Origin of the sequence: Acidobacterium sp. S8 (assembly GCF_009765985.1) — a bacterium.
GTDB lineage: Bacteria > Acidobacteriota > Terriglobia > Terriglobales > Acidobacteriaceae > Alloacidobacterium.
The window spans coordinates 56,878-112,035 of sequence record NZ_LMUM01000013.1; the positions used below are offsets into that span (position 1 = coordinate 56,878).

The following is a 55,158-nucleotide window of genomic DNA, read 5'->3' on the forward strand; positions in this document are numbered from 1 at the left end:
AGCTGACGCGCGCCGGCAGAAAGCAGCTGGAGCGCGAAGCGAAAGGCTGGGAGCAGACCAAGGCGATTGTTGCGCGCTTTCTTTCGCCGGCCGAGGAGGCGTGATGCGAAAGCTGAGAGCCTTGTGGATGCGGCTGCGCGGCATGTTTGCTGGTGCGGCAGCGGAGGACGAACTTTCTGCTGAGCTGGAAAGTCATCTCCAGATGCACATCGAGGACAACCTGCGCTCCGGCATGACAGCGGAGGAAGCGCGGCGGCAGGCGCTGATTCAGCTCGGCGGTTTCGAACAATCCAAGCAGGCCTACCGCGAGCGGCGGGGACTGCCGTGGTTAGAAACACTGGGGCAGGATCTTCGATTCGGGATGCGCGTCTTGCGCAAGAGTCCCGGCTTTACGACGATTGCCGTGCTGACGCTTGCGCTGGGTATCGGCGCGAATACGGCAATCTTCTCCGTAGTGAAGGCTGTGTTGCTGGCTCCGCTGCCTTACAAAGATCCGGGGCGGATTGTCGCGGTGTGGACCGCGAACGCCGCGCGAGGCGGTCAGCCGCTACCAAGCACAGCCGCTGATTTCGCTATCTGGAAGCAGCGAAGCGGTGTCTTCGAAGATCTGGCGCCATCGTACGACAACGAGATGACATTGACCGGACAGGGCGCGCCGCAATTTTTGATTGGGTATGCGGTCGCAGCGAATTATCTTCGGATTCTCGGCGTCGCTCCACAGATCGGGCGGCTCTATACCGATCAGGAAGACAGGCCTGGCGGTCCCAAAGTGGTGCTGTTGAGCGATCACCTGTGGAGGACTACATTTCATTCCGACCCAAACATCACGGGCAGGGCGATCACGCTGGACGGACGGTCTTATACCGCGTTGGGCGTGATGCCGCGCGGATTCAACTATCCGCAGTCGGTTGAGATATGGATACCGAGCGCCATCGAACCTTCGGCCTTTGACGATTTCAATCACACGTATGTGCGCATCCTTGGGCGGCTCAAGCCGAACGTGACTTTGGCACAGGCGCAGGTGGCGGTCAATGCGCTTGAAGCACAAGTAGCCAGCGCGCATCCGGACACGGACAGCGGTAATCGTGTTGTCCTCGTCCCGTTGCGAGAGCAGTTGAATGGAGACATTCGCAAACCGCTGCTGATTCTTATGGGCGCGGTTGGACTTGTGCTGTTGATTGCCTGTGCGAACACGGCAGGCCTGGCGCTGGCGCGCAATGCTGAGCGGCAGAGAGAAATCTCAGTCCGGCTCGCGCTGGGAGCGACTCGTAAGCGATTGCTGCGGCAATTTGCAACAGAAAGCTGCCTCTTGGCGACGATTGGCGGTGGACTCGGGATATTGCTGGCAATGGCAGGATCACATTTCCTGCTGACACTTTTCCCGAACGATGTATCGAACCTGAATATTCCGACTGTGACCAGCATTCCGATCGATCGCGGCGTGATTTTATTTGCGTTCACGGTGACTGTCGCTGCTGCGCTTTTGTTCGGAACAGCGCCGGTACTGCGCGCGCTGCAGGTGGAAGCGGATGGCGTGATGAAAGAATCTGGACGCGGAATGACGGCGAGCCGCCGCTCGAACCGGCTGCGGAGTGCCGTTGTTGTCTGCGAGATCGCTTTATCCCTGATGCTGCTGACTGGCGCAGGGCTGGTCGTTGCGAGTTTTCAGAAGGTCGTAAATGCGGACCTTGGATTTCAGCCGGATCACCTTCTCTCCTTAGAGTTGTTTCTGCCGCCGGATCGCTATCCGCGCGAAGATCGGACGAGAACGCGCACATTTGTGGAACAAGTTGTGAAAAAGCTGGAGACGACGCCGGGTGTTGCATCGGCTGCAGCTACGAATTACCTGCCGCTGAGCGGCTTCTGGGGCACAACGAATTTTCTGCTTCGCGGACAGGCGCAGCCGAAGGATGGGCAGGCTCCGGAAGCGGACAATCGCACGATCACGCCGAATTATTTGCGCACTATGAAGATTCCGCTATTAAGTGGACGCGACTTTACCGACGCTGATCGCGATGGGACCATGCACGTCGCGATGATTAACCAGACATTCGCGAAGCAGTATTTCAAGGACAAAGACCCGGTGGGCCAGGAACTGAACCTGGGAAGCATGGAGCAGCCCAACTGGTGCGTCATCGTAGGCGTGACCGGCGACGTGAAGGCGTTCGGGCAGGATCAGCCAACGCATGCAGATATATACCAGCCATTCGATCAGCAGCCATATCCGATTGTTGCTTTCACGCTTCGTACGCGAACAGATCCGGCGGCGATGGTGAAGGCTGCCGAACAGGTTTTGTGGAGCGTCGATCCCGAACTGCCTGTGTTCAAGGCTATACCGATGGAGCTGCTGGCCGATCAGAGCTTGGCCGTGCGTCGCGCAAGCTCAGTGCTGATTCTGGCGTTCTCTGTGCTCGCGCTGGTGCTGGCATGCATTGGGATTTACGGAGTCATGGCTTATGCAGTGGCACAGCGCACGCAGGAAATTGGCGTAAGGATGGCGTTTGGAGCGCGGCGTTCGGATGTATTGCGGCTGATCATGAGTTTTGGCGCGAGGCTGGCGCTGTTGGGCATAGCTATTGGGCTGGCTGGCGCGTTGGGATTCACTCGCTTGCTTGCGAGCCTGTTGTTCGAAGTCAATGCGATGGACCCGGTGATATTTTCTGCTGCCGCAGCTTTGCTGGTACTGATTTTGATCTTTGCATGCTATGTACCGGCGCGGCGTGCGGCCTCAATTCAACCGACAGAAGCGCTGCGCGCTGAATAGGAGGCGTGATGAAGAAGCTCAGAGCGCTATGGATGCGACTTGGTGGTGTCTTCAGCGCTCGCCAGGAGAACGACGAGTTCGATGCGGAGATTGCAAGCCATCTGCAGATGCACATCGATGACAACCTGCGCGCTGGGATGCCTCCGGCGCTGGCGCGGCGCGATGCGCTGGTGAAGCTGGGAGGTGTGGAGCAGACGCGGCAGGCGTACCGCGAACGGCGGGGACTGCCGTGGCTAGAAACACTGGGACAGGACCTTCGCTTCGGGCTGCGTGTCTTGCGGAAGAGTCCTGGCTTTACGACGATTGCCGTGCTGACGCTTGCGCTGGGTATCGGCGCGAATACGACGATCTTCTCGATCGTGAATGCGGTACTGCTGAATCCGCTGCCGTTTCCGCGCGCGGAGCAGCTGGTGGTGCTGCACGAACGCAAGCCTAACTTCGATCACGGCTCGATATCGTATCCAAACTTTCTCGACTGGCGGCAGGATAATCACACGTTTTCGTCGATGGCGACCTCGCGCGGATATTACTTCAGCCTCACAGGAGCGGGGCCGGCGGAGCAGCTCGACGGTCAATTCATGACCTCGGATTTCTTCGAGACCCTGCAAGTCAAGCCGATGCTGGGGCGAACGTTTACCCGGGCGGAAGAGCAGCCAGGCGCGGCTCCGGTAGTGTTGATCAGCCAGGGGCTGTGGCAACGGAAATTTGGCTCGTCGCCGGATGTGCTGGGAAAAGGGATTGCTCTCGAAGGAAGGGCCTACACCATTGTTGGAGTGATTCCGGCGAGCTTTCATTTCTCCGGCGGGATTCTGCCCAGCCGGGATGTTTACGTGCCGATGGGGCAGTGGGCGAATCCATCGCTCACGGATCGCGCTTCTGGAATGGGAATGCGCGGAATTGCCAGGTTGAAGCCCGGAGTGACCATCGAGCAGGCCAATGCCGATATGGAGCGGGTGACGCGGGATCTCGAATTGGCCTATCCCGCTGCGGATAAGGGCATCGGGGCAAAACTGGTTCCCTTGAAAGAACAGATGGTGGGGGATGTGCGGCCTTTCCTGCTGGTTCTGCTGGTGGCGGTGGGATTAGTGTTGTTGATTGCCTGCGTGAACGTTGCCAGCTTGATGCTGGCGCGCTCGACGGGACGGATGCGGGAGTTCGCTGTACGCACGGCGTTGGGAGCGAGCCGCAAGCGGGTGATTCGGCAACTGCTGACTGAGAGCCTGCTTGTCGCTGCTGCTGCCGGTGTGCTGGGACTTGGACTGTCAGTCGCGGGTACACATGCCGGACTCAAACTTCTGCCGGAGGCCCTGCCGCGCGGAGAAGAGATTGGCATGGATTTGCATGTCCTGCTCTTCACCATGACAGTTTCGCTGCTGGCTGGCGTGGTGTTTGGATGGATGCCGGCACTGAAGACATCGCAGGCCGATCCGCAATCGGCGCTTAAAGAAGGCGGGCGCGGGATGAGCGGGATACGCCATCGGGCGCAGAGCATTTTTGTTGCTGCGGAGATGGCGATGGCGCTGGTGCTGCTGATTGGCGCGGGCCTGATGCTGCGCAGCCTGACGCGGCTCTGGAATGTCGATCCCGGCTTCGATCCGCACCAGGTGCTGACCTTTGGCTACACACTTCCGCCTTCACTACTGCACAGCAGCCCCGATGCCATTCGCGCCGCATACCATGAATTCGAGGAGAGGCTGACGGCGACGCCGGGAGTGAGAGCGGTTTCGCAGTCGTGGGGCAGCCTTCCCATGAGCGACGAAGATGACGAGGATATGTTCTGGATGGCAGGGCAGCCGAAGCCAGCCGACGACAGCGGGATGAACTGGGCGCTCACCTATGTTGTCAGTCCCGATTACCTGAAGATGATGAAGATCCCTCTGCGGCGCGGGCGTTTTTTCAATACCCATGACGATATGAGATCGCCAATGGTAGCTGTGATCGATGATGCATTTGCCCACAAGTTTTTTCCGAATGAAGACCCCATCGGCAAACGGATTGTATTGAAGAGCGGCGCACGCGAAGTAGAAATTGTCGGCATTATTGGGCATGTGAAGCAGTGGGGGCTGGATACAGACGACACGTATCCACTACGCGCGGAGCTATATTCGCCGTGGACGCAGGTACAGGATAGCTTTGTGCAGCGTGCTCCATCGGGAATCAGCGCGGTCGTGCAATTCAACGGCTCCGCAGCGAACGCATCTGCCACAATTCGGCGGGCCATCGGGCAGATGAGCAATGAACAAATCATTTATGACATGCAGACGATGGAAAGCCTCATCTCAGACTCGCTGGCACAACAACGCTTTGTGATGATCCTGTTGGGGACATTTGCTGCCGTGGCCCTGCTGCTCGCCAGCGTGGGTATTTATGGGGTGATTGCCTACGTGGCAGGACAGCGCACGCAGGAGATTGGCGTGCGGATGGCTCTGGGTGCGCAGCGAACGGACGTGGTGCGCATGGTGCTGCTGGAAGGGATGCGGCCTGCCCTCTTCGGGATCGTGGTGGGAGCGGTTGCGGCGATAGGGTTAACACGATTCCTGGTGAAGATGCTTTACGGCGTCAGCCCGACGGATCCTCTGATTTTTTCCGGCCTTGCGCTGATGCTGGCACTGGTTGCGGTGGCGGCATGTTATCTGCCGGCACGGCGTGCGGCTTCGGTCGATCCCATGCAGGCCCTGCGCGCTGAATAGGAGGGCGTGATGAAGAAGCTGAGAGTGTTATGGATGCGGCTTGGCGGTGTTTTCAGCGTTCGCCAGGAGAACGACGAATTCGATGCGGAGATTGCGAGTCATCTACAGATGCACATTGATGACAACCAGCGCGCTGGAATGAGTCCGGTTGAGGCGCGGCGCGATGCACTGGTGAAGCTGGGAGGCGTGGAGCAGACGCGGCAGGCGTATCGCGAGCGGCGAGGACTGCCGTGGATGGAGACGCTGGCGCAGGATTTTCGCTTTGCGCTGCGCATGCTGGCGAAGAGCCCTGGTTTTACTGCGGTGGCGATTGCGACGCTGGCGCTCGGCGTGGGCGCGAATACCGCACTGTTTTCCGTCGTGAATGGCGTACTGCTTCATCCTTTGCCGTATCCGCATGCGGAGGAGCTGGTGACGGTGCATGCCAGCAAGCAGAACTTCGCCGAAGGATCGATTTCGTATCTCAATTTTCGCGATTGGCAGCGCGATAACACGACGCTGGCGGCACTGGCGGTTTCGCGCGGCACAGGATTCAGCCTGACTGGCATGGGCGATGCGGAAGAGATGCGGGGCGAGCTGGTGTCGTCGGATTTCTTTCCGCTGCTGGGCGTGAAGCCGGTGATTGGGCGGCTGTTTGCTCCGCACGAGGATGAGATAGGACGCGAGCCGTTGGCGATGATCAGCGAAGGCTTCTGGCAGCGGAAATTTGGATCGCGGCCCGATGCTTTGGGCAAAGTGCTGACGCTGGACGGGCGTAACTACACGATTGTCGGAGTGCTGCCTGCGAATTTCAGCCTTGCGGTCGGGAATTTTCGCGCGGCGGATATCTACGTGCCGATTGGGCAGTTTCGCAATCCGGCGCTGAATGAGCGGGCGGCTGGACTGGGTATTCATGGTATTGCGCGGCTTAAGCCGCGGGTGACGTTTGAGCAGGCGCAGGCCGATATGCAGCAGGTTTCCGAGCGGCTGGAGCGGGAATATCCGGAAGAAGATAAGGACATTCGCGCGAAGCTGATTCCTTTTCAATATGCGATGGTGCGCGATGTGAAGCCACTGCTACTGATTCTGATGGGCGCGGTGGGCTTTGTGCTGCTGATTGCATGCGTCAATATTGCCAACCTGTTGCTGGTGCGGTCGAATGCGCGGGCGCAGGAATTTGCACTGCGTTCGGCGCTGGGCGCGAGGCGCGGGCGGCTGCTACGCCAGCTGTTGACGGAGAGCCTGATGCTCTCGCTTGCGGGAGGACTGCTCGGGCTGCTGCTGGCCTCGTGGGGGACGCGGGTCATCCTGCAGCTGCTGCCGCAGGCAATGCCGCGTGCGGCTGATGTGCATATGAGCGGGACAGTGCTTGGCTTTACGCTGCTGGTTTCTCTGGCGGCTGGGACCCTCTTTGGACTGATGCCGGGGCTGAAGCTCTTCCGGCAGGATTTGCAGGGCGCGCTGAAAGATGGCGGACGCGGCACCAGCGGAGCACGGCAGAGAACGCAGAACTGGCTGGTGATCTTCCAGATGGCGACGACGCTGGTGCTGCTGGCTGGGGCGGGGCTGATGATTCGGAGCCTGGAAAAACTTTCGCGGGTGGATACCGGCTTCCAGCCGCATGGCGTGATGACGTTTGGGATGGAAGCTTCGCCTTCACTGATGGGAGCAGGGCAGGATGCAACGCGGGCGTATCTACGCGAGGCCCATGCGAGGATCGCGGCCGCTCCCGGTGTGGAGGCGGTGTCGTTCTCGTGGGCGGCGCTGCCGATGAACTCGGATGACGAACAGCTTTTCTGGCTTGAGGGCGAGCCGAAGCCGCAGAACGAGAATGCGATGCACTGGGCGATTCGCTACCTGGTAGAGCCGGGATACCTGAAGGCGATGGGTATTCCGCTGCTGAAGGGACGCTTTCTTGCAGAGGGCGATGACGAACATGCGCCGCGCGCCGTGGTGATCGACGATGTGTTTGCGAAGAAGTTTTTCGGCAATGAGGATCCGATCGGCAAGCGCGTGTTTCTGGAGCAATTTGATGATGCGGCCACGGTGGTTGGCGTGGTGGGGCATGTGAACCAGTGGGGACTTGATAACGATGCTGTCAATCCGCTGCGGGCGGAACTGTACCAGGCGATGATGCAGATGCCGGAGCAGCAGCTGGGCCTGGTGCCGATGGGCATGGATGTTGTTGTTCGTTCGAAGTACGACCCGACTACGGCTTTTCAGGGCGTGCGCAAAGCGATTACGCAGATGAATCACGAGCAGGTGGTCTATAACCCGCAGACGATGGATTCTGTGATTGGAGATACGCTGGCTGGACGGCGGTTCTCGATGATTCTGCTGGCTGCGTTTGCCGGAACGGCGCTGCTACTGGCGAGCATTGGGATGTATGGGGTGATCTCGTACCTGGTGGCGCAGCATGCGCGCGAGATTGGAGTGCGGATGGCTCTGGGGGCTGACCGGGGAGATGTTTTTCGCTGGGTGCTGACGCGTGGCGGCAGGTTGGCGGCATGGGGAGCGCTGACCGGGGTGGTAGCGGCGCTCGGGCTGACGCAGGTGATGGCGCGCTTCTCATCGCTGCTTTATGGGGTACATGCCTACGACCCGTGGACGCTGGCGGGAGTGATCCTATTATTGATGGCTGTGGCGCTGGCGGCGTGCTATCTGCCGGCCCGAAGGGCGATGCGCATCGATCCCATGCGGGTTCTGCGGACCGAATAAGCGGATGGAAAATTGGTGCGTCTAACAGGTGCGCCGGGCGCCGGTTCGGATCTGCGCATCGCCGTTTTTGCGCCGCGCAGATACAATTGGGTATTAAGAAGAAATCCCGCTGAAAAGAGCAGAGAACCGGACGAATGAGTTTGCAGTCAAACAGAAACATCAGTAAGAAGTTCATCACCGCCATCAGGCAGGGGTCGTATTTAGCCGCCGTTCTTGCTCTTCTTCTCGTTCTGCCGCAAGGCTATGGCCAGACTGTCGGTACTCGCACGGCGCTCCGCGTCAGCTCAACGGATGGAAAGACGACGCTGAGCGTGACGGTGAAGAATCCCTCGGGCGAAGCCGTGACGGATGGCAGCGTGAGCTTTATGAGCGGCGGCGTATCTCTGGGGTCGGCCTTTGTTGAAAACGGAGCCGCTACGCTGACTTTGGACAAGCTGCCTGCCAACACCAAACAGATCACCGCGGTATATTTGGGCAGCGACCAATATGCGGCGTCCGCGTCGGGCAGCGAGCAGGTGCAGGCAAATGCCACGACGGCTCCGCCTGACTTTTCGATTGCTGCGAATCCTACATCGCTGTCATTGAATGCCGGCGAGTATGGGACCTCGATTTTGACGGTGACTCCCGAGAATGGCTTTTCCCAGTCAGTGACGCTCTCGCTTTCCGGGCTGCCGATTGCGACGACGAAGACCTTCACTCCGCAGGTAGTGGTTCCTTCGTCAGGCACTTTGACCAGTACATTGCAGATTCAGACGACGGCCAATTCGACATCCACGTCGGCTAGCAATGAAGCCGTTGCCAGGCATCTCGCACATGCCATTCTCTTTCCCGGCGTTATGGCACTGGCGGGAATTGGAGCTTTCAGGAAGCGGCACAGCGGCGTATTTCGCATGCTGGGTATTGCCCTGTTGCTGCTGGCCAGCGTTTCTGGACTGACGGCCTGTTCGCAGCGGTATAGCTATCTACACCATCCACCGACGGCGAATACGGGGACTCCGCTCGGCTCGTATCCGATCACGATCACGGCTTATTCCAACAATGGCGGAGAAGTGACCAGCCATTCGCTGGCATTCACTCTAGTAGTGAAGTAGCTTTACCCGGCGATCGCCGCGGCCAGTTTTTCGATGACGGAGATGTTCGCGATCAATTCCTGCGGCAGCTGATGCCGCGAAGCAAGATAGGCGGGAGCGTTCCAGGAGACCTGGACGTTCCCGTTTTTGTCTTCCGCGATAAGGATTTTCAGCGGCAAATCGATGGCGATGCTCGGCATAGCCAGCATCAATGGGGTGCCGGCCTTGGGGCTGCCGAAGATGACGAGCTTCGTGGACGGCATCTGGAATCCGGCTTTTGCTGCTTCCCCGCTGTGGTCGACGATGGCGAAGATCTGAATTCCCTTTTCATGAAGCACTTGCTCGAGGCGCGCTACGGTTTCATCGACGGAATGGCGGCTGGGGATGGAGACAACTCCATTGGTATCTGGCATGACATACTCTCCGAACCGCCATTGTACTTGGCGCTTATGACGCGGTCGTGAGAGCGGCCAGAGTCTTCTCCAGGCTTGCTTCATCTTCGATGCTCAGGGCCTTCTGGCTGCGGTCGATCTGGCGCAGCAAACCAGAGAGAACTTTGCCGGGGCCGACCTCGATATAGTGCGTTGGCTGCTGTTCGATGAGAAGACGCATCGATTCGACCCAGCGGACGGATCCTGTGACCTGGCGGATGAGTGCGTCGCGTAGCTGATCTGCGCTCGTGGTCAGGGCCGCGTCGATGTTGGTGATGACGGGGATGGCTGCATTGGAGAAGCTGAGTGCGTACAGGTCATGGGCGAGGCGGTCCTGCGCGGGCTGCATGAGGGCGCAGTGGAAGGGCGCGCTGACGGCGAGCATGATGACTCGCTTGGCGCCAGCATTTTGTGCCAGGGCGCCGGCCTTTTCGACCCCGGCGACGGTGCCGGAAATGACTGTCTGCTCGGGCGAGTTGAGGTTGGCGGCAGAGACGACTACGCCGGTTTCCGCTGCTCCTCTCGCGCAGATTTCGATGACGGCCTCGGAGCTCATGCCGAGGACGGCGGCCATGGCGCCTTCGCCTGCCGGGACGGCTTCCTGCATGTATCGGCCGCGGTTGCGTACCGTTTTGACCGCGTCGGCAAAGGAGAGGACGCCTGCGGCAACGTTGGCCGAGTATTCGCCGAGGGAATGTCCGGCGACGAAGCTGGGTTGGATGCCCTTTTCGGCCAGCACGCGCTGCGCGGCGATCGATGCGGTGAAGATGGCGGGCTGCGTGAACTCGGTCAGCTTGAGCTGTTCTTCAGGGCCTTCAAAACAAAGCTTCGAGAGGGAAAATCCGAGAACCTCGTCGGCTTCGTCGAAGGTTTGCCGGGCGACGGGGAATTTTTCGGAGAGGTCGCGGCCCATGCCTACGGCCTGCGAGCCCTGTCCGGGAAAGAGGAATGCGAGCTTGGTTTCACTCATGTCTTGGGTATTTCAAATGATTCTGCAGGCTGATGCAAGGTAGTTCGATTCCTAGCCCCAGTCTCTCCTGTTTTGTACCGGAATCGCTTTTTTCAGTGGCTTAAGGGTTTTGTCGTAAAGGCAGGTCTTGCTTCCGCAAGACTTCGCACGAACGTTGTTCGTGCGGGTCCATTCGACTGCGTGCTTCGCGCTCCGCTCAGGATGACGGCATGTTTGGAGGCGCACTTCTCGCTTAGGATGACGGCGCGATGTGGGTGCTCTTCGTATTACTTGCTCGGCTCAGGATGACGGCGTGTCTGAAGTGCTCTTCGCTTTCTGGATAACGGCGCGATGTGGGTGGCCGTCACACTCTGGGACGGCATCTGGGTATGACGGCGCATTTGGGGATTTTCAGGTGCTGTAACTCAGGTTTTAGCGACAATTTCGCGTCTTTAACGGCGATTTCAGGGCAAATGGGAAGGCCCCGTTTTCCGCAAAGAAAACGGGGCCTTCATCTGCAAGCAGCCTGTAAGCCGAATTTTGTCGAGGACGGTCATTCCTCTAGGCGACGCATTGCTGCGGCGCTCAAGCGACCTACCCGAAGGTTTCCGCTCCACTTTGCGGGCAAGCCCGCCAGTCTGGAGGACCCACGTTGACGCGCCGGGCAGGCACGCCGCGCGGCTATCTGGGTCTCGCCGCGCATCCCTCCCTATTTGGTCTTGCTCCGTGTGGGGTTTACCCTGCCTCCGACGTTACCGCCGGAGCGGTGCGCTCTTACCGCACCTTTTCACCCTTACCTTGCGTCTTGCGACGTAGGCGGTATCTTCTCTGTGGCACTTGCCGTCTCGGAGCCTTGACGCTCCGATCCCGGACGTTATCCGGCACACTGCCCTACGGAGTTCGGACTTTCCTCTCCTGAAATGCGCGAACGCATTTCAGCAGCGACCGCCCAGCTGCTTGCTTGGTTCTATGGTATCGCAATGGCGGATTCGAGCTACTACAATCCCACATCTCAAAATCGAGATGTGGGGCACCCGTCTACTGACCTCATGATCGGATGAACAAAAGGCCCCATCAGTATCGGCTACGTTCCAACAATGAACGGGTTACTATAGCACTTAGTGCTATAGTACAAAGATGGGGCAGAATCCTTCCGAGGGGTTTTCGGTTTATAAGAGCAAACCCTTTGCCCGATTCGTCAAGAAGGCGCGTATTACCGATTCCGATCTTTGGAGAACTGCTCGGCTGGCAAACGAAGGCGTAATCGATGCTGATCTCGGCGGCGGAGTCGTCAAGCAGCGTATCGCTCGCTCCGGTGAAGGCAAGTCAGGCGGGTCACGCTCGATCATTCTCTTCAGGAAGAATGACCGCGCCGTTTATGTTTATGGCTTTGAGAAAAAGGACATTGCCAATATCAAGCCTGACGAGTTGGAGGCCTTCCGAGAGCTGGCTAAGGTGATCCTTGGATACACCAAAGCGGAGATCCAAAGCGCGTCGAAGACGGAGCGCTCATTAAGGTAGAAAAACCGGAGGTGGATAACAATGTCTAAAAAATATCGCAGCAAGATCATGGCTGCCATTCATGAGACGGCGGTTGATCTGCACAGAGTCGGCGGCATGGATAAAAAGACCATGCGCAAGTTCGACGCGCTGTGCCTGACGCCGATTCAGGCAATGACCCCGAAGAAGATTCGTGCTCTACGTACTCGCGAAAAAGCCAGCCAGACTGTCTTCGCAGCCTATTTGAATGTGACGCCCAGTCTGGTCAGCAAATGGGAACGTGGTGAGAAACATCCACAAGGCGCATCGCTTAAGCTGCTTTCTCTCGTAGAGAAAAAAGGGTTGGAGGCTGTGGCATAACGACTCACATCTCAAAATCGAGATGTAGGGTACCGCAGCATAACTATCTCACCTTTCAAATTGAAATGTGGGTACCCAATATGGAGAGCCTTTCGATGTTTAGCTCGATGGAAGCACTTCGTCAAGAATTTGGTCTCGACAGATCACAGACTATTGAAGAGTCGATTGCAGAATTGACACGACGCCGCGCGGCTATACATCCAGACAAAATGGGCGGAAATTTTGTGAGCCCTGCCGCTGAGGCACATTATATGCGGCTGTCTGAAGCATTAGAGTATTCGAGAAATCAGAACCCAACACAGCTCGTGCTGTCGCAAACTGTTGAGATAGATGGCCTGACTACCTTAGTGAAATCACTCCAAAACACAGTAGAACAATTAAGACTTGATGCTCCAAAACAACATCAAATGAAAGAGGATATCAAAAGAGAATTAGCTAACTCCCATCGAACTCTCCGAATTAGTACTGCAACATTTGCAACTATGTGTGCCACAATCCTAGGCTTTTCTGAGAAGTTACCATCCAACCCTATACTTGCCCCCATCGCTAGAAGTGCGTGGGCTAAAGACTGTCTTCTCTTCCTCTTTCTATTCTCAGGAATTGCTTTTTTTCTAACTTGGCTTAATGAGAACCGCTCGAGAAACATCATGCAGTATTTGCTCTCGGACCGCGGTCTCTCGACAATAATGTTTTGGTGCCTAAATTCTGGACATGACGAAGAACCTAAGACCGAAATTACCAAACAGCAGATCATTAGTCATATTCTCGAAATTGGTAAATCTTGGCACAAATCTAAACCGATCAGAATTCTGAAAAGTTGGTTCAGGGTACGGATATCACATGACTTTGCCGAAGGCATTGCCGCTAGTCAATTAGCTATCCTTTAGAACGTGGAGTCATCAATGTCTCTCGAATGAAAGGAATTGAACGCCTTTACACCATAGATGAATCCTGCGCGAGAGAAATTATTGAGAACCGAGACGGTCCGTATCATCCCAGACTCTGGTAGTTCCAAGTCGGCTGTGGGTACGGATACTTTGAACTTTTTCGGATGACTAACTTCATCTCACCGCTCCGATCTTCTCTCTAATACAATCTAATCTTTCGGCCTTCATCGACTAGGCCTTACAACCTGCCAGCCAACAAGCGTATCTTTCATCGTGGAGGTGGGAGATGGAGAAGGAAATCATTGGACAGGGTGCGAAGCCGGGGAAGAGTCACGAGGATGTGCAGTGGCTTGATCTGGAGTCGATGGCTCGCGTGCAGCTCACCTCAGAGGATCCGTCATTTCCGATAGAGAATGCGTTGAGCACGAATCCGGAGCGCAATGAGATGGGGTGGCGCGCTGCTGCTGCCGGGCCGCAGACGATTGTGCTGGTGTTTACGGTGCCGACGCATCTGCGGCGGATATTTGCGCACTTTATTGAGCGCGAAACGGAGCGGGGGCAGGAGTTTGTGCTGCGCTACTCCTCTGCAAAGGAAACGGATCGCGAGATTGTGCGCCAGCAGTGGACTTTCAGTCCGACGGGATCGGCGCAGGAGATTGAGGATTACGCCGTCGATCTGGATGGCGTGACGAAGCTTGAGCTGGTGATCGATCCTGATCGCGGGCGCGGGCAGAGCCTGGCGACGCTCAACGCGCTGCGGCTGGCTTAACGGCTATTTTCTACAGCGACGGTTCGCTTTCGGCTCGATGGACTCCAATCCCATATCTCAAATGTGAGGGCCCTTCGGACTTGCAGACTTACCTACATCTCAGAATCGAGATGTGGGGCACCCGCAGCTTTCAGCTCGATGAATTTTTACCCCATGTCTTAAGACCTTTGGCCTTGCAGACTTACCCACATCTCAAAATCGAGATGTGGGGCACCCGCGGCTTTCGGCTCGATGGATTTTCCATCCTATGTCTCAAAATCGGTACCCTTCGGCCTGTGCCTGGCTTCGCTTATCTATTTGTGGCTCTCTTTGGATTTATCTTCGATGAGTTTCTTGGTCAGCAGGACGAGGCCGAGGAGCTGCGTCCATTCGGAGACGATGTTGCCGACGACCTGTCCCCATTTTCCTTCGGAGTCCATTTTGACGTAGAGGAAAACCCATGCGGCTCCGGTGATGGCGAGAAAGATGGTGAGCGAGTGGTTCCGGACAATCTGGAAGAGCCGGTCGTGCCATTGACCCTTCGGCTGGTTGCTCTCGGCTGAGCCTATTTCATAGAAATATTTTGTCGCGATGACGGTGAGAACTACGCCGGACCAGTCGGCAATAGTGTTGCCGAAGAAAGAGCCCCAGAGCGTGCTGGGATCGCCGTAGATGTAAAGGACGATCCATAAGAGCAGGATGCTGACTGCGGCCGTGCCGAGGGCGTGGTGCTTGAGGAAGCTCTTCTTTTTTCTGGCCATTTCTGCCACCCATCTGAAACTGTTCGCGAGAATTGGTTAACGAACAGTCAGATGCATGGTAAGCGACAATGTGAACGCCGGAGCGGCTGCTCCGGCGTGGCATCATTTAGCGAAGTGCAGTTGACGAAGCCTAGTGAGTTGCTGAGGCTACAACGACCGAAGCGATAACTCCAGTGGCGACGGCGGCGAGAACGTAATTTCCGTCTACCTCGCGCCATTCATAGCCATGGGGCGGCTCGTGGAGGTGATATTGGTGGTAGTCGACTCTTTCGCCACGATTCCAATCTTCATTGTGCATTTTGTAGCCCTTTTTCCACTCATCGTGGTGGACATATGCATGATTGTCGTGGTGATCGTCGTGATGGTCATCGGGGCGATCCTGAGAGAAAGCAACACCTGCCGGAGAAAGAAGTGCAGCGAGCATGGTAAGAGCAGCAACTCTGCGAATAGGGTTCATGAAACCTCCTGAAGCTTTGATGTCGCTTGTAAACGGCAACGTTGTGTTGGCAGAGGTTTTTGAAGGGAAATTATCTGCGATGAGCGATGCTTTTTTCTTAAGCTACTGGGATCGTTGCTGATAGCTTTCTAAAAAAATATTGGGATGCCGACAATACTTTTTTGGCATGCGCTGGTGTTTCGGAAAATTATGGGAGCGAGCGGCGCATGATTTGATCTGGATGTTACATGATGTTTGCGAGAGTAAAAATGACTTTCCGACTGGGTCTTCAGTCATGGAATCGCAACATGATCGTCACATGATCGCAACAAGCGGGGAATAGGCTGGCACCCGCGATTCCTGTTATGGGAATCGGGAGAGGTGAATCCCCCTATGAGCTCAGACCGTCGTACTTTTCTCAAGCTTTTAACAATCAGTGCAGCTTCGGCAGCTTTTCCTGCGAGCATCAGCCGCGCGCTTTCGATTCCGGCGCACCATCGCACGGGCACGATTGAGGATGTGGAGCATGTCGTCTTCATGATGCAGGAGAACCGCTCGTTCGATCACTACTTCGGCACGCTGCGCGGCGTGCGCGGCTTTGGCGATCCGCGGACGATCAAGCTGCCTTCAGGCAAGAGCGTGTGGTATCAGCCGGACGCGACAAATCCGGATGGCTATGTGCTGCCCTTTCATCCGGGCGCGCCGAACCTTGGGCTGCAGTTTCTGCAGGACCTGGCGCATGACTGGACGACGACGCATGGGGCATGGAATGACGGCAAGTATGACCAGTGGGTTCCGCAAAAAGGCACAACTACGATGGCGCACCTGACGCGCAGCGATATTCCGTTTCACTATGCGTTGGCGGATGCCTTTACTGTCTGCGATGCGTATCACTGCTCGCTGCTGGGGCCAACCGATCCGAACCGGTATCACATGTGGACGGGCTGGGCGGGCAATGATGGCAATGGCGGTGGTCCGGTGATCGATAACGCCGAAGCTGGGTACGACTGGTCGACCTATCCGGAGCTGCTGCAGAAGGCCGGCGTCTCGTGGAAGATTTATCAGGATCAAGGGCAAGGTCTGGACGCCGCGCATTTCTGGGGATGGGGAGATGATGCGTATATCGGGAACTATGGCGATAATTCGCTGCTCTATTTCCATCAGTATCAGAACGCACCGGACTTGAGTCCACTGGCACAGAAGGCGCGGACGGGAACGAACATTTCGAAGAGTGGAACGCTGTTCGATATCTTTCGCCAGGATGTGATGAACTATGCTCTGCCGCAGGTGTCGTGGGTAGTAGCGCCGGAGGCTTACACGGAGCATCCGAACTGGCCGGCGAATTACGGCGCATGGTATGTGTCGCAGGTACTGGATGCGTTGACGGCGAATCCGGAGGCGTGGAGCAAGACGGTCTTCTTCTTCATGTTCGATGAGAATGATGGCTTCTTCGATCACATGGTGCCACCGACTCCGCCGCAGTCGCGGACGGAGGGCATTTCGACAGGACACGACGAACGAGCTGTTCGCCGGGAATGGGGAGTATCCTGCCGGGCCTTATGGATTGGGTGTGCGGGTGCCGATGATTGTGATCTCACCGTGGAGCAAAGGCGGATGGGTGAACTCCGAGGTCTTCGATCACACTTCGCTGATTCGTTTTATTGACCGGCGATTTGGCAGGCAGTATCCCGGGCATTACGGAGTCGAATATTACGACGTGGCGGCGCGCGGTGGCAGGCGATCTTACGTCGGCGTTTAACTTTGCCTCGCCGAATGATGCGAAGGTTCCACTGCCGAGCACGGCAGCATATCAGCCACCGGATGATAATCGGCATCCGGATTACATTCCTGCGCCGCCGAGCGACCAGGCGCTTCCGGCGCAGGAGCCGGGCGTGCGGCCTGCTCGTGCGCTGCCTTATGAGCTGCACGTAGAGGCGGACGTGAACTCGCAAGCTCCGGTTGAGCTTCGCTTCCGCAATACGGGCAAGGCTGCGGCGGTATTCCATGTGCGATCGGGCGATCGCAAGACGGGGCCGTGGACATATACGGTTGGCGTGCGCGATGAGGTCTCGGATCACTTTGGGGTGCGTGGCGACGCTTCGTATGATCTTTCGGTCTATGGAGCGAATGGTTTTCTGCGTACTTTTACTGGAGGCGCGAACAGCGCGAAGCTGAAGGTGAAAGCGATTTACGACGTGGAATCAGAGGGCATCGCGCTGGAGATTCGTAACGAAGGGCGAGGCGACGAGAAGGTTCGCATTGTGGATGCCTACTCAGGCAAGACGGTGACGCAGCGATTGGAAGGACATGAGACTTTCACGCACTACTGGCCGCTGAAGAGGTTTTCCGGATGGTACGACCTTACGGTGACGGTGGAATCCGATGCGACCTTCCAGCGCCAGCTTGCGGGGCATGTCGAGACGGGATGCGACAGTGTCACCGATCCGATGATCGGTGCGGCGGCTGCCCAGCCTGTTGTCGCGTAGGAAAGCTTCTTAACACCATAACCCTGTGGCCTTCATGTACTTATCGCACGGAGGCCTTTTTGTTGCTTCCCGGTCGATATAACGAGCGCGATTTCGCGGGCCAAGTATGATTGGAGCTACTAAAAGGCCATCGACTTCGTGGAGAAAAAATGACTGCCGGCAACGAAACAAAGAAGCGCTGCACGTGGGCGGAGACGGATCCATTGCTGCAGCAGTACCACGATGAAGAGTGGGGCGTGCCGGAATATGACAGCCGCGCACTTTGGGAATTGCTGATGCTGGAAGGGTTTCAGGCGGGCATTTCGTGGCTGACTGTTCTGAGAAAGCGCGAGGCTTTCCGCAAGGGATTTCGCCAGTTCGACCCGGCGAAGGTGGCACGTTTTACCGAAGCGGATATTTCAAGATTGCTGAATGATGAAGGCATCATTCGTTCCCGGGCAAAGATTGAAGCCACCATCACCGGGGCGCAGATCTTTCTCGATATGAAAAAGTCCGGAGAGGATTTCGCTACGTTCCTCTGGGGCATGGCCGGCGGCAAGCCGATCCAGACGCAGGGTCCGAGGCCGGTGCAGACGGAGCTTTCGGTAGAGATGTCGAAAGAACTGAAGAAGCGCGGCTTCAAATTTGTGGGACCGGTGATTGTGTATGCGTTCATGCAGGCTGCCGGGATTGTGAACGACCATAGCGAAGAGTGCTTTCGCCGCAAAGCTGTAACGAAATTGAAGCGCGGCACACTATAAAAGCGACAGCTTGACCTGCAATCCAATCTGGGTAAAACAGCTGGGAATAGGTCCGCTCACAAACACTTCGGAAGACCCATTTCAAGTCCGACGGGAGAACGTTGCCGTGATAGAAGTGCCTTTGCCCGCAGCTCATTGAAAAGATGATCCCCAATGGCTCATACAACCATGCAGATGCGGCAGGAAACAAGTGCGGAGCTTCTTTCTGCTTTTGCATATATACTGAGACTCTCAAAGGCCAACATCGTGTCGGTTTCTTTTCTCCCCATGATCGACACGGTAAGTAAACCCTGCGGCGTTCACGTTCGACCTGGCGAACCGCATGAAAAGCAAACGACCTGATCCATCAGGAAATGAAAGGCCGACTTATATTGGCCCAGCTGCAGCAGTCAGCAGCTCAAGCGATAATCTGCGCTTTCCGCCCGATTCATCCATCCCTTCCAGTGCTCCGACGTTCGCAGGAGCCGGGCCTTCTCCCGCTGGGTTGCATGTCACTGGTGCGAACTCGGAGGCTGATAACTTTTCAGGCAATTCCGGCTTCGATGACGTGGCGCTGGAGCCGAATACAGTTCTGGCGCAACGCTATGAAATTCTTGAGCTCCTGGGCAGGGGTGGCATGGGCGCGGTCTATAAAGCAGCTGACCGCGAACTGGATCGACTGGTAGCGCTCAAAGTTATTCGCACCGACCTCGCTCGAAATCCGGCCATCGTGGATCGTTTTAAGCAGGAGCTGCGACTCTCCCACCGGGTGACTCATAAGAACGTTATCCGAATGTATGACCTTGGCGAAGATGCGGGGGTCAAGTTCATCACCATGGAGTATGTTGATGGCCACGATCTGAGCTCTCTGATCCGGGCAAGAGGTAAGTTCCCGCCGGAAGAGACAGTCGACATTCTTCAGCAGATATGCCTGGCGTTGGAGGCTGCCCACGCCGTCGATATATTGCATCGGGACCTGAAGCCGCAGAACATCATGGTCGAAGACACGGGACGGGTTCTCGTGATGGATTTCGGCCTGGCGCGCACGATCGAAGGCAATGGGATGACCCAGACCGGCGCCTTTGTAGGGACGATGGAATATATGTCTCCCGAGCAGGCTCTGGGCAAAAATCTGGACCAGCGCTCTGATCTCTTTGCGCTGGGATTAATCTGCTACGAAATGCTTACGGGCAAAATGCCCTTTCACGCCGACAGCGCTCTCGCCAGCCTGATTAAACGCACGCAACAGCGAGCGGATCCCGTTACAAGTTGTGATCCTTCCATTCCATCCGCACTGAGCGGAATCGTCAGCAAATGCCTGGAAAGCGACCCGAAATTACGCTATGAAAGCGCTACGGCAATCCTGGAGGACCTGAAAACCTGGAAGGGCAAGCGCGCGGCTACAAATCTCAGGTTTTATGCCAATGTCCATTCCGCGGGACTGAGTGGCCTCTGGATCGCTATCGCCATCGGCATTCTCGTGGTTGCATTGGGAGTTACAGGATTTTTTGTAGGAAAAAGATTCTTAGGTGCGAAAGCGACACAGTCTGTATCAGGCACACCAATTTCACTGGCCATCATGCCTTTCTACAATGCTTCGGCTGATACCAGTTTGGATTGGCTTAGTTCGAGCTTCGCCGATATGCTCAGCAGCGACATCGGTCAATCGAATCAAGTTCATTTGGTCTCCCCTGACCGGTTGCACCAGATACTTCAAGATCTGAGGATATCCGGCCGATCACAGGTGGATGTGGCGACCATACGGCGTCTCGCCGAGTTTGCAAATGCGGATACCGTAATTTTCGGGCAGTTTGCAAAGGCTGGGGATCAGATACGGATCGATACGACGATTTTAGATCTGGCGCATGATTCCAGGATCACGCTGAAAACAGAGGTTCCCAATGAAAAAGAACTGCTCGGATCCGTGGACAAATTGGCGAGCGATATTCGGGATCGCCTGGCGGTAAATCCAGACACGTTGAAGGAATTGAAAGCGCATGTGCAACGGCCTTCCACTACGTCTATCGAAGCGTTGCGCGCATACAACAATGGATTGCAATTAGCCCGGCAGGGAAACAAGCTGGAGGCGCTCCAGCAGTTCGAAGCAGCGACGAATGACGATCCAAGCTTTGCCTTGGCTTTCTCAAAGTTAGGAGAAACCTATTCGGATCTTGGTCATGACGATCTTGCGGAGAAAGCGTCGAGACGAGCCGTTGAGTTAAGCGACAATCTGCCGACGCAGGAAAAATATCTGATTGACGCAAGCCAGGCCCGCATCACAAAGGACACACCGAAGGCGATTGCAGCGTATGAAGGTCTCGCCAAAGTGACTCCTGAGGATACAGACGTTCAGTTTGCGCTCGCACGACTCTATGAACAGGCTAGTAACTTCCCCGCCGCCAGGCAGCATTTGGCAAATGTGTTATCGCGAGATCCGAAGAATGCTGAAGCTCTGCTGGCGAGTGGACGGGTGGAAATTAAGGCCGACAACCCTCAGGGTGGTCTGGATTTCCTGACGCGCGCGCTTAGTCTGGCGATCCAACTGGACAATCTGGAAGTGAAGGCGGCAATCCTCCAGGCTTCAGGAATTGCCTACGGCATGCTCAATAAGCCGGCGGATGCCCTCAATAATTATGAGGAATCTCTGGCGATCAAGAAGCAGATTGGTGACAAACGAGGGCTTGCGGCAAGCCTTGAAGAGATTGCCTCCATCCAGGACTCAACGGGACATCCTGATGCGGCGCTGGCCAGCTACAAAGAAGCACTTTCTACTCGTCAAGAAATTGGAGACAAGGAGGGTATCGGCAATACTCTCATCGACACGGGCGCTTTTTATCACGACCATGGCAAACCCGATGAGGCGTTGAAGTTTTTTACGGATGCACTTCAGATAGAGCGTGATCTTGGAGACGAATACAAGCAGGCGCTGTGCCTGAACCATATCGGAAGCATTCGAGCGGATATGGGCAATTATCAGGATGCCTTGACTTACCTCGAACAGGCCTATCAGCTTCGTCAAAAATTGAATGTTCCTGAAGATATGGCCGAGTCGCTGCACAATCTTGCGGAAACCAATACCAAACTTGGGCAGTATGACAAGGCGCTTGAACAATACGTTAAGGCAATAGAAATTCGCCGCACGATCAACGACCAGCGAGGGGTTGCTCTTGAGTCGGACAGCATGGCTATGATCTTCGCCGAACAGGGCCGCTATGGCGCAGCCTTGAGCGCAATGCAGGATGCCCTGAAGATATTCAAGCAGACGAAGGAGATGACATACTTCACGGCTGAAATCACTGGCCGATGGGGCGATCTGCTGGCCCAGGTCGGGCGAGGCGACGAAGGCCGCCAGAATATCGAAGATGCATTGAACATCGCGCACCAGATCAAGAACGATGGTGCAACGTCCATGGCAACGAACTGGATGGGTGATGTGAGCTTCTACAAGGGCTACTTTGACGTCGCCCGGCAGCAATACGATCATGCTCTTCAGATTGCTTCGAAGGCGTCGCACCGGGAACAGATTCTGGTGTCAAAAGTAAATAAGGCAAAAACAGATGTGATCCAGGGACGCGGATCGAATATTGCGCCGCTGAAGAAGTTGGCCGAGGATGCAGACTCGCTGGGCCTGAAGGCGCTCTCCGTCGAATGTTCAGTCAATCTGGGCGCGGCCATGATCGAGGCGAAGGATTACAACGGGGCACATCAGCAACTTGACCTTAGCCTGGCAAGAGCGGAGAAGCTGGGATTACGCATTCTTCAAGCTAAGGCGCATTATCTGCTGGCGACTCTGCTGGTGAAGAGTGGACAAGGTAAAGAGGCAACGCCGCATTATCGCGAAGTGGTTCGTATATTAGAGGGCATCAGCAAAGAAGATGGTACGGGGCGGGTGTTGGAGCGCGCCGACCTTCAGGGTGTCTACCGGGATTCCGTGAAGTCCTTTCAGGGCGCGAATTAATGAGCCATATCCGGCGATAGACGATTAACAAGCGCGAGCCATGCTGGTCCGGCAATCATCATCTGATTCTGACTACTTACCGGTTCCCGAAAGCGGCACCTGCTGTTGTCCTCCCTGGGTATTGTCCATTACTTTGATGTAGGCCGTGCGTAACCCTCTGCCTGCAGGCTTGAACGCGACGTTAATCGTGCAACTATGACCAGCTGCGAGTGATGCAGGGCATGTATTCGTCGACGAGAAGTCGCCGGCATTTAACCCAGCCACGCCAATATTGGAAATAAGCAGCGGTGTTGCCCCGGTGTTAATAAGCTGCAGGGATGTCTGACTGGTAACTCCAACACTTTGTGTCCCGAAATCGAAAGAAGAGGGTTTGACGGTAGCCTGCGGATTTATCGTGGTTGCCGACAAGGTTACCAATTGCGGCGCGCCATAGGCATTGTCCATAACTTTCAGTATCGCCGTTTGCGGCGTATAGATCGGCCCCGCCACAAAGTTCACGTAGATATTGCAGGATTTGCCTACCGCCAGACTCTTCGGGCACAGGTTAAGGGCAACGAATTCGATGGAATTTCCGCCACCAACATCGGAAAGAATCGGTCCATTCACCGTCATCGTCGAGCTACCGATATTCGTCAACGTGAGTGTCTGCGTATTGATTGTCCCAACATAGACAATGCCAAAATTCAGATTCGAGGCCGACAACTTTGCCACAGGTCCGGCGTTCACAATCTGCTGGATATTGGCTGACGATCCGACGAAATTGCCGTCTCCCGTATAGGTGATCGTAATCGTTCGCGGGCCGGATGTTACGAAGGTTAGCGAACAGCCGCCCACTCCCGCATTCACTGTTCCATTACATCCCGGGTCACCACTCACACTCGAAACGACGGTATAGCTGCCGGTGGGCTTGCCATTCCCGGTTACGGTAAACGATATCGACACCGGTGTTCCGAGCAAGGATGGATTAGGTGTATCAGCAACAATCGTTGTTGTTGAAGCGGCCTTGATCGCAAGTGTCGATTGGGTGGCGGTCGCTGCCAGGTAATTCGTGTCTGCCGGCCACGCAGCAGTGAGGTTACAACTGCCTGTACCGCTCGTCATAGTTACCGTGTTTCCCAGGATCGTACAAGAGCCGGTCGCAGTTATCGTTGCGGTGGTGCTCGCGTTCGTGCTGGCTGAGACAACGAAGGACGAGTTGAAGGCTGCCGTCGCAGGAGCGCCTGTGAACGCCACAGTTGCGGTGGCAGGATTGATGGTGAAGCTGCCGCCGATCGTTGCCGCCTGGAAAATACTTTGAGATTCGTACGTTACTGTCAGCTGGTGATTGCCAGCGCTCAGCCCTGTCAAAGTAAACGTGGCCGATCCGTTCGAGAGTGGCTGGATTAGCGGCGCGCCATCATCAACCGTGAGAGATATATTCCCTGTCGGCGTCCCATTTGGAGAGCTGGCCAATACAGTTACAACTTCAGTTTGGCTATAAGGCGCTGAGGGTGCCTGGATGACGAGCGTAGTAGGCGCTGCCGTGACAGATGTGACCACGAAGTCTGAGAAGTTTTTTGTTTTACCCGTTGTTGTGCCGTCTATACGCTGAGGCACATAAGCGGAGAATACGTTCTGCACATTATTGGATGTGAGATAACCACCGCTTGCGTTTCCACTCACTGCGCTGGAGAAAGTAAAGGTGTTGGGAATATTTGGATTGGCCATCAGGACGGTGACCGTGCCATTGAAGGCGCTTGGGCCTCCTCCATTCACAACACTGTTTGCGACTGTGACTGTCTGCCCTTGAGCAACTGAGCACTCTCCAGTGCATGTGACCGTAGCGGTCTGTCCGTCACCACTGATAGTAGCTATTTGACTGAAGAGAGGATCTCCCTGAAGGAAACCGGGTGACGTCGGCTGAACGGAATTGTTATACGCGGACTTAATAGCAATAGGATTATCGGGATCGGTAGTGGAGGGGCATGGAACGACGGTGCTGGTGCCGTGTGTGACGCATGAGACTGAATATGCAATACAGTTTCCGCCGGTCTCGTCATAGACCTGGCATTGAGAGCCCACAAATGGACCGCCGGAAATCAGACTTGAAAAGAAGGTCGGCGTAATCGTGTTTGCGGTAACGATCATATCGATACCGGCAGTCGAAGGGCCGCCGACCGGATAGGTAACGGTGTATACATGACTGCCAAACGGAAATGTTGTTGGCTGACCCGGAGGGCTGAGCGGCTGTTGCTGTGTGGTTGGAGAGTGTGGAGTAAATGTCCAGGCCATCAGCTCATGCAGTTCGAACTCTGCACCGGTGGCGGATGTAAACCCGACATACGCGCTGTCGTTCGCGGTCCCACTGTTCATGAGATTGAGATTGGCCGAAATGTCGTAGGTTCCCGACAGCACAGGTGTGGAACCAGGCGCCGGGGTGTGAGTTCCAGCAACGAATGTCGGATCGACAAATATCTGCAGCAGGTTTGGGACGGTCTCCGTCGGTCCACTGTATACAATGACGACCTCGTGCACTTTACCATCCGCCAGCGTGATAGGGAGCGAACTATTGATCGCTGGTTGTGCAACATTCCCAGACTTAAGACTTACCAGGCAGGATCCGGTATGATCCGGCGAGTTCGGCAGGCCTGCGCCACAATTTTGCACAGCAATGTGATTGTCGTTCGTAGTATCCGGAGAAATATCGAACGGGTCCCAGTCGTTGCGATAAGTATCCAGTTCAATGGCAAGGCTGTTATCGATGCCGCCGTACCCAATGCAACCGCCAACTGCGCCCACTGCATTTGGCCCGGATCCAGCGCCTGTACAGGCAGCGCTATCGGGACTGGTCCCGCCCGCGGCGTTCTGCGAATTCTGGACAACAAATGCGATTCCATCCGCGGTGCCAGAGCTGTTGGGGTTTTGGGTCATCTTGAAGGCGAAATAGGAAGTGAAGCCGTTCGAGACCTTTTGGGGGACCGAAAACCACATGCTTGCGAATTTATAAAACGTAGATGGGATTTGTTGGACGGCGTAATGAGTGCTCTGGATAGGAGGATTGTCAGTCGTAACAGGATCGATAATAGCGGGGTATATATCGCTTAAGAAGCTGGGACTGCTTTGTTGCCCATTGCCGTCATTAAAGCAAAATAACGGGTTGGGAGTAACCAGCACCGCGTGAGCCGGATCCACGCATGCGTAGCTGGCGTCATTGCTCGCTTGAGGGATGTCGAAGTCGTAGTAGGTGACTTCCTGTGAAAATGCTGGAGAAGCAAAAGCCAGCAATATCGTGAAAAACGATCCCCAGATAAGAATGCGCCGCCAACCATACGATGCCATATTTATTCCCCTTCGAGCCGCCAGACGGAAGGTGGAATTACACCGAAGCCGGGGCTAAGACGTTATAGGATCAGGCTTTGACAGGGGGTTTCACGAGCATGAGGGTGCTCAACATAGTTTTGGATGGCATGCCTGAAACTGCCTAACTTTAGTCAAGGCACCCGGTTGAAGTCAACTCTTTTCATCGAGATATCACTGCGTTTCCCCCCGCTTTCACCTTTACCGAACGCGCATATCTCTGACTTGACTAAGGTTTCATACGGTTAGATCGGCTCTATGCCTGACAGTACGAAGAAATGTCGTGAAGTCCGCACGACGACTCTTTACCACGTATGCTTAAGACAGGTCTTAGATATTCTTCCTCGCCTTCGGCTGTCCAAGCTCCGCTCCAGACGAGCACCTTCCATGTAAATCAACAGGATGACCGGAGCCACTATGAGCCTCATTAAGAAGTCTGACGTACAAAACTATCGTGCTGAGCGGCGAAAGAAATCCGTGTTTCCATTCGCCCCCACGAGTCAGCCGGACGCCACAGGCTACTCGGGAGACCAGCTTCACGCTGCGAAAGTGAATGAATCCCCGGTAGACACGTCGACAGTCAAAAAGCCGCAAGCGTGAACACGCATGCGATGTTCCTGCGCACGGGCTGTGTGCTGCCCGATGGACTTGATCTGATCCAGGAAAAGTTTAGCGGAACATGGATGTCGATAAAGAACACAGTGGCCACGGCTCTGGATGCAAAGGTCAGAAACGCCGGTTGGCATTTCATGTGGCTGGATGATGCCTATGCTCGTTTCGGCTTCGGTCGTACAGCAGCATCGGCCATCGATAACGCGGTAACTCGCGCCCTGGACCAGGTCAAGGGCAGGTTCAATGCCGCAGAACTTGATACGGTAAGCGTCTCAAAATATCCGGGCTTTCAGATTGCCAGGATCACGCTTCGCTCTCGACAGATACAACAACAGGTATCCCTCAGCCTGATTGACGAGATGACAATTCGGCAACTTGCCGCGGTATAGCTTTTCGATCCGGCAGTCTTCAAAAACCTGGCTGGGACCGGACAGGTCACGACTCACACATTCGGTCAAGTAGTGCGTGCTGCTCTTACGATCCCTGAAAGCAGGAAACTATGTCGCTCCCGGAAATGATTCGCAATGAAGAATTAAGCGGATACTTATCTCCCTCCGCCGCGAAAGCCGCATCGCTATCTCTGCCGACACGCATGGCTTTCATCGGAAATTATCTGCCACGACAATGCGGGATCGCTACATTCACCACAGACCTCTGCACCGCAATAGCGGATGAATATGGCAGCGGCCAGCTATTCGCCATTCCAGTCAACGATCCGGAATCAAGCTATCAATATCCCGAACGGGTACGGATAGAGATCGCTCAGGAAGATTGCGCCTCCTACGAGCGGGCGGCTGAATTCCTCAATTTCAATGGAAACGACCTGGTCTGCATGCAGCACGAATACGGCATTTTTGGAGGCATCGCAGGTAGTCACATACTGCTGCTGCTCCGCAAATTAAAAATGCCGCTAGTGACAACGCTTCATACCGTTCTCCGTCAGCCTGATTCCAGCCAGCGCGCGGTGCTTGAAGAAATCGCTGACCTTTCGGATCGATTAATCGTGATGAGCGAACACGCAGCATCACTCCTGCACGAGGTGTATGCTGTGTCGCGCGAAAAAATCGACATAATCCCGCACGGTGTGCCCGACCTTCCATTCATGGATCCAAATTATTTCAAGGATCTATTTGGCACTCAGGGAAATTCGGTATTGCTTACTTTCGGCCTTCTGTCCCCGAATAAAGGAATTGAAAACGTGATTCGCGCGATGCCGGCGATCCTGGCAAAGCACGAGAACCTTGTCTACATCGTATCCGGAGCTACGCATCCGCATATCAGGCGGCGAGAGGGCGAAAGATACAGGGAAGAGCTCCAGGCGTTAGCTGAGCAATGTGACGTTTCATCGCACATCATCTTTAACAATCGCTTTGTGAGCAACCAGGAGTTGATCGAGCACGTCGGCGCCGCAGACATCTATATCACTCCTTATCGTCAGGAAGCCCAGGTTGTTTCCGGCACATTGGCCATCGCGCTCGGAGCGGGTAAAGCAATTATCTCCACTCCGTATTGGCATGCCAAAGAGCTTCTTGCCGATGGCCGTGGAGTCATCGTTCCGTTTGACGATCCCGATTCCATCGCAGCAGCGACGATCAAATTACTGGATAACGATGCCGAGCGGCATTCCATGAGAAAACGCGCGTATCTTTACTCTCGTGGCACGACGTGGCAAAAGACGGCGCGGGCTTACATGGCCAGCTTCCAACGCGCTCGCGTCGAACGGATGTTGCGCCCTCGAGCCGTTTTGCAGGACACTTTTGCAACAAAGACGACCGACACATTGCCAACGCTGGATACTTCGCATTTATTAGCCATGACGGATGACACGGGAATGTTGCAGCATGCCATCTTCTCCCTGCCGAACTGTCTTGAGGGTTATACGACGGATGACAACGCGCGTGCACTCATCGTCGCGACTTCGCTCAATGGCTCGCTCTTATCGGAGCAATACGGGTGCGCACCGCTGTCCGCGCGATATCTGGCCTTTCTGTGGCTTGCCTTTCATGAAAAGGCGGGACGGTTCAGAAACTTCCTCAGCTACGACCGTAAATGGCAAGAGGAAATCGGTTCCGAGGACAGTCACGGGCGTGCCTTATGGGCGTTGGGAACAGTGTTGGGCCGTTCAGAAGACGCCGGTTTAAGAGGTGCGGCCGGCAGGCTCTTCGAGGCCGCGCTTCCAGCCACCCTGACATTTACCAGCCCGCGGGCCTGGGCGTTTTCGGTGCTGGGCATGCAGGCATATCTGGACTGGTTCCCCGGCGATAGAGTGGTTCAGGGAACTCGCAATCTGCTCGCCAACCGGCTGCTGGATATTTATGACCGCGCTCGTTCAGAAACGTGGCTGTGGTTTGAGAAGAGCCTCTCTTACTCGAATGCAAGGTTGTCGCAGGCGCTCATCGTCACCGGCTGGCGAAGCGAGAATCAAAGAATGATGGAAGCGGGGTACGAGTCCCTGCGCTGGCTTGTCGCCGCGCAACACCGCAGCGAAGAAGATATTTTCGTCCCGATAGGATCGAGAGGATTTTTCACTGAGAGCGGCGAAAAGGCCCGCTTCGATCAGCAACCAGTGGAAGCCTGTGCCACCATCTCGGCCTGCCTGCAGGCATACCGCCTGACAGACGAAAAGTTCTGGCTCAACGAGGCATCGTGCGCCTTCCGCTGGTTTCTTGGAGAGAACGATCTACAGGTTCCCCTTTATGACGCTGTAACCGGCGGCTGTAAAGATGGACTTCATCCAGACCGCGTCAATGAGAATCAGGGGGCTGAATCAACCCTCTCGTTCCTGATGTCGCTGCTCGAAATGCAAAACCTGGCAACTCCCGCGAAAGAAAACCGCGATCAGGAAATGAGTGTTTGTCTTTGAATCCAATTATGCTTCCGTCCACATCGCCAGAAACCCTCACTTTTGAACGGCAGGATCCGCAAGTGCCCACTGATAGCTCTCTGTTTGTACGCCATCCGTCGAATCCGATCCTCAGCCGTCTGGATTGGCCATATCCAATCAACAGTGTCTTCAATGCAGGCGTGACGCAGCTCCCCGATGGAGACACTTTATTACTTTGCCGTGTTGAAGACCGGCGAGGAATATCGCACCTCTGCGCTGCGCGCTCTGCGAATGGAATCGACGGCTGGCGTATTGATGCTGAACCCACATTGATGGGAAACCCTGCAGAATATCCGGAAGAGATCTGGGGCATCGAAGACCCGCGCATTACTTATGTTCCAGAATTGGAGCAGTATGCCGTGGCCTACACTTCCTATGCTCGCGGCGGTCCAGGCGTCTCGCTTGCACTGACGAAAGACTTCCGGACATTTGCGCGATATGGCGTGATCATGTCGCCCGAAAACAAAGATGCTGCGCTGCTGCCGCGGAGAATTGGAGGCTTCTGGGCATTGATTCACCGGCCTGTGACGACACTCGGCGCACACATGTGGATTTCATATTCGCCAGATCTGCAACACTGGGGCAGCCACAAAGTGATGCTTGAAGCGCGACGCGGTGCGTGGTGGGATGCAAACAAGATCGGGCTTTGCTCACCGCCAATCGAAACTGCAAAAGGCTGGCTGACGATCTATCACGGTGTGCGGCAGACGGCATCAGGCAGCATCTACCGGTTAGGCCTTGCTTTGTTCGACCTGGAGAATCCACATATCTGTTTGCTGAGAGGCGACTCCTGGATGTTTGGGCCCGAAGCTCCCTACGAACGGGGAGGCGATGTGAATGATGTCGTATTTCCCTGCGGACAAACCATTGGATCAGATGGAGACACCATTCGTCTTTACTATGGAGCAGGCGACTCGTGCGTCGCGATGGCGACCGGCAGCGTCCGCGCTCTCCTGTCTTGGTTGGACCTCAATTCCAGTCAGGAATTTTGAATTGGTTTTTTAGCGTGCCCGTCATCGCATTGGAAAGAGCGAGCTGAGTGAGTTCTGCAGAAATAAACTGGCCGAGCAGTATTCCCCGGATACTTTGGATCCGCCAGAGTTGTCCCCGCTGTAGCTCGATCGAATTCCAAACGGCCGATTCGCAGTCCCTGGATCGGCTTCTCGCGCTACTTGCGTTGTCTCCGATTCGCTGTGCCAATTGTTGGCGACGTTACTATCGCTTTGGAAAACAGAAAAGCTGATCTAACGTAACTGCTGAGAATTTACTCTGCCGACGCAGCTACGCAAGATGATTTCGGACAACTCCCTATGACCACTTCCTAGACACCTTTGGTGGGAGCCAGCGGCAAGTTCACCCTGACGCGCTTACGTCCGCGATTGGGAGCGAGCAGGCGCATCGTGATCCAGAACGCCGGCACAAGAAAGACGGTCGAGCCAAAGACCCACATGAAGGCTCCGGCGGCGACCTGATCATTAAGCGCGCTGATGCCCAGCGGATTCGTCTGCATAACGTAGCTAGGATAGACGGGCCGCCCAGCAAAGCAGAGGAAGGCGGAAAGTCCGGTGTTAATCAGGTCGGATGTCAGGATGTAGGGAATCAGCATCCAGCTTAGGTTGCGATTTCGAGTGGGCCAGGGACGCAGTATGGGCCACCAGAACAAGATGCTGGTGAAGAAAAAGCAGGCGTGCTCGACGTTATGCCAGTTCTCCGAACGCAGCGCCAGCTCATACGCTCCAGGAACATGCCATCCGATGTAGGCGATATTCATGGCCAGCCATGCGGGCTTCATGCTCGTGAGAAATCGGCCGACCTTTTTAAGCCAGTGCAGGCGGAACAGTGGCCCGAGCACACCGCGAATTACGATTCGCGGCAATCCACGCAGCAGCGGAACCTGCGGGGCGCTCAGCAACAACAGCGGCGGCGCGACCGACATGAAGAGAAAATGCTGCACCATGTGTGCAGAGAGCAGCCGGCCATCCAGGGTGTCGAAGGGCGAAGCGACAGCCACGAAGAGCGCGGACAAGCCGCCGAGAAAGCAGACCAGTCTCCACTCTGGAAACTGCTCCGGGCGCGTCCTCCCAATCAGAAGCCATCCCCGCAAATAGACGAGCGCTGCCAGAAGCAGCGCCAGCGTCGTCAGGGGAGGAATCTCCCAGTTGAGAAGGACGGATTGAAATCCAGGAGACATCAATATGATTATTTCAAGCCGCCATCCTGAAGAGCAATGCGACCAGGAATCTCGGCGATCCTGTTTCCACCGGCAGCACCGAGATTCTTCGTTCGCTCAGAATCCCGAACTAGGGTTGAGCAGCCTGGGGCGCGGCATTCTGCGCCTTTTGCAGTTCTCGTGAGGCGTCGACCGCGCCGGGCTGGTTCGCAGGCTTCAGCGTTTCGAGGAAATGCACCAGTGCAGTCACTTCGGGCGGACTAAGAGTCTTACCGTAGGCCGGCATGTTACCGCCGCCCTGAAGAACCTGCCGGATCAACTGGTCTTCCGTCAGACGCGTTGCGACTGTATCGAGTGCCGGACCGCGTTGTCCGCCCACTCCGTCAACCGAGTGGCAGTTGCGGCATTGCTTGGCCTGGAAGACCACCGCACCCTGTCGTTCGAGCGGTGTCTCACTATGAACCAACTTTGGCGGAACCGGATCCCCGCTCCACGCGTCCATAATGGGACTCCACGGCGTGAAGGTAGCCAGATGGGTAAAGGTAGCCCACGAAACCGCCACCGTCACCAGCACGAGCACAGCGACCGGGCGGCGGTGCCAGCTCTTTTCGCCTTCGCCCGCAACCAGCGGCAGCGCCAGCAGAATGCAGATGCCGATCACCGGAGCGATGAGCACAAACGGTGTTTCGAGATTTGGCGGCAAGTAAGACAGCACTGCATAGAGCCAGAGGAAGAAGAAATCCGGCTTGGGCGCGGTTTGGATGATGGTAGGGTCAGGCTGGCCACTCGGACCATAAGGGCCGAAGACGAAGGCACAGATAGCGACCGCAGCCAGAATTGCAGCGGAGAAGAACAGGTCCTTCCAGAAGGCGTCGGGAACGAACGGAACGCCATCCTTGTGTGCCAGTTCGTTGTATTCCTGAATGTATGTGTTGCGGCGCACAACGCGGCCGGGCATCGGCCACTCGTTGATGCCAAGCTTCAGAACCATCCAGACGTGCAGGCCGGTGAAGACCAGCATCGCACCCGGAATAACAAAAACGTGCAGGGCGAAGAATCGCGAGAGCGTAGCCCCCCCAATGAATGGGCCACCAAGCATCAGGTTCACCAGCGGGCCGCCGATCAGCGGCACGCGACTGGCGATCGAAGCGCCGATGCCGAGACCCCAGTAGGCGTCCTGATCGAAGCGCAGCACCTGCCCGGTGAAGGCCATGCCCAAAGTCATGAGCAGCAGGAAGACGCCCAGGATCCACGTCAGCTCACGGGGAAATTTATACGCGCCAAAGATAAAGACCTGCGCCATGTGGATGAGCACGACGGCAACCATGAAATTCGATCCCCAGCCGTGCATAGCGCGCAGGAACCAGCCAAGCTGCAGCTGGTGATTCAACATATCGAGGCTTTTCCACGCCTCGCTTCCGGAAGGCACATAGACGAGCGCCAGCAGGATGCCGGTCGCAATCTGCAGCATCAGCAGCGTCATTGCAGCGCTGCCGAAGACATACCACCAGCTCGCCGTGCTCTTCGGGACCGGATGCAGAACCGCTTCTTTTACTGGAGCTTCGAGCTGCAGGCGCATCTCGAACCAGTTGTAGAGTTTCTTTATCCGAGACATGGCGACTTCCCTTTCCCAGTAATCGTCACAAGCCTGGCCTGGTCGGCCAGCGTTGGCATGAGGCCGGCGTTGATCTGCAGTTCATTGTTCACGAGCTTGTAGTCATAAGTGAACAAGCCGCGCTCCGGAGGACCGGATGCCCGCTCGCCGTCGGCATAATACACACCGCCATGGCATGGGCACATGAACAGCTCAGACTGCGGGAACCACCGCACCGGACAGCCAAGATGCGCGCAATTGATGGCAAAAACCTGAAACTTGTCCGCGCCCGTGCGGCGCACCCAGCAGGGCGTCTTCGCGGTTTCGCCATCCTGCGGATTCTTGAACGGGTTGATGAACTCAGTCAGCCGCGTCTGCCCTTCCGGGAACTGGCTCAGGCTGCCAAGCGAGATCCACTGATTGTAGGCGCCCTTTTTCTTAACCGGAGACAGCAGATACCCGATGACCGGCACGGTGATCGCAGCGGCGACAATGCCGTTGAACACGAATCCGATGGTCATCAGCAGCGTTCGCCGCGTTACCTTTTTCTCTTCACTCATAAGCTTCCTCTACTGCTGCGACGGATAAGTCTGGCCCGGCGTCTTCTGCCGCTGGCTGGCGATCCATGCGACCAGGTCAGTCACTTCCTGATCGCTCATCGGGTGCCCGGATTTCGCGTTGCGCCAGTCCGGATGTCCAAGGTCAGGTCGCCCGGCAATGATGAGCGCGCGCATCGCCTGATCGCTGACCAGCGCCAGATAGGAACCGTCAGTAACCGAGCTTGGCTTTGCTGCCTTATCGCTCTGTGCGCCGGTCGTATGGCAGCTGGCGCAGTACGTTGTAAATGCCTGCTGGCCGTGAGCAGCGTCGCCCTGTTTGCTGGCGGCATAAGGCGGCACATCGATACCGTTCAGAAGCCCTGCTTTATACCAGTGCGAACGCATGCCCTGGACCAATATATTGACCTGCTCATCGGTGAGCGCGCCACCTGCGCTTTTGGCGAAGGACGGCATCAGCGTGCCTTGTTCGCCATTCGAGATCACATCCCGCAACGTCTTCTCGTCAACGATTGCCTGGTATTCAGGATTGGCCAGCGCGATGGCGACGCCATGCTGGCCGTCAGCGCCGTGGCAACCCGAGCAATTCTGTGAATAGAGCCGCGAAAAGTCCTTATTATCTTCCGGCCGATTATCTTCGGAGCCATGCGGTCTCCCGGAGAACTGCTGGCAACCGAGTGTAGCCAGGCCGCAAAGAAGGAGAATGCTGCCATAAAATCCACGTGCGAGCATCAGTGGCGATCCTCTCCTTCTCCCGAATGCAGACCTGAAGCTTCAATGCCCATGCGCAGAACGAAGGGCATGGATTGGCCGGTGCGAATCTTGCCCTGGCGCGCGACCACGAATCCGGCAACCATCCCGAAAGCGACCTGTGAAACCACGAACCATCCCCAGGCGATGCGGTCATCGAGCACCGGATTGATGATGCCAAGCGTCGAGTGCAACAAACCTGTCCAAAGCAATGGAGCAATGATGCCGCCAAGCACAATCGGATGGCGCGGCAACATGGGAAGCATGGCACCATAGAGCAGTCCGACCAGTACGCTTGTTGCGATATGAATGATGGTGGCGACAATCAGTCCCTGAATGTGGAAGGCGGCAATGTCCTGCGTGGTCGGATTGCTCCAGTTAGCAACGCCGGCACCACCCAGCAGGTTTACCGGATACCAGATGCTGTGATGGCTCAGGATTCCGTACAACAGCGCGGGAAAGATCATGGCGATACCGCCTGCGATACCGCCCTTGATACCCGAAAGAATCGGATAGGTTTCCACCGGAAGGTGTGCACGATGCTCTTCGCTGATCTCGATGCGGGTGACGTGCGTACGGGTGGAAGCGATAGTGATGTCGTGCGCCTCGACCGGAAGATCCTCGTGCGCTTCATGCGGCAGTACCTGGCGAAACCAGCCAACGGCGGACGTAACAAAAAACACCGCGCCGAGAATGCTGACGATCATGTTGGTTACGAATCCGGCGAAGATCAACGTAACGCCGAAGGCCATCACGATGGGCCACGCCGTTGGCGCGGGCAGGTGAATCGTCTCACCGTGCGGGCTTGAATTGGATTGCTCGTGCGTTTCCATGTCTCTCTCGCTAGCGGCCCAAAATGTAAACGACAGTGAAGACGATGATCCACACTGCATCGACAAAGTGCCAGTACAAGGCCAGAATTTGTATGCGCTCGGCGTGCTCCTGGCGAACATGACCAGTCACGGTAAACAGGAGCACTGTAAGCAGTGCGATCAATCCGATGATGACGTGCGAAGCGTGCAACCCGACGAGCGAATAAAACGTAGTACCGAAGAGGTTGGTGCTGATGGTCAACCCATCCTCATAGATGAGCTTGTGCCATTCCACGCCGGTTCCGGCGAGGAAGATCGCGCCAAGAACAAACGTCAGCCCCCACCATAGACCAAAGCTCTTTACCTTGCCGCGCTCAATGGCGTGCTCCGAGAGCCAGATGGTCAGGCTGCTTGACAACAGGCAGATGGAGTTGAAGATGGGAATCTCCAGCACCTGCCTCGGCGTCGGCCCATAGAGGCTTTTGCCGATGTTATAGATGTAGGCCACCACGAAGATGGTGAAGATGGCCGATTCGGCAATGATGACGCAGAACATCGCCACGCGCCCTTTTGAAGGCTGGGTAAATGCATGTTCCGGTTCTTGTACTAGTGCAATTGTGCTCATTGCTTCAACACCCTCACTCATACTTCCAGTCCGGATCTTCCGGATGTTTCAAATCCCACAGCGGACGGCGGCTCGTCACCACCGGATCGGTCGCAAAGTTGTATGCCGGGGGCGGCGAGGCGGCGGCCCATTCCAGGGTCCATGCATCCCACGGGTCGTTGCCTGCCTCTTTGCCTTTGAAATAAGACCAGACAAGATTGACAGCAAACACCAGCACAGCGACTGCCTGGATAAGACCGCCAATGGAGATGATCATGTTCAGTGTTCCCCAGCCACGGTTTGCCTCGTAGGTATAGATCGAGCGCGGCATGCCCAACAGGCCGGGAATATGCATCAGGTCGAAGGTGATGTGGAAGCCGATGACGAATAGCCAGAAATGCCACTTGCCCAGCGTCTCGCTCAGCATGCGTCCCGTAACCTTGGGATACCAGTAGTAAATTCCGGCAAAGATGCAGAAGACGATCCCGCCCACCAAAACATAGTGGAAGTGTGCAATCACAAAATAAGAGTTATGCAGCTGCCAGTCCCACGGCGCAACCGACAACATGATGCCGGTAAGACCGGCGAGCAGAAACTGGACCAGAAAGCCGGTGCAGAACAGCATGGGCGTCGCGAATCGGATCTTGCCGCCCCACATCGTAGCGATCCAGTTGAAAATCTTGATGCCGGTCGGAATACCGACCAGCATGGTCGAGAGCACGAAGAAGGCATTGCCCACCGACGTCATGCCGATGGTGAACATGTGGTGCGCCCATACCCCGAGGCTCACAAAAGCAATCGCCACCGAAGCTGCGGCCATCGCCGGATATCCGAAGATCGCCTTACGCGAGAAGACTGGAATGACCTCATTCGCGATCGCAAATGCAGGCAGCACCAGGACGTACACTTCAGGATGTCCGAAGATCCAGAAGAAGTGCGCCCATACTACGGCAGAGCCGCCGGCCTGCGTGTCAAAGAAATGGCCGCCAAGATAGCGGTCGATCAGCAGCATGATCTGTGCTGCAGTCAACGGAGTAATCGTGATGAGGGCCAACGCCGAAGTCACTACATTCAGCCAAACAAAAAGCGGCAGCCGCATCAGCGTCATGCCCTTGCAGCGCATGCAAAGTGCTGTAGCGACGACATTCACCGACGCGCCGATGGTGCCGAAGCCTGTGACGATCAGTGACAGCGCCCAATAATCCGTGCTGTGGCCCGGAGTGAAGGCGCGCGATGTCAGCGGAGCATAAGCCCACCAACCCACGTCCGGCGCATTGCCCTGTCCATATAGACCGCCGCCGCCGATGAAGCTGTAATAAAGAAGCAGGCCGCCAAAGAAGGTAAGCCAGAAGCTGAGCGCATTAAGCCGCGGAAACGCCATGTCGCGCGCGCCGATCATCAGGGGAATCAGGTAGTTTGCGAATCCAAAGATGTAAGTCATGCCCACGAGAAAGACCATCGTGGTTCCGTGCATGGTGAAGAGGCGGTTAAAGACCTGCGGCGAGATGAAGTGCAGGTTCGGCTGCATCAGCTGGATGCGGATGAGAATGGCCTCAACTCCACCCACAAGCAGAAAAAAGATGGAGTAAAGCATATAGAGGATGCCGAGCTTCTTGTGATCGACGGTGGTCACCCAACTATGCAGCCACTCAAGAATGGCGGCCTGCGACCAGCGTTGCCGCGGGGCTTCCGCCAGCGAGCCAGGCATCGGATATGTTGAGTCTGCCATCTTCGATTTCGCTCCCTCGTCAAACAAATAAATGCGCGCAACTTTTAGCGCAGTGTGGCCAGATACGCAGTGACCTGGTCGAGCTGCTGATCGCTCAATTGCATGGCGGGCATCAAAGATCCCGGCTTGTATGTATCCGGATTGCGGGTCCACTCACGCAGGTTTTCCGGGGTATTCGTCGTCGCCCCTGACGCCAGCGTGTCGCGGCTCATCAGGTGTGTCAGGTCAGGCCCGAAGCGACCAGTCGCCGCTGTTCCAGTAACCGTGTGGCAATTCATGCAGGCTTGAGTCTCGAAGACATGGCGCCCTTCCGCAACGCGATCATCGGAGACAGCTGGCTGCTGCTGGTTCTTGACCCATGCCGCAAATTGCTCCGGCGTATCAACATAAACACGCAGCAGCATCTTGGCATGCTGCACGCCGCAGAACTGTCCGCACTGCCCGACATACAGGCCGGGATGCTGCGGATCGATCCACAGATTGTTGACGTGGTTGGGAATCAGATCGATTTTGCCCGACAGTTGAGGCACCCAGAAGCTGTGCATTACATCGGCGGAGAGCAGCGTAAGAAAAGTTGGCTTAGGATCCTGCGGGCTACTCAGCGGCACATGGAGCTCATTCACGGCGCGAATGCCGAGCTTGGGATAATTGAATTCCCACCAGAACTGGTGGCCGACGACGGTAACATCGAGCGCCGACTTCGGTTTCGGCGCGTCCTGGATCGCGAAAATCATGCGCGCCGTCGTCAGAAAGAGAACGACGACAATAAGGACCGGGATGACAGTCCAGGCAAGCTCAACCTGCGTCGATCCATAGATCTGCGCCGGCTCGCTGACATCGTCCTGCCCGTGCTGCCGAAAGCGGAAAATGACATATGCAATCAGCCCAGCGACAGTTACAAAAATTCCACCAGTGATGGCGAGAACAAAAAGGGATAACTCGTAAATGGAACTTGCAGGCGTGGACGCGGGCGCGAAGATGCTGGGCGTGGAGAGCGGGCCCTCGGCAAACAAAGCATGCGATGCAAGAAACACTGCGAGCAGACACAGGCTCCTGGCAGCACAATTGACGCACCTAAAGCATTTTGCGAGCATCGTTTCTTAATTCCTTCGCCGCGCCAGACGGCGGATTCGGCAATCAGAGCGAATGACAAGTAATGGGGCTTAGGTGTACTAGAAGCGCGATTCTAGCACAGTTCGTGAAGCCGTGCCCCGAAAGGCAGGCCGTCAACTATGGTCCAAAGCAGATACGGTCAACGTCATATGCAAGCACGGCGTGACCAGCTATTCCCTATGTTATCAGCAGATCGGGCTCTTGTGCGCCTGCGCGGCTCGTAGCGTAAAAAAACTTATCTCGACATGATGCGAGGTACCACAGCAGTGATGCAGCTTGCAGCATTGACTTCTGTATATGAGTTCAAACGCAATTTATAAAACGCTCAGGGCCACCATTCCATTGACTTATTCGATGGCTGTCATGGGTACTCGAATCGAAGCCCGATAGCGATCGCCGCGATAACGTGAGCACGCTGCTTCGACCGGCGTTTCCTGGGTCGTCATGATCACCCGCGTAATCGAGAGCACGCTCGCCTTCCGCGGAACCGTTAACAGCGCCGCTTCTTCCGTAGTAGCAGGCAGCGCTTCGATGACCTCATCGGCATATCCCACGCGTACGCCATAGCGTTCACGCAGAGTCTGATAGAGCGAGTGCTTTGCGAAGTCGATGCGGTCGAGGCCCGGAAACTGCTTCAATGGAATGTAAGAATCTTCAATCGCCATGGGAATGCCATCTGCGAGGCGCAGACGGCGCAGATGCAGCACCTTGTCATCGCCATTCAACTTCAGCCGCTGCGTCAGCTCTTCCGTCGCTGCGACCACTGCCTGCTCTAACAGCTTCGAGCTGGGCTTCATGCCACGTTGCCTCATGTCCTCGGTAAAACCCTGCAGGTGCATGATGTTTTTTTCAAGCTTCGGACGCGTCACAAAGGTGCCGCGTCCTTTTTCGCTGAACGCATAGCCGCTGGTCTTCAACCCGTGCAGCGCCTGGCGCGCAGTCATGCGGCTCACCTGGTAGTGACGAGAGAGCTCTTCCTCTGAGGCGAGCGGGTCGCCTTCAGAGAGCTCGCCAGATTGAATCTTTTCCATCAGCGCGCGCTGAATCTGGAAGTAAAGCGGTATAAATCCGTTCTTGTCCAGCGGATGAAATGTTGCTTCATTACGTGTACGGCTCTTCGGCACCTTCACTCCTCAATCCTGGGAAATTCCATCCGGCCGTCCAAAAACTTTGCTTCGCAAACGATCTTCTGCTGCGTCAGCCATTCAAAGACTACAGATCATCGTTTAACATGCTTTCAAAACCGGCAGTTCTAATTATGACAACATCCGTGATATTCCCGGCCAGCTTAAAAAATAAACTCATCGTCTCCTGCCAAGCACTTCCTGGCGATCCGCTCGAAGACGACGACACGCTTCGTCGCATTGCTCTTGCCGTCGTTCGCGGTGGCGCTGCAGGTCTGCGCGCTAACGGCGCCAGTTGTATCGCTGGTATTCGTAAAGAAACGCAACTGCCTATCATCGGAATATCGAAACGATATGAAGGAACGGAAGCGCATATCACGCCTGATTTCGCGTCCGCGCAGGCCATTTCTGATGCAGGAGCCGATATCATCGGCGTGGATTGCAGCGCGCGGCGACCACCCTCTTCTGAGCCGTGGCCGGATCTTGTCACCCGCGTCCGGCAGGAGCTGAAACGTCCGGTTCTGGCCGATATCGCAACCTTCGACGAAGCTCGCGCCGCCGAGCAGGCCGGAGCCGATGCGGTGGCCACCACTATGTTTGGATATACGCCTGCAACCGCCGGGCAACGCCATGTGAACTGGAATCTCGTCGCCCAGCTCGCTAAGAGCATAACGGTTCCCGTTGTTGTGGAGGGCCACGTCCGGCATCCGGAAGACGTCCGCCGCGCCCTGGAACTCGGCGCCTATGCCGTCGTGGTAGGAGCCGCAATTACGCAGCCCGGAGCCATTACACAGAGCTTCACTGCCGTCATACCGAACTGATTCAAAACGTAAGCGCGGGCAACGCGATACGGAGGCGGCCCATCCCGCCTCACTCAAGCTATCGCAATCCGTTGCCCTTTTCATACGAAATCCCTCTCCTGCGCGCTCTCTTATGCCGCCTATAGTTTTTTCTTCTTCCCGTAACTTTTCTCTTGCTAGCTAGTACAGTTGTCTATACATTATGTCCAACCTGAAAGCCAGTCCATTTTTAGATGCATCAGGAAAATACAGTCCGCGCCGCACAGCGGGCGCAGTTCCGCAGCGGCATCTCTATTAATCCTTTCCTTAGTCGGAGGTCCCAACCATGCGTGCACGCAACGCTCTATTCAGTTGTCTGTTGCTGCTGCTGTGCGGCTCTATTTCGCTTGCCCAGACGATTACCGGTTCAGTCACCGGCACCGTCACGGACCCAAGCGGAGCAGCCGTCAGCGGAGCTACAGTCACCGCGATCAATACCGCAACCGGCGTCACAGCGCCTACCCAGACCAACAACTCAGGCGTTTATACGCTGCGTTTTCTTCCTATCGGGCAGTACAAAGTAACGGTTGAGGTGTCGGGCTTCGACAAGTCCACCACGGCCCCATTCGCCCTTGAAGTCGCGCAGGAAGCCCGTATCGACGTCAAGCTCACTGTCGGCCAGGTAAGCCAAAACGTAATGGTTACCGGCTCAGCACCAATTCTGAACACGGAAAATCCCACAACCGGCGACACCATTACGGCGGAAACAGCTACCGAAGTTCCGCTGCAGGCGCGCAACTTCTCATCGCTGACCTCGCTGGTGGCAGGCGCCATTGCAACCAGTCCGTCATCACAGAACATGGTCACGCGCTCCAGCTATAACGGCGGCTATTTTCAGAATGGCAACCGCGAACAGACAAATAACTACACTCTGGACGGCGCCGATATCAACGAAACGATCGACAACTATATCGGTTATAGCCCGAACGTCGACGCCATCGGCGAAATGAAGATCATCACCGGAGACGCTACTGCCGAATATGGCAATGCGAACGGCGGCCAGATCGTCATGGTCACCAAAAGCGGCACCAATCGTTTTCACGGGAATGCTTTTGAGTTCCTCGAAAACCAGGACCTGAATGCGAATAGCTGGAGCAATAAGCACACCTCTGGAACTCCGGCTCCTGTAAACCCGTTCAACCGGAATATGTTCGGCGGAACTCTAGGCGGCCCGATCAAGCGGGACAAACTGTTCTTCTTTATCGATTACCAGGGCGCCAGGCAAAATACTAATTCGACAACCTTCTACAATGTTCCTACTCCAGCCATGCGTAATGGAGATGTGCCTATCCAGGTAGCGGTTGACGGACAGGGAAATCCTCTTTATCAAATAACGCATTTTGACGTGACCAATTCCGCTGCGCAGTTCCTCTTAGCGAACGCGTCCATCTATCCGAATGAAACCATTCCGGGGAACGACACGACTGTCAATCTGGTTGGCGGAGGTTCTGCTGCCAATCCGAATAGAAATTTTTTCGGGGCAGAAAAGCAATTTGTCCAGAACGACCAGGGCGATGCAAAAGTTGACTGGCAGATTCGGCAGAACGATCTCGTTTCGGGCCGCTTCACCATGGGGCGCGAGTACGACGGCAACAGCACCGTCAGCATCCCCACCGAAATTCCCACCAACAATGCCAACCCCTATACAGGATTTATCGTCAACTGGACACACACCTTTTCCTCCAGCGTAGTCAGTGAAGCGCGCGCCGGTTTTGGACGGGCCCGGTATACCGGATTCCCTGTTGACATCGGCGGTAATTTTGGACTGACCGGAAACCAGAAGCTGGGTATTCCCGGAACGCAGGGCTTCCCGGGCTTTAGCCAGTTCAACTTTTCCGGTGGAGTCAACGTGGGCGACATCGGTTCCAGCGGTGTCGCATCGGACAGTATCGCCAACACCTTTACCTATGGTGACAACGTAAGCTGGCAGCTTGGAAAGCACACCATCAAGTTTGGCGGCCAGGCCCTTCGATACCAGCAAAACCGCTACTACTCTGGAAATAACGGTGCCCTTGGATATTTCACCTACACCGGCAATTTCAGCGGCATGAATGGCTATGAAGGATCCGGTTGGGCGGATTTCCTGCAGGATAATGCGTTTACCTATGGCCAGGGCGAAAGTACGGCCAGCCGCTGGGGCCAGAGGCAATGGCGCGATGCAGTCTTTTTCCAGGACGACTGGAAGGTAATGCCTAATTTGACTCTCAACCTGGGCTTGCGCTGGGAATATGATCAGCCCATTTACGAGGTAAATAACAAGCAGCTCAACCTCAATATCTACACCGGCCAGGTCAGCTATGCCGGAGTCGACGGAGCCAGCCGGGCGCTTTATAACTCCTATTGGGGCGGCTTTATGCCTCGCGTTGGCTTTGCTTTCTCGCCCGATAGCTTCCACGATCGCTTTGTTGTTCGCGGCGGATACGCTATCACAAACTTCATGGAAGGAACGGGCGCCAACCTCCGTCTTCCTCTGAATCCGCCCTTCTTCCTTGACGAGCAGGCAAACTATCTCGGTAGCGGGCCGGCATTCAAGACAGAAAACGGCTTCCCCCGCCCAGCCGATGCAGCAACCCTCTCCGGGAACGTCCGGGCATGGCAACCAAACCTGAAACCTGCCCTTATTCAGCAGTTCAACCTGACCACTGAATATCAGTTGAGCAACGATACTTCCATCGTTGCCGCCTACCTGGGACAAGTAGGAGACCATCTGGTCGATCCGCGCGAAGGAAACCAGGCAAAATGCGCTGGCTGCCCCTTGCCGGTATCCAGTCTGCCCGGCCTCGGCCTCGTATCGGTAGTCAGCTATACGGAGTCGGAAGCAGTATCGAATTACAACGCGTTGCAGGTAACAGCACGTAAACGGGCCAGCAATGGCTTGGAGTTACTGGCGAACTACACCTACAGCAAGTCGCTTTCGAATAATCTCGGCTACTATGGCGGCAATGGCGTTGCCTCTCAGAGCGCTTATTGGCAGGACGCCTACAATGGGGGCGGGGACTACGGTCCAGCGTTCTTCGATGCAACGAACATTTTCTCGATCTCTGGCTATTACGATCTGCCCATTGGCCGCGGAAAAATGTTCGGTTCGAACATGAATCGCATTGAAGACCTCGCCGTCGGAGGCTGGAAGGTGGGATTCGTTTCCAGCCTGCACTCCGGCTTCCCCGTAACTATCACTTCCACGCAGGAGTACTTCGTCAACCAGCGTGCCACTCGCGCCAATCACTATCGTCCACTGAAGATTACCAATCAATCCACCGACCACTGGTTTGGCACCGATCCGTCAGAAGTTTATTGCGCCAGCGATACGGACAACGGCGTCTGCGCCTACGGCCAGGAGTCATCGACCGGTTTCGGCACGGCACGCGTCGGGTCGGAACGTGCACCCAGCTATAAAGACTTCGACATGGCAGCAAGCAAGAGCTTTGCAATCACCGAAAACAACAGGCTTGAATTCCGTGCTGATTTCTTTAACCTGCTGAATACCGTCAGCTTAGGCTCGCCAGACCAGGGAGCGGATGACACGACCTTCGGCCTCATCAATGGTACAAACTCAACGGAACGCCAAATCCAGCTTGCGCTGAAATATACGTTCTAAAACAAATGATCTCTCCTTCGGAAGCGCGGACTTTCATCCGCGCTCCCTTTTTCTTTGCCATGGAACCTCTCTAGTTGTACATACAGGTTTAATTGAGAGACAATAATGCAGTACTGAGGAGATGGATCGTCGCATGCCGCAATCTGACACACGCACTTTTCCGCACGCCATGTTGCGTGAGATCTACGAGCAGCCGGAAGCCCTGGCAGCGACCATTCGCAACTACGTCACCGATGGCTCACTCAACCCCGAAGCCTTTGCGGCGGTCGCCGAGGCGCTGCGCGGACATCAGCGCGTCGTCATCGCGGCCAGCGGCTCAAGCCGTCACGCCGGGCTCGCAGGCGAGATCATGCTCGAAGATTTGGCCGGGTTGACCGTCGATGTCGAATACGCCAGCGAATACTGTTATCGCTCGACCCACACCCTGCAGGATCCCGGCGTCATCGTCATCTCGCAGTCAGGCGAAACAGCAGACACGCTCGCAGCGCTGCGTGAAGGCAAATCGCGCGGACTCGCTACCGTTGCCATCACAAACAATGCCATGTCTACCATGGCGCGCGAAGCCGACGCCTCCCTTCCCACATTTGCAGGCAAAGAAAAAGCTATTCCCGCGACCAAGAGCTTTACCACACAGCTAGTCGTGCTTTACCTGCTTACTCTTTCAATGGCCCGTTTGCGCGGCAGAATGACGGCTCATTCCGTTTCGACCCTGATTGAACAATTGGAAAAATTGCCGGCGCTGCTCGAAGGCGCTCTCCCCGCGTGGGAAAAACAATTGCACGCGGTGGCGGAACACACTCGCAACGCTCGCGGCTTCCTATATCTCGGACGTGGCATTCACTACGCCATGGCGCGCGAGGGCGCACTCAAGCTGAAGGAATCCGCTTACGTGCAGGCCGAAGGCTATCCCGCTGGTGAATTGAAGCATGGGCCCAACGCGCTCGTCAGCAAAGACGCGCCGCTGGTGATGATCGCCACGCAGGACCGGAACGATCCGGACTCTATCCTGCGATATGAAAAAACCGTGCAGTTGATGCGCGACATGCAAGCGCAGGGCGCGGAGATCGTTGCGCTCGCATCCGAGGGCGATACCGAAGTGCCACAGCTTGCGCACACCACCATCCATGTACCCGACGCCAGCGAGTATCTTCTGACTATTCTCGAAGTCGTTCCGCTGCAGCTATTGGCATACTTCACCGCTATCCTTCGCGGAATCGATGTAGACAGCCCCCGCAACCTGGTGAAGGCTGTCGTACAGGAATAGCTAGAACGGCATACGTGCAGTGAACACGAGCCCGTGGTTGAAGGTATGGAACTCTGACGTTGCGATCTGGATACCCGCGCCCAGCGTAACGCCGATGCGCTTGTGCAGCCGGTAACGTGACACGATGCCCGGCGAGACGAAGTTCTGAATTTTACCGTCATTGGGTCCGCCCTTATAGAAGGTGGTATTGAATTCCACCTCAGGCCACCAGTGCTCATCGGTTTTCATTTGCAGAGCTGTATTCCACGCGATCGGGCGCCCCAGCTTATCGGTGTTTGCTACCGGCAGGGTCGCTCCAAGTGTGGATTGCACATCAAATGGACCGACGCCCTTACCCACTGCAAGTGTCGGCGTGACCGAAGCGTCCGTAACGCCGTTGCTGTAACTTCCCGTTGGAATGCTTCCGCCCAGAAACGCTGTGATAATCGCGCTCTTATGCTCTTCATTGCTCGCATAGAAGCGGTATTTCAGCAGAAATGTCGTATCCCCGAAGCCATCCTTACCCGTGCGCGTATTGTGCTGAATATAGGGCGGCACATTGAAGATCAGCTCGATTCTGCGCGCCGGAATCAGTTCCAGCCCTTTGCCATTCCCATAATTCCAGGTATCGGTATGCGTTGGCGTAATTTGACGTAGAAAGTCGGTGCGGAATTCCTGTTCCAGGCGCGGCGTCACCGTAACCAGCGGCGTGACCCAGCGCGGCTGCTCGGCCTGGGTACGGTTTACGCGGTCCTGCCAACGGTCGACAAAAGACTGAGCGTGCGCCGACGAAAGGCCGGCCGCAAGGGCGGTAACGATAAGCACAGGTGAAAGCAGGGATGTGGCTGTACGCACGCAGTGGTCTCCAAAAGATATATATACGTTTCTTATCTTATAAATTCGTTATTTATCTACTATAAATGGCGATTCAAACGAGACCCGAATTACTGAGTCGAAAAATGGCGAACAGCCTGCGCAATCGCGGGTTTGAATGGCATGCTAGTGTCATTGCATCCTCTTCCTTTTGTTATCCGTCTAAGTAAGGGCACGGGAAGAGGTCAGACCACAAACCGCATCGCAAATTTAAGGAATACAGCCATGCCAAAACAGCGCGATCCAGAGGTTTTGGACCAAAACCCTTTAGATCAGAAAAAAGATGAGAATGGGGAGCAGCCGCTCTTCGGCAGATTTTCCCGGCGCTCCTTTCTGTCTCAGCTCGGGGCCGCCAGCATCGCCGCGACAACGACGACTTTAGCGCATGCAGCACCAACGCAGGCACCCGCAGAAGCCGCGACAGAGAAGGCCGTTCCCGGAGCAGTTCCCATAACGTTGAAGATCAACGGCCAGACGCACAAAGTTATGCTCGAGCCCCGAGTTACCCTTCTCGATGCGCTGCGCGAACAATTGCAGATGCCGGGCACAAAGAAGGGCTGCGACCACGGCCAGTGCGGGGCATGCACCGTCCACGTCAATGGGCGCCGTGTGAACTCCTGCCTGAGCTTTGCCATCATGCACCAGGGAGACGAGATCACCACTATCGAAGGTCTCGCGCAGAACGGCGAGCTGCATCCTGTGCAGGCAGCGTTTATTGAGCACGACGGCTTCCAGTGCGGCTACTGTACGCCTGGACAGATCATGTCCGCTTCGGCATTGCTTAAGGAACCCATCGGCAAAGAAGATGCGGACGTCCGCGAAGCCATGGCAGGCAACATCTGCCGCTGCGGAGCCTATACCAACATCGTTGCCGCCGTGCAGCAGGTGCGGCGCACGGCCTGATTCAGAGAAGGACACCATGCAGAGCTTTCGTTACAGCCAGCCAAAATCCGTGGATGCGGCAGTTTCCGGAATCAGTCAAAGCGGCAAGTTCATCGCCGGCGGTACTACGCTCGTCGATCTGATGAAGCTCAATGTCGAGAAGCCTGCGGCCATCGTAGATATCAACGGGCTTCCACTTGATCGTATCGAGTCAGCCCCCGGTGGCGGGCTCAAGATAGGCGCGCTCGTCCGCAACAGCGACCTCGCCTGGAACACGGATGTAAAGCAAAACTATCCGGTCCTGTCAGAAGCATTGCTCGCCGGGGCCTCACCGCAACTGCGAAACATGGCCACTACCGGCGGCAACATTCTTCAACGCACGCGTTGTTACTACTTTCGCGATACAAACTATAAGTGCAATAAGCGCGAGCCCGGCTCCGGATGCTCAGCCATCGACGGCTTCCATCGCATCCATGCCATCCTCGGAACCAGCGAACACTGCATCGCCACGCATCCTTCCGATATGGCCGTCGCGATGATGGCGCTCGAAGCGACGGTACATACGCGCGGCGCGAAGGACGAACGCAGTATCGCGCTGAATGATTTTTACCTTGTTCCCGGAACAACTCCTGACAAGGAAAACGTTCTGGAGCCGGGAGAGCTCATCACCTATGTCACGCTCCCTGCACTACCTCAAGGCACGCGGTCGCATTATCTCAAGCTGCGTGATCGCGCCTCCTATGAATTCGCTCTGGCATCAGCAGCAGTGGTAGTACGTGTCTCGGGTGGAAAAATCGAATATGCTCGCGTGGCACTCGGAGGTGTCGGCACAAAACCGTGGCGCTCCAAAGAAGCTGAAGAGGCGCTGCACGGACGCGAAGCCAGTGAACACACCTTCCGCGCCGCGGCGGAAGCCGCGCTGAAACCCGCTAAACCTCTGCGCGACAACGCCTTCAAAGTAGAGCTGGCGAAGCGCGCCATCGTTCGCACTCTGCAAGTGACCACGCAAACAGCCTGAGAGGGAAGCAGCAGTATGAGTACATCCGTCATTGGAGCAGCAGTATCGAGGATTGACGGTAAGTTGAAGGTCACCGGAGCTGCACGTTACGCCGTCGATCATCCGATGGATCAGATCGCCTACGGTGTCGGTATCCACAGCACGATCGCGAATGGCGCCATCGCACGCATCGACACCTCGGCAGCCGAGAGCATGCCCGGCGTCATCGCTGTGCTGCATCACGGCAACACTGATCCGCTCTTTCGCCCGGCCAACCCGTTCGAACACGATAGCCGCGCTGGCGAAAGCCGACCGCCATTTGAAGATGACAAGGTCTACTATTACGGGCAATTCGTAGCGCTGGTGGTTGCAAATACATTCGAGCAGGCGCAAGATGCTGCCACCCGCGTGAAAATTGAATATCAGGAAGTAAAGCCGCTCGTGCGTCTCTCCGATGCTCCGCCACCCTCCGGCGCGCCGGCGCGCAACTATAAACGTGGCGATCCCGACGGGTCATTCAAAAGCGCACCTGTACAGATCGATTTCACCTATACCACGCCAGCGGAAACACACAACCCGATGGAGATGCACGGCACCATTGCCGTGTGGAACGGCAATAAAGTCACGCTCTATGAGACGACTCAGGGTGTCGTCAACCATCAGCACGTCATGTCCGAAATGATCGGCGTTCCGCTCGAAGACGTTCATGTCATTTCGCCTTTCTGCGGATCCGGTTTCGGCGGCAAGCTTTTTCCCTGGCCTCATTCGATGCTGGCGGCAATAGCTGCGCGCAAGGTAGAGCGTCCGGTGAAGGTCTCCGTTCCTCGCAGCCTGATGTTCACCACCGTCGGGCACAGGCCATTCACGCAGCAGCGCGTCCGCATCGGAGCCACGAAAGACGGCAAGCTTGTTTCTCTGCAGCATGATGTTGTCACGCCCAGTTCCATCATCGATGCCTACGCCGAAAACTGCACCGAGCCAACCCCTGTGCTCTATAGCTGCGCCAATGTATCCGCGCAGCAACATGTGGTGCACCTGAATATTGGTACGCCTACACCGATGCGCGGCCCAGGCACCACGCCCGGCCTCTTTGCGATTGAATCGGCGATGGATGACCTGGCAATCAAGTTAAATCTCGATCCGCTTGACCTGCGCCTGCGCAACTATGCAGAGATGGACGAGAGCAGCAACAAACCTTTTTCCAGCAAGCACCTGCGCGAGGCATACCAGAAGGGAGCTGAGCGTTTCGGATGGAGCCGTCGCAATCCCAAAGTTGGTTCGATGCGTGACGGCGATCTCATCCTCGGCTGGGGCATGGCAAGCTGCACCTGGCCTGCTGGGCGTGGCTCTGCGGAGGTACGTGTTCGCCTGAATGCTGACGGCACAGCGCGTGCTTCGAGCGCGACGCAGGATATCGGAACCGGGACTTACACTATCTTCGCCCAGGTTGTCTCTGAGAAGACCGGCATTCCGGTTGAGAAAGTAGATGTCGTCCTCGGCGATTCTTCATTGCCACCCGGTCCCATGTCCGGCGGCTCTACCGGAAACGCTTCGGTGCTTCCGGCAATCGCGGCAGCCGCGGAGGATGCTGTAAACACACTGAAAGGCGTAGCCGTAAAGACAGAAGGCTCGCCCTTCTTTAACGCCGATGCCAAGACACTCAACCTGACTGGCGGACGCCTGCACACGCAGGATAAATCTCCAGACAGTGGCGTTCCCTTTGGCGAAATTCTCAAGATGCGGCGACTCGCCGGTATTGAAGGACAAGCGAAGACCAGCCCCGATGAAAATTCGCATAAGCTATCCAGTCATACCTTCGGCGCACAGTTCTGTGAAGTCACCTGGGACCCGGGCATTGCGCGGCTGCGAGTCTCGCGTTGGGTCACTGTCATGGATGCTGGCCGAATCATCAATCACAAGACGGCGCGCAATCAGATTCTCGGAGGAGTCGTCATGGGCATTGGCATGGGCCTCTTCGAAGAAACCCGTTACGACCAACGCAACGGAAAGCCACTCAATAATAATTTTGCCGATTACATCGTTTCTACGAACGCCGATATTCCGGAACTGGACTGCATTTTTGTCGAGTACCCAGACCTGAACCTCAACGAATACGGCGCTCGCGGCGTCGGTGAAATCGGCCTCACCGGAGTCGCGTCCGCGCTCACCATGGCCGTCCATCACGCAACTGGCGTGCGTGTGCGCGATCTTCCCATTCGCATCGAGCAACTACTGGCTTAACGCATGTCTGAGCTGCAACAGATCGTCTCCCTCTGGCGCGCAGCCAAAGCGCGGCAGGAAGAGGTGCGCCTTGCAACGGTGGTGCGTGTGGAAGGCTCATCGTACCGCAAGCCCGGAGCGCGTATGCTGATCACGCGCAGTGGCCAACGCGCCGGAACCATCAGCGGCGGCTGCCTCGAAGCCGAGGTGCAAAAGAAGGCATGGTGGCTCACGGAAAACGGTCCTACCATCCAGCGCTACAGCAGCTTCTTCGATGACGACTCGCCCATCCCCTACGGGTTAGGCTGCGGCGGCACTGTGTATGTCCTTCTGGAACGGGGCGAGCCTGCCCACGCCGTGCTGAACGCGCTCGACGCCAGCCTCTGCTCTCGTGCACAGTTTGTAATCGTTACGGATACAGATCAAGCCGGTACCATATGGATCCAAAAAGCGGATGGGGAACAGTCGTTCTCTGCAGATAATCTTCTCCAGCCCGAAGCGGCTAGTCTCGCCCGACGGGCCGCGCGGGAACGGCAATCTTTTTACGCGAAAAATCTATTCGTGGAATTCAAAGCTCCGCCCTCTGCGCTCACCATCTTCGGCGCAGGCGACGATGCCAAGCCGCTCGTGGGATTTGCTAACCAGCTTGGCTGGCATGTCACCATCGCCGACGGGCGCTCGCATCTGGCACATGCTGAGCGCTTTCCACGCGCAGATCGCCTGGTGCTTCTCGATTACGAGGCGAGTGAGCCTTTACGAGAGCTGCGTATCGATTCCGAAGATGCCTTCGTCCTGTTGACCCATGGTTACGAACAGGACCGCACGCTTCTAAGCGAACTTCTTCCCTGCAAGCCCAGATATCTCGGCGTCTTAGGACCGCGTCAGCGCACTGAACGCCTTATCGCTGAAGTCGCGCCACTAATCGGCCAATCGCCGGAAGAGTGCATGTCTTCTCTGCACGCGCCGATCGGATTCGACATTGGCGCACATGCGCCCGAGACCATCGCCCTCTCGATCATTACGGAGATCGTCGCCGTGTTGAACGGTCGTGACGGCGCATCCTTAAAGAAGAGCAAGCAAATCCACGCGCAACTGCACCATGTCTAAGAACTGCGCCGCGATAGTGCTAGCCGCGGGCGCATCGACACGACTCGGGCAACCCAAACAACTGCTCAGGCTCAACGAAGAAAGCCTGCTGCGTCGCTCAGTGCGACTCGCAGCAGAAGCAGACTGCTCTCCGATTTTCGTGGTGCTTGGTTTTGAATCTATGCGGATGAAGCAGGAGCTGCAAGACCTCGACATCGAACCTGTCATCAATTCTGACTGGAAATCCGGCATGGGGTCCTCATTGCGTTGCGGAATCGAGGCCCTGATCCGGGAAATTCCAGCGCCGCAAAGGGTCCTGCTGCTGCTCTGCGATCAAATAAAGCTTTCTTCAGAAATCCTCTCGCAGTTGCTACTGGCGAGCGAAGAGTCCAGCGGACACATCATCGCATCCAGATACGCGGAAAGACTCGGCGTCCCGGCGATTTTCCCGAACCGCTTCTATGCCGATCTCCTGCACGTGGAAGGCGATCAGGGCGCGCGCACCGTCATTCAACAGCACGCGCATCAGGTGATAGCGATCGACTTTCCCAACGGAGCGATCGATATCGACACCGCCCTCGATCTCAAACACCTTACTGCTTCCTGAAATATCGCGGATCTCGTCCATTCACCCAGGGGTCGTACTGAGCCGCGAACCGCATCCGATCTGCTGTCGGTGGATGACTATACGTCCACCATTCGATGAACGGATTTGGCGAAGGATCATCCAGCCATATCTCACCCAGCCGCTGAAAATCTTCTGTCGCCACCTGTTGTGGATTCGCGACGAGACCATGAATTACTTCCTGCCCGTATACATCGGCTTCATGCTCAATCGTTCGGCTGAAGATATTTCCTAAAGGATCACCGGCAAAATTCAGCACCGTCATTAGAAGCAGAACCAATCCCACGGAAGCCCAGTCATCCACTGACCGGATACGCCAAACATCTCCATTGCGGAAAACAAGCCATCGCAGCAGCCGGTACGCAATCCAGTAAAAGACAAAGATCAGCAACGCAACAAAGAGCAGCCCCTTCACAATATGTCGCAGCACGTAATGCCCTTGCTCGTGCCCATAGATGAAAAGAATCTCGTCGCTCGACGCAAGCTTCAGCGTGTTGTCCCAAACCACGACGCGCTTCGACGAGCCGAAACCTGTCACATAAGCGTTGATGCCGGTGAATTTCGCGCTCGCATCCATCACGAACATACGCGACGGAGGAATGTTGATGCCGCCACGCGCCGCCACCTCTTCAAGCCGAGCCACCAGTGCGGGATCGCGCGCCTCGAGCGACGAAAAATGATCGAACAGCGGATCGATAAAAATAGGTACAGCAAAAATGCCGAAGATCTCAACCGGCAGCGTAATCAACCAGAACCACAGCCACCAGTGCCGTGGCGAACACCGCATCAGGGCGTACAGCGATGACAGCGCTACCGTTCCGAAGAGAATCAACAACAGAGAAGCAAGTGTCCAGTCGCCAAGCCAGCTCAGCCAGTGCTGCACTGACAATCCATAATGCACGGAAACCGCATGCGAGATCGCAGCGACGGGAAGTCCGATCAACGATAACAGCACCAGCCACGACGGCGCAACCACCAGGCCCTGTATCCAGGCTTTGTTGCTTATAGAGATAGTCCAGTCAGCAATGAGCCTGCCAACACGAAGCCGCATCAGCAGCCATAGAACAAGACATGTCCACGCGACGCCGCCGAAATAAAGAGCCGCGCGCGCATGATTCAGATGAATGGCTCGATCGAGCTTGTCAGGAGGAAGCGTATAGACGGAAGAAACGACGGAGTGCAGCGCCCCAGCCTGCGTCTGAAAGAAAGATATCAACATGTTGAAGCGTGCCTCAATAGCGTCTCAATCAAGCCGGACCAGGTACGCTTCGCCTTCCTCAGGCTTCAACTCTTTTGCAATCTCCGTGGCGCGGCCTTTGTCGTCATTCTGCGGGCGAATCCTTACCCAATGACCCGTCGGGCCGGTAAATTCGATCACATTTGCAGTGTGATATTTGTGCTCGAGATGCTCTTCGAGCTTCATCGCCTCTTTCTCTTTGCTGAATGCGCCGATCTGCACGCACCAGCGTCCGCCTTCATCAATCGGTTTCGGCGCGGCGTACACATCGATGCGCACCTGCGCGGTTCCTGGCCTCCAAACGCCGACGACTTTCGCTGATGCAACAGAAAGATCGAGCACACGGTTCGGAACAAAAGGCCCGCGGTCGGTAATCCGCATCACCGCCGATTGTCCCGTACCAAGATTCGTCACACGAATCAGCGATCCCATCGGCAGCGTACGGTGCGCAGCCGAGATCGCATTCTGGTCAAATACCTGTCCATTCGCGCCGCGATGATTGTGATATGGCGGCCCATACCAGCTGGCCAGTCCTGTTTCGCTGTAGATCGGTGCATGCGCAGCAACAAAAGCTTCGTCTGTTGATTCAGCGGGTGCCTCTGCCACTGCAGGCGGAGCGCCCTCAGACGGAGGCGACGCGTGGCCAGCAATCGGCGGCGCAGGAGCGCGCATGACCGGAGGGGGCGGAGTATATGCTGCCTGCTGTTTGTGTCCGCAACCGACAGCCAATATCAGTCCAGTTAGAGCCACTCCCGCAATCAGCTTCTCATTCATCTTCATCTGTTTTCGCTATCTCCGCTCAAGATGATCGGCAAGCTTTCGCAGTTGCTCGGCGGCCACACGCAGCGCCTCTGAGGAGTTCTGCCTCACCTTCGGCACAACCTCATCGTTCAGATAAGCAATCACCCTGCGCACGTCCTCTTCCACACGCGGAGCCGCATTGTTGATATGCTCATCAACCTTACGGCCAAACTCTTCAAATGGATTGCTGCTCGGCATCTGCGCACCCCTATGCACCTTTCAGTGTGCTTTTCATGGTACCGCAGGGTCAATGGCACTTCTGCATAAGGTGCCTAAGCCGTTACCGTGTAGGCAGCCATACATCCTTATGCTTTGTGGACACGTCTAAGTGGCAGGTTCTCAAACATTAGATTAACGAGGCTGCTAGGAGACCTCCTTCTTCATGTATGTAAAATCCTTTTTTTTTCGCGTGAGCATCTCAGTGTTGCTTGCGCTTTCTGCCATACCCGCTGTTTGTCAACAGACCGCCGTTCCTGACGCTCCAACGCCGAATCAGCCCATAAACAACTCCCCCGCCGCTGTCGAAAAAAGACGGTGGACCGACGTGGTCGAAGTCCCAGGTGAAAAGGTGCCGCGTCTCACAGTCGGCGACAAACTTCTTTTTCCGATCCACGAAGAACTCCGGCTCGCAGGCTGGTTTCCTACGTTTGTTAGCTCGGGTTGGAGTCAATTGAGAGACAATGACCCCCGCTATGGCGTAGATTCGGGCGCCTACGGCCAGCGCCTTGGCGCGGCTGCCATCCGCGACCTCAGCATGCGTACTTTTTCTGATGGCGTCCTTCCCGCGCTGCTGCATGAAGACCCGCGCTACTACCGCATGGCCAATGGAACCATTGTCCATCGCGGCCTCTATGCGGCCTCGCGTGCCATCGTCGGTCCGCGAGATTCCGGTAAAATCACATTCAACACCTCCGTGGTGGTGGGGCACGCTATGGCTTCCGCTTTGACCATGGCCTACTATCCCGACAAGAGCGCGAACGGCACCGTCGTCATGGAAACATGGGGATTCTCACTGC

General features: G+C 56.0%; 44 protein-coding genes, 1 other RNA gene and 1 pseudogene (1 of these 46 only partly in view). 27 read left to right on the forward strand and 19 right to left on the reverse strand.

What is annotated here, in order from left to right; translation table 11 throughout:
- The 5 genes from GSQ86_RS03585 to GSQ86_RS03605 all read left to right on the forward strand — a co-directional run.
- Positions 1 to 104, forward strand: the 3' portion of a protein-coding gene (locus GSQ86_RS03585; protein ID WP_158748596.1) for a PadR family transcriptional regulator. The gene continues 238 nt to the left of window position 1, outside the view; only the last 104 of its 342 coding nucleotides appear in the window; its start codon lies beyond the left edge, outside the window; it ends in the stop codon at positions 102 to 104.
- Positions 104 to 2,764, forward strand: a complete 2,661-nt coding sequence (locus GSQ86_RS03590; RefSeq protein ID WP_254062107.1) for an ABC transporter permease — start codon at positions 104 to 106, stop codon at positions 2,762 to 2,764. The genes GSQ86_RS03585 and GSQ86_RS03590 overlap by 1 nt, the downstream gene beginning before the upstream one ends.
- Positions 2,765 to 2,772: 8 nt before the next feature.
- Positions 2,773 to 5,454: an ABC transporter permease gene (locus tag GSQ86_RS03595; RefSeq protein WP_158748597.1), complete on the forward strand. Its 2,682-nt coding sequence runs from the start codon at positions 2,773 to 2,775 to the stop codon at positions 5,452 to 5,454.
- 9 nt (positions 5,455 to 5,463) lie between these two features.
- A complete protein-coding gene (locus GSQ86_RS03600; protein WP_158748598.1) occupies positions 5,464 to 8,151 on the forward strand; it encodes an ABC transporter permease in 2,688 nt (895 codons plus the stop codon).
- A gap of 134 nt (positions 8,152 to 8,285) precedes the next feature.
- Positions 8,286 to 9,242 (forward strand): Ig-like domain-containing protein, encoded by a 957-nt coding sequence (locus tag GSQ86_RS03605; protein WP_158748599.1) that lies wholly within the window; start codon positions 8,286 to 8,288, stop codon positions 9,240 to 9,242.
- A gap of 2 nt (positions 9,243 to 9,244) precedes the next feature.
- On the opposite strand, the gene GSQ86_RS03610 is transcribed toward GSQ86_RS03605, so the two are convergent.
- The 3 genes from GSQ86_RS03610 to rnpB form a co-directional block, all read right to left on the reverse strand.
- Entirely contained in the window at positions 9,245 to 9,634 is a 390-nt protein-coding gene (locus GSQ86_RS03610) for a DUF302 domain-containing protein (RefSeq protein WP_158748600.1), read from the reverse strand.
- Positions 9,635 to 9,668: 34 nt separating this feature from the next.
- Positions 9,669 to 10,622: an ACP S-malonyltransferase gene (gene fabD / locus GSQ86_RS03615; protein ID WP_158748601.1), complete on the reverse strand. Its 954-nt coding sequence runs from the start codon at positions 10,620 to 10,622 to the stop codon at positions 9,669 to 9,671.
- Between the two features lie 492 nt (positions 10,623 to 11,114).
- An RNA gene (gene rnpB, locus GSQ86_RS03620) (RNase P RNA component class A) lies at positions 11,115 to 11,562 on the reverse strand.
- Positions 11,563 to 11,738: 176 nt separating this feature from the next.
- Between rnpB and GSQ86_RS03625 the strand changes: the two genes are divergently transcribed.
- The 4 genes from GSQ86_RS03625 (at position 11,739) to GSQ86_RS03640 (ending at position 14,117) form a co-directional block, all read left to right on the forward strand.
- A complete protein-coding gene (locus GSQ86_RS03625) occupies positions 11,739 to 12,122 on the forward strand; it encodes a type II toxin-antitoxin system RelE/ParE family toxin (RefSeq protein WP_158748602.1) in 384 nt (127 codons plus the stop codon).
- Positions 12,123 to 12,143: 21 nt separating this feature from the next.
- A complete protein-coding gene (locus tag GSQ86_RS03630; RefSeq protein ID WP_158748603.1) occupies positions 12,144 to 12,461 on the forward strand; it encodes a DNA-binding transcriptional regulator in 318 nt (105 codons plus the stop codon).
- Between the two features lie 95 nt (positions 12,462 to 12,556).
- Positions 12,557 to 13,348, forward strand: a complete 792-nt coding sequence (locus tag GSQ86_RS03635) for a hypothetical protein (RefSeq protein ID WP_158748604.1) — start codon at positions 12,557 to 12,559, stop codon at positions 13,346 to 13,348.
- A gap of 286 nt (positions 13,349 to 13,634) precedes the next feature.
- Positions 13,635 to 14,117, forward strand: coding sequence for a carbohydrate-binding protein (locus GSQ86_RS03640; protein WP_158748605.1), 483 nt, complete (start codon positions 13,635 to 13,637; stop codon positions 14,115 to 14,117).
- A 293-nt stretch (positions 14,118 to 14,410) separates the two neighbouring features.
- Here the strand turns inward: GSQ86_RS03640 and GSQ86_RS03645 are convergent, their stop codons facing one another.
- On the reverse strand, positions 14,411 to 14,857 hold the full coding sequence (locus GSQ86_RS03645; protein WP_158748606.1) for a hypothetical protein: 447 nt from the start codon (positions 14,855 to 14,857) through the stop codon (positions 14,411 to 14,413).
- 130 nt (positions 14,858 to 14,987) lie between these two features.
- Positions 14,988 to 15,314: an RcnB family protein gene (locus GSQ86_RS03650; protein ID WP_158748607.1), complete on the reverse strand. Its 327-nt coding sequence runs from the start codon at positions 15,312 to 15,314 to the stop codon at positions 14,988 to 14,990.
- Positions 15,315 to 15,686: 372 nt separating this feature from the next.
- Here GSQ86_RS03650 and GSQ86_RS23280 point away from each other — a divergent pair, with 372 nt between their 5' ends.
- From GSQ86_RS23280 to GSQ86_RS03665, 5 genes are all read left to right on the forward strand, one after another.
- Positions 15,687 to 16,958, forward strand: coding sequence for an alkaline phosphatase family protein (locus GSQ86_RS23280; RefSeq protein WP_254062108.1), 1,272 nt, complete (start codon positions 15,687 to 15,689; stop codon positions 16,956 to 16,958).
- Entirely contained in the window at positions 16,876 to 17,052 is a 177-nt protein-coding gene (locus tag GSQ86_RS23285) for an alkaline phosphatase family protein (protein ID WP_254062109.1), read from the forward strand. Before GSQ86_RS23280 ends, GSQ86_RS23285 begins: the two co-directional genes overlap by 83 nt.
- Positions 16,967 to 17,779 carry a phospholipase domain-containing protein gene (locus tag GSQ86_RS23290; RefSeq protein ID WP_254062110.1) on the forward strand — a complete coding sequence of 271 codons (813 nt, stop codon included), beginning with the start codon at positions 16,967 to 16,969 and terminating at the stop codon, positions 17,777 to 17,779. The genes GSQ86_RS23285 and GSQ86_RS23290 overlap by 86 nt, the downstream gene beginning before the upstream one ends.
- A gap of 149 nt (positions 17,780 to 17,928) precedes the next feature.
- The gene (locus GSQ86_RS03660) at positions 17,929 to 18,519 is read left to right on the forward strand and encodes a DNA-3-methyladenine glycosylase I (RefSeq protein WP_158748608.1); all 591 of its coding nucleotides are present in this window, start codon (positions 17,929 to 17,931) and stop codon (positions 18,517 to 18,519) included.
- Positions 18,520 to 18,841: 322 nt separating this feature from the next.
- On the forward strand, positions 18,842 to 22,456 hold the full coding sequence (locus tag GSQ86_RS03665; RefSeq protein WP_158748609.1) for a serine/threonine-protein kinase: 3,615 nt from the start codon (positions 18,842 to 18,844) through the stop codon (positions 22,454 to 22,456).
- 72 nt (positions 22,457 to 22,528) lie between these two features.
- Here the strand turns inward: GSQ86_RS03665 and GSQ86_RS03670 are convergent, their stop codons facing one another.
- Entirely contained in the window at positions 22,529 to 25,774 is a 3,246-nt protein-coding gene (locus tag GSQ86_RS03670; protein WP_158748610.1) for a choice-of-anchor D domain-containing protein, read from the reverse strand.
- A gap of 435 nt (positions 25,775 to 26,209) precedes the next feature.
- On the opposite strand from GSQ86_RS03670, the gene GSQ86_RS03675 reads away from it, so the two are divergent.
- The 4 genes from GSQ86_RS03675 to GSQ86_RS03690 all read left to right on the forward strand — a co-directional run bounded on the left by GSQ86_RS03675 (position 26,210) and on the right by GSQ86_RS03690 (position 30,280).
- Complete coding sequence (locus tag GSQ86_RS03675) at positions 26,210 to 26,392, forward strand: hypothetical protein (RefSeq protein ID WP_158748611.1); 183 nt, start codon at positions 26,210 to 26,212, stop codon at positions 26,390 to 26,392.
- On the forward strand, positions 26,389 to 26,793 hold the full coding sequence (locus GSQ86_RS03680) for a hypothetical protein (RefSeq protein WP_158748612.1): 405 nt from the start codon (positions 26,389 to 26,391) through the stop codon (positions 26,791 to 26,793). Before GSQ86_RS03675 ends, GSQ86_RS03680 begins: the two co-directional genes overlap by 4 nt.
- Positions 26,794 to 26,903: 110 nt before the next feature.
- Positions 26,904 to 29,267: a glycosyltransferase family 4 protein gene (locus GSQ86_RS03685; protein WP_254062111.1), complete on the forward strand. Its 2,364-nt coding sequence runs from the start codon at positions 26,904 to 26,906 to the stop codon at positions 29,265 to 29,267.
- Between the two features lie 62 nt (positions 29,268 to 29,329).
- Positions 29,330 to 30,280 (forward strand): glycosidase, encoded by a 951-nt coding sequence (locus tag GSQ86_RS03690; protein ID WP_254062112.1) that lies wholly within the window; start codon positions 29,330 to 29,332, stop codon positions 30,278 to 30,280.
- 329 nt (positions 30,281 to 30,609) lie between these two features.
- On the opposite strand, the gene GSQ86_RS03695 is transcribed toward GSQ86_RS03690, so the two are convergent.
- The 9 genes from GSQ86_RS03695 to GSQ86_RS03735 all read right to left on the reverse strand — a co-directional run bounded on the left by GSQ86_RS03695 (position 30,610) and on the right by GSQ86_RS03735 (position 39,741).
- Positions 30,610 to 31,479: a cytochrome c oxidase assembly protein gene (locus GSQ86_RS03695; protein ID WP_158748614.1), complete on the reverse strand. Its 870-nt coding sequence runs from the start codon at positions 31,477 to 31,479 to the stop codon at positions 30,610 to 30,612.
- Positions 31,480 to 31,588: 109 nt separating this feature from the next.
- Positions 31,589 to 33,073, reverse strand: a complete 1,485-nt coding sequence (locus GSQ86_RS03700; RefSeq protein ID WP_158748615.1) for a cytochrome b N-terminal domain-containing protein — start codon at positions 33,071 to 33,073, stop codon at positions 31,589 to 31,591.
- Positions 33,061 to 33,612 carry a ubiquinol-cytochrome c reductase iron-sulfur subunit gene (locus GSQ86_RS03705; protein WP_158748616.1) on the reverse strand — a complete coding sequence of 184 codons (552 nt, stop codon included), beginning with the start codon at positions 33,610 to 33,612 and terminating at the stop codon, positions 33,061 to 33,063. The genes GSQ86_RS03700 and GSQ86_RS03705 overlap by 13 nt, the downstream gene beginning before the upstream one ends.
- 9 nt (positions 33,613 to 33,621) lie before the next feature.
- A complete protein-coding gene (locus GSQ86_RS03710; protein WP_158748617.1) occupies positions 33,622 to 34,341 on the reverse strand; it encodes a c-type cytochrome in 720 nt (239 codons plus the stop codon).
- The gene (locus GSQ86_RS03715) at positions 34,341 to 35,192 is read right to left on the reverse strand and encodes a hypothetical protein (protein ID WP_158748618.1); all 852 of its coding nucleotides are present in this window, start codon (positions 35,190 to 35,192) and stop codon (positions 34,341 to 34,343) included. Before GSQ86_RS03715 ends, GSQ86_RS03710 begins: the two co-directional genes overlap by 1 nt.
- 10 nt (positions 35,193 to 35,202) lie before the next feature.
- Positions 35,203 to 35,796 (reverse strand): heme-copper oxidase subunit III, encoded by a 594-nt coding sequence (locus GSQ86_RS03720; protein WP_158748619.1) that lies wholly within the window; start codon positions 35,794 to 35,796, stop codon positions 35,203 to 35,205.
- A 13-nt stretch (positions 35,797 to 35,809) separates the two neighbouring features.
- Entirely contained in the window at positions 35,810 to 37,504 is a 1,695-nt protein-coding gene (gene ctaD / locus GSQ86_RS03725; RefSeq protein WP_158748620.1) for a cytochrome c oxidase subunit I, read from the reverse strand.
- Between the two features lie 44 nt (positions 37,505 to 37,548).
- Positions 37,549 to 38,538: a cytochrome c oxidase subunit II gene (gene coxB, locus GSQ86_RS03730; RefSeq protein WP_254062113.1), complete on the reverse strand. Its 990-nt coding sequence runs from the start codon at positions 38,536 to 38,538 to the stop codon at positions 37,549 to 37,551.
- A gap of 426 nt (positions 38,539 to 38,964) precedes the next feature.
- Complete coding sequence (locus tag GSQ86_RS03735) at positions 38,965 to 39,741, reverse strand: GntR family transcriptional regulator (RefSeq protein WP_254062114.1); 777 nt, start codon at positions 39,739 to 39,741, stop codon at positions 38,965 to 38,967.
- A 134-nt stretch (positions 39,742 to 39,875) separates the two neighbouring features.
- On the opposite strand from GSQ86_RS03735, the gene GSQ86_RS03740 reads away from it, so the two are divergent.
- The 3 genes from GSQ86_RS03740 (at position 39,876) to GSQ86_RS03750 (ending at position 45,442) form a co-directional block, all read left to right on the forward strand.
- Positions 39,876 to 40,562 carry an N-acetylmannosamine-6-phosphate 2-epimerase gene (locus tag GSQ86_RS03740; protein ID WP_158748622.1) on the forward strand — a complete coding sequence of 229 codons (687 nt, stop codon included), beginning with the start codon at positions 39,876 to 39,878 and terminating at the stop codon, positions 40,560 to 40,562.
- A gap of 304 nt (positions 40,563 to 40,866) precedes the next feature.
- Positions 40,867 to 44,178 carry a TonB-dependent receptor gene (locus GSQ86_RS03745; protein ID WP_158748623.1) on the forward strand — a complete coding sequence of 1,104 codons (3,312 nt, stop codon included), beginning with the start codon at positions 40,867 to 40,869 and terminating at the stop codon, positions 44,176 to 44,178.
- Positions 44,179 to 44,311: 133 nt separating this feature from the next.
- A complete protein-coding gene (locus GSQ86_RS03750; protein WP_158748624.1) occupies positions 44,312 to 45,442 on the forward strand; it encodes an SIS domain-containing protein in 1,131 nt (376 codons plus the stop codon).
- On the opposite strand, the gene GSQ86_RS03755 is transcribed toward GSQ86_RS03750, so the two are convergent.
- Positions 45,443 to 46,276, reverse strand: a complete 834-nt coding sequence (locus GSQ86_RS03755; RefSeq protein ID WP_158748625.1) for a transporter — start codon at positions 46,274 to 46,276, stop codon at positions 45,443 to 45,445.
- A 243-nt stretch (positions 46,277 to 46,519) separates the two neighbouring features.
- On the opposite strand from GSQ86_RS03755, the gene GSQ86_RS03760 reads away from it, so the two are divergent.
- The 5 genes from GSQ86_RS03760 to GSQ86_RS03780 are packed head-to-tail and all read left to right on the forward strand — an operon-like array spanning position 46,520 to position 52,086.
- On the forward strand, positions 46,520 to 47,197 hold the full coding sequence (locus GSQ86_RS03760; RefSeq protein WP_158748626.1) for a (2Fe-2S)-binding protein: 678 nt from the start codon (positions 46,520 to 46,522) through the stop codon (positions 47,195 to 47,197).
- A 16-nt stretch (positions 47,198 to 47,213) separates the two neighbouring features.
- Positions 47,214 to 48,194 (forward strand): xanthine dehydrogenase family protein subunit M, encoded by a 981-nt coding sequence (locus GSQ86_RS03765; RefSeq protein WP_158748627.1) that lies wholly within the window; start codon positions 47,214 to 47,216, stop codon positions 48,192 to 48,194.
- Between the two features lie 15 nt (positions 48,195 to 48,209).
- Positions 48,210 to 50,414: a xanthine dehydrogenase family protein molybdopterin-binding subunit gene (locus GSQ86_RS03770; RefSeq protein WP_158748628.1), complete on the forward strand. Its 2,205-nt coding sequence runs from the start codon at positions 48,210 to 48,212 to the stop codon at positions 50,412 to 50,414.
- 3 nt (positions 50,415 to 50,417) lie between these two features.
- Positions 50,418 to 51,500, forward strand: a complete 1,083-nt coding sequence (locus GSQ86_RS03775; protein WP_158748629.1) for an XdhC family protein — start codon at positions 50,418 to 50,420, stop codon at positions 51,498 to 51,500.
- A complete protein-coding gene (locus tag GSQ86_RS03780; protein ID WP_158748630.1) occupies positions 51,493 to 52,086 on the forward strand; it encodes an NTP transferase domain-containing protein in 594 nt (197 codons plus the stop codon). Before GSQ86_RS03775 ends, GSQ86_RS03780 begins: the two co-directional genes overlap by 8 nt.
- Here the strand turns inward: GSQ86_RS03780 and GSQ86_RS03785 are convergent.
- Genes GSQ86_RS03785 through GSQ86_RS03795 form a run of 3 tightly spaced genes read right to left on the reverse strand, consistent with a single transcriptional unit; the run spans position 52,073 to position 54,340 of the window.
- Positions 52,073 to 53,323: a M48 family metallopeptidase gene (locus tag GSQ86_RS03785; RefSeq protein ID WP_158748631.1), complete on the reverse strand. Its 1,251-nt coding sequence runs from the start codon at positions 53,321 to 53,323 to the stop codon at positions 52,073 to 52,075. The two genes, GSQ86_RS03780 and GSQ86_RS03785, sit on opposite strands and share 14 nt — an antisense overlap.
- A 24-nt stretch (positions 53,324 to 53,347) precedes the next feature.
- Positions 53,348 to 54,121: a septal ring lytic transglycosylase RlpA family protein gene (locus tag GSQ86_RS03790; RefSeq protein WP_254062115.1), complete on the reverse strand. Its 774-nt coding sequence runs from the start codon at positions 54,119 to 54,121 to the stop codon at positions 53,348 to 53,350.
- 9 nt (positions 54,122 to 54,130) lie between these two features.
- Positions 54,131 to 54,340, reverse strand: a complete 210-nt coding sequence (locus GSQ86_RS03795) for a hypothetical protein (RefSeq protein WP_158748632.1) — start codon at positions 54,338 to 54,340, stop codon at positions 54,131 to 54,133.
- Between the two features lie 184 nt (positions 54,341 to 54,524).
- Between GSQ86_RS03795 and GSQ86_RS03800 the strand changes: the two are divergent.
- A pseudogene (locus GSQ86_RS03800) lies at positions 54,525 to 55,158 on the forward strand (hypothetical protein); the annotation flags it as partial.

Bases quoted from the DNA above. Each gene is read 5' to 3' on its own strand.
- GSQ86_RS03635 (WP_158748604.1), top strand. From the start codon at position 12,557: ATGTTTAGCTCGATGGAAGCACTTCGTCAAGAATTTGGTCTCGACAGA.
- GSQ86_RS03605 (WP_158748599.1), top strand. From the start codon at position 8,286: ATGAGTTTGCAGTCAAACAGAAACATCAGTAAGAAGTTCATCACCGCC.
- fabD (WP_158748601.1), bottom strand. From the start codon at position 10,622: ATGAGTGAAACCAAGCTCGCATTCCTCTTTCCCGGACAGGGCTCGCAG.
- GSQ86_RS03740 (WP_158748622.1), top strand. From the start codon at position 39,876: ATGACAACATCCGTGATATTCCCGGCCAGCTTAAAAAATAAACTCATC.
- GSQ86_RS03595 (WP_158748597.1), top strand. From the start codon at position 2,773: ATGAAGAAGCTCAGAGCGCTATGGATGCGACTTGGTGGTGTCTTCAGC.
- GSQ86_RS03775 (WP_158748629.1), top strand. From the start codon at position 50,418: ATGTCTGAGCTGCAACAGATCGTCTCCCTCTGGCGCGCAGCCAAAGCG.
- GSQ86_RS03750 (WP_158748624.1), top strand. From the start codon at position 44,312: ATGCCGCAATCTGACACACGCACTTTTCCGCACGCCATGTTGCGTGAG.
- GSQ86_RS03640 (WP_158748605.1), top strand. From the start codon at position 13,635: ATGGAGAAGGAAATCATTGGACAGGGTGCGAAGCCGGGGAAGAGTCAC.
- GSQ86_RS23285 (WP_254062109.1), top strand. From the start codon at position 16,876: ATGATTGTGATCTCACCGTGGAGCAAAGGCGGATGGGTGAACTCCGAG.
- GSQ86_RS23280 (WP_254062108.1), top strand. From the start codon at position 15,687: ATGAGCTCAGACCGTCGTACTTTTCTCAAGCTTTTAACAATCAGTGCA.
- GSQ86_RS03665 (WP_158748609.1), top strand. From the start codon at position 18,842: ATGAAAAGCAAACGACCTGATCCATCAGGAAATGAAAGGCCGACTTAT.
- GSQ86_RS03760 (WP_158748626.1), top strand. From the start codon at position 46,520: ATGCCAAAACAGCGCGATCCAGAGGTTTTGGACCAAAACCCTTTAGAT.
- GSQ86_RS03795 (WP_158748632.1), bottom strand. From the start codon at position 54,340: ATGCCGAGCAGCAATCCATTTGAAGAGTTTGGCCGTAAGGTTGATGAG.
- GSQ86_RS03765 (WP_158748627.1), top strand. From the start codon at position 47,214: ATGCAGAGCTTTCGTTACAGCCAGCCAAAATCCGTGGATGCGGCAGTT.
- GSQ86_RS03650 (WP_158748607.1), bottom strand. From the start codon at position 15,314: ATGAACCCTATTCGCAGAGTTGCTGCTCTTACCATGCTCGCTGCACTT.
- GSQ86_RS03705 (WP_158748616.1), bottom strand. From the start codon at position 33,612: ATGAGTGAAGAGAAAAAGGTAACGCGGCGAACGCTGCTGATGACCATC.
- GSQ86_RS03660 (WP_158748608.1), top strand. From the start codon at position 17,929: ATGACTGCCGGCAACGAAACAAAGAAGCGCTGCACGTGGGCGGAGACG.
- GSQ86_RS03645 (WP_158748606.1), bottom strand. From the start codon at position 14,857: ATGGCCAGAAAAAAGAAGAGCTTCCTCAAGCACCACGCCCTCGGCACG.
- GSQ86_RS03785 (WP_158748631.1), bottom strand. From the start codon at position 53,323: ATGTTGATATCTTTCTTTCAGACGCAGGCTGGGGCGCTGCACTCCGTC.
- ctaD (WP_158748620.1), bottom strand. From the start codon at position 37,504: ATGGCAGACTCAACATATCCGATGCCTGGCTCGCTGGCGGAAGCCCCG.
- GSQ86_RS03745 (WP_158748623.1), top strand. From the start codon at position 40,867: ATGCGTGCACGCAACGCTCTATTCAGTTGTCTGTTGCTGCTGCTGTGC.
- GSQ86_RS03790 (WP_254062115.1), bottom strand. From the start codon at position 54,121: ATGAAGATGAATGAGAAGCTGATTGCGGGAGTGGCTCTAACTGGACTG.
- GSQ86_RS03600 (WP_158748598.1), top strand. From the start codon at position 5,464: ATGAAGAAGCTGAGAGTGTTATGGATGCGGCTTGGCGGTGTTTTCAGC.
- GSQ86_RS03630 (WP_158748603.1), top strand. From the start codon at position 12,144: ATGTCTAAAAAATATCGCAGCAAGATCATGGCTGCCATTCATGAGACG.
- GSQ86_RS03770 (WP_158748628.1), top strand. From the start codon at position 48,210: ATGAGTACATCCGTCATTGGAGCAGCAGTATCGAGGATTGACGGTAAG.
- GSQ86_RS03610 (WP_158748600.1), bottom strand. From the start codon at position 9,634: ATGCCAGATACCAATGGAGTTGTCTCCATCCCCAGCCGCCATTCCGTC.
- GSQ86_RS03715 (WP_158748618.1), bottom strand. From the start codon at position 35,192: ATGGAAACGCACGAGCAATCCAATTCAAGCCCGCACGGTGAGACGATT.
- GSQ86_RS03685 (WP_254062111.1), top strand. From the start codon at position 26,904: ATGTCGCTCCCGGAAATGATTCGCAATGAAGAATTAAGCGGATACTTA.
- GSQ86_RS03590 (WP_254062107.1), top strand. From the start codon at position 104: ATGCGAAAGCTGAGAGCCTTGTGGATGCGGCTGCGCGGCATGTTTGCT.
- GSQ86_RS03780 (WP_158748630.1), top strand. From the start codon at position 51,493: ATGTCTAAGAACTGCGCCGCGATAGTGCTAGCCGCGGGCGCATCGACA.
- GSQ86_RS03695 (WP_158748614.1), bottom strand. From the start codon at position 31,479: ATGTCTCCTGGATTTCAATCCGTCCTTCTCAACTGGGAGATTCCTCCC.
- GSQ86_RS03625 (WP_158748602.1), top strand. From the start codon at position 11,739: ATGGGGCAGAATCCTTCCGAGGGGTTTTCGGTTTATAAGAGCAAACCC.
- GSQ86_RS03675 (WP_158748611.1), top strand. From the start codon at position 26,210: ATGAGCCTCATTAAGAAGTCTGACGTACAAAACTATCGTGCTGAGCGG.
- GSQ86_RS03700 (WP_158748615.1), bottom strand. From the start codon at position 33,073: ATGTCTCGGATAAAGAAACTCTACAACTGGTTCGAGATGCGCCTGCAG.
- GSQ86_RS03720 (WP_158748619.1), bottom strand. From the start codon at position 35,796: ATGAGCACAATTGCACTAGTACAAGAACCGGAACATGCATTTACCCAG.
- GSQ86_RS03710 (WP_158748617.1), bottom strand. From the start codon at position 34,341: ATGCTCGCACGTGGATTTTATGGCAGCATTCTCCTTCTTTGCGGCCTG.
- GSQ86_RS03670 (WP_158748610.1), bottom strand. From the start codon at position 25,774: ATGGCATCGTATGGTTGGCGGCGCATTCTTATCTGGGGATCGTTTTTC.